The 56,588-nt window shown below is 66.9% G+C and carries 49 protein-coding genes (2 of these 49 cut by a window edge); 13 read left to right on the top strand and 36 right to left on the bottom strand.

The genetic code is table 11. The features are described 5' to 3' along the window. On the bottom strand, positions 1-2,113 hold the 5' portion of the coding sequence (locus BM252_RS04025; protein WP_093383962.1) for a hybrid sensor histidine kinase/response regulator. Its footprint begins 917 nt before the window's first position; only the first 2,113 of its 3,030 coding nucleotides appear in the window; it begins with the start codon at positions 2,111-2,113; the stop codon falls past the left edge of the window. Positions 2,114-2,323: 210 nt separating this feature from the next. On the opposite strand from BM252_RS04025, the gene BM252_RS04020 reads away from it, so the two are divergent. Beyond that, positions 2,324-2,953 carry a LysE family translocator gene (locus BM252_RS04020; RefSeq protein WP_093383959.1) on the top strand — a complete coding sequence of 210 codons (630 nt, stop codon included), beginning with the start codon at positions 2,324-2,326 and terminating at the stop codon, positions 2,951-2,953. Positions 2,954-2,995: 42 nt separating this feature from the next. Here the strand turns inward: BM252_RS04020 and BM252_RS04015 are convergent, their stop codons facing one another. The 8 genes from BM252_RS04015 to BM252_RS03990 all read right to left on the bottom strand — a co-directional run bounded on the left by BM252_RS04015 (position 2,996) and on the right by BM252_RS03990 (position 12,788). Continuing rightward, positions 2,996-3,961, bottom strand: coding sequence for a GGDEF domain-containing protein (locus BM252_RS04015; RefSeq protein ID WP_093384248.1), 966 nt, complete (start codon positions 3,959-3,961; stop codon positions 2,996-2,998). Between the two features lie 216 nt (positions 3,962-4,177). Further along, the gene (locus BM252_RS04010) at positions 4,178-5,038 is read right to left on the bottom strand and encodes a YceI family protein (protein WP_093383957.1); all 861 of its coding nucleotides are present in this window, start codon (positions 5,036-5,038) and stop codon (positions 4,178-4,180) included. A gap of 512 nt (positions 5,039-5,550) precedes the next feature. After that, positions 5,551-6,021, bottom strand: coding sequence for a DUF4844 domain-containing protein (locus BM252_RS04005; RefSeq protein WP_217429869.1), 471 nt, complete (start codon positions 6,019-6,021; stop codon positions 5,551-5,553). A 608-nt stretch (positions 6,022-6,629) separates the two neighbouring features. After that, positions 6,630-7,025, bottom strand: a complete 396-nt coding sequence (locus BM252_RS29890; RefSeq protein WP_139236280.1) for a hypothetical protein — start codon at positions 7,023-7,025, stop codon at positions 6,630-6,632. Continuing rightward, on the bottom strand, positions 7,022-7,798 hold the full coding sequence (locus BM252_RS29885) for an endonuclease/exonuclease/phosphatase family protein (protein WP_139236278.1): 777 nt from the start codon (positions 7,796-7,798) through the stop codon (positions 7,022-7,024). The genes BM252_RS29890 and BM252_RS29885 overlap by 4 nt, the downstream gene beginning before the upstream one ends. Before the next feature lie 241 nt (positions 7,799-8,039). Next, entirely contained in the window at positions 8,040-9,029 is a 990-nt protein-coding gene (locus BM252_RS04000; protein WP_093383951.1) for a DUF262 domain-containing protein, read from the bottom strand. Further along, the gene (locus BM252_RS03995) at positions 9,013-9,633 is read right to left on the bottom strand and encodes a hypothetical protein (protein ID WP_093383948.1); all 621 of its coding nucleotides are present in this window, start codon (positions 9,631-9,633) and stop codon (positions 9,013-9,015) included. Before BM252_RS03995 ends, BM252_RS04000 begins: the two co-directional genes overlap by 17 nt. Before the next feature lie 485 nt (positions 9,634-10,118). Beyond that, a complete protein-coding gene (locus tag BM252_RS03990) occupies positions 10,119-12,788 on the bottom strand; it encodes a M1 family metallopeptidase (protein WP_093383945.1) in 2,670 nt (889 codons plus the stop codon). A gap of 245 nt (positions 12,789-13,033) precedes the next feature. Between BM252_RS03990 and BM252_RS03985 the strand changes: the two genes are divergently transcribed. From BM252_RS03985 to BM252_RS03975, 3 genes are all read left to right on the top strand, one after another. Continuing rightward, positions 13,034-13,741 carry a glutathione S-transferase family protein gene (locus BM252_RS03985; RefSeq protein ID WP_093383942.1) on the top strand — a complete coding sequence of 236 codons (708 nt, stop codon included), beginning with the start codon at positions 13,034-13,036 and terminating at the stop codon, positions 13,739-13,741. A gap of 1 nt (position 13,742) precedes the next feature. Continuing rightward, complete coding sequence (locus BM252_RS03980; RefSeq protein ID WP_093383939.1) at positions 13,743-14,366, top strand: glutathione S-transferase family protein; 624 nt, start codon at positions 13,743-13,745, stop codon at positions 14,364-14,366. 429 nt (positions 14,367-14,795) lie between these two features. Next, positions 14,796-17,918 carry a CHASE domain-containing protein gene (locus BM252_RS03975; protein WP_093383936.1) on the top strand — a complete coding sequence of 1,041 codons (3,123 nt, stop codon included), beginning with the start codon at positions 14,796-14,798 and terminating at the stop codon, positions 17,916-17,918. Between the two features lie 102 nt (positions 17,919-18,020). Here the strand turns inward: BM252_RS03975 and BM252_RS03970 are convergent, their stop codons facing one another. Then, entirely contained in the window at positions 18,021-18,407 is a 387-nt protein-coding gene (locus BM252_RS03970; protein WP_093383933.1) for a hypothetical protein, read from the bottom strand. A 326-nt stretch (positions 18,408-18,733) separates the two neighbouring features. On the opposite strand from BM252_RS03970, the gene recC reads away from it, so the two are divergent. Genes recC through recD form a run of 3 tightly spaced genes read left to right on the top strand, consistent with a single transcriptional unit; the run spans position 18,734 to position 27,941 of the window. Then, complete coding sequence (gene recC, locus BM252_RS03965) at positions 18,734-22,210, top strand: exodeoxyribonuclease V subunit gamma (RefSeq protein WP_093383931.1); 3,477 nt, start codon at positions 18,734-18,736, stop codon at positions 22,208-22,210. A 24-nt stretch (positions 22,211-22,234) separates the two neighbouring features. Further along, on the top strand, positions 22,235-25,933 hold the full coding sequence (gene recB / locus BM252_RS03960) for an exodeoxyribonuclease V subunit beta (protein ID WP_093383929.1): 3,699 nt from the start codon (positions 22,235-22,237) through the stop codon (positions 25,931-25,933). Continuing rightward, complete coding sequence (recD, locus tag BM252_RS03955; RefSeq protein WP_093383927.1) at positions 25,923-27,941, top strand: exodeoxyribonuclease V subunit alpha; 2,019 nt, start codon at positions 25,923-25,925, stop codon at positions 27,939-27,941. Before recB ends, recD begins: the two co-directional genes overlap by 11 nt. Here the strand turns inward: recD and BM252_RS29880 are convergent. The 3 genes from BM252_RS29880 to BM252_RS03945 form a co-directional block, all read right to left on the bottom strand. After that, positions 27,938-28,213 carry a hypothetical protein gene (locus BM252_RS29880; protein ID WP_139236276.1) on the bottom strand — a complete coding sequence of 92 codons (276 nt, stop codon included), beginning with the start codon at positions 28,211-28,213 and terminating at the stop codon, positions 27,938-27,940. The two genes, recD and BM252_RS29880, sit on opposite strands and share 4 nt — an antisense overlap. 165 nt (positions 28,214-28,378) lie before the next feature. Next, positions 28,379-29,254 carry a serine hydrolase gene (locus BM252_RS03950; protein ID WP_093383924.1) on the bottom strand — a complete coding sequence of 292 codons (876 nt, stop codon included), beginning with the start codon at positions 29,252-29,254 and terminating at the stop codon, positions 28,379-28,381. 432 nt (positions 29,255-29,686) lie between these two features. After that, entirely contained in the window at positions 29,687-30,730 is a 1,044-nt protein-coding gene (locus BM252_RS03945) for a sulfate ABC transporter substrate-binding protein (RefSeq protein WP_174900405.1), read from the bottom strand. Between the two features lie 292 nt (positions 30,731-31,022). Here BM252_RS03945 and BM252_RS03940 point away from each other — a divergent pair, with 292 nt between their 5' ends. After that, positions 31,023-31,556: a GNAT family N-acetyltransferase gene (locus BM252_RS03940; RefSeq protein WP_093383922.1), complete on the top strand. Its 534-nt coding sequence runs from the start codon at positions 31,023-31,025 to the stop codon at positions 31,554-31,556. A gap of 87 nt (positions 31,557-31,643) precedes the next feature. On the opposite strand, the gene BM252_RS03935 is transcribed toward BM252_RS03940, so the two are convergent. The 3 genes from BM252_RS03935 to BM252_RS03925 form a co-directional block, all read right to left on the bottom strand. Continuing rightward, a complete protein-coding gene (locus BM252_RS03935) occupies positions 31,644-33,290 on the bottom strand; it encodes a cache domain-containing sensor histidine kinase (RefSeq protein WP_139236274.1) in 1,647 nt (548 codons plus the stop codon). Beyond that, positions 33,291-33,941 (bottom strand): response regulator, encoded by a 651-nt coding sequence (locus BM252_RS03930; RefSeq protein WP_093383917.1) that lies wholly within the window; start codon positions 33,939-33,941, stop codon positions 33,291-33,293. Positions 33,942-34,052: 111 nt separating this feature from the next. Then, entirely contained in the window at positions 34,053-34,868 is an 816-nt protein-coding gene (locus BM252_RS03925) for a class II glutamine amidotransferase (protein WP_093383914.1), read from the bottom strand. Between the two features lie 232 nt (positions 34,869-35,100). Between BM252_RS03925 and BM252_RS03920 the strand changes: the two genes are divergently transcribed. From BM252_RS03920 to BM252_RS03905, 4 genes are all read left to right on the top strand, one after another. Continuing rightward, positions 35,101-36,033: an EAL domain-containing protein gene (locus tag BM252_RS03920; RefSeq protein WP_342742457.1), complete on the top strand. Its 933-nt coding sequence runs from the start codon at positions 35,101-35,103 to the stop codon at positions 36,031-36,033. A 132-nt stretch (positions 36,034-36,165) separates the two neighbouring features. Then, on the top strand, positions 36,166-36,909 hold the full coding sequence (locus BM252_RS03915; protein ID WP_425442255.1) for a YcbK family protein: 744 nt from the start codon (positions 36,166-36,168) through the stop codon (positions 36,907-36,909). 180 nt (positions 36,910-37,089) lie between these two features. Further along, positions 37,090-37,530 carry a hypothetical protein gene (locus BM252_RS03910; RefSeq protein WP_093384238.1) on the top strand — a complete coding sequence of 147 codons (441 nt, stop codon included), beginning with the start codon at positions 37,090-37,092 and terminating at the stop codon, positions 37,528-37,530. Positions 37,531-37,690: 160 nt separating this feature from the next. Continuing rightward, on the top strand, positions 37,691-39,931 hold the full coding sequence (locus BM252_RS03905; RefSeq protein WP_245774072.1) for a putative bifunctional diguanylate cyclase/phosphodiesterase: 2,241 nt from the start codon (positions 37,691-37,693) through the stop codon (positions 39,929-39,931). A gap of 26 nt (positions 39,932-39,957) precedes the next feature. On the opposite strand, the gene BM252_RS03900 is transcribed toward BM252_RS03905, so the two are convergent. The 12 genes from BM252_RS03900 to flgB all read right to left on the bottom strand — a co-directional run bounded on the left by BM252_RS03900 (position 39,958) and on the right by flgB (position 49,917). Next, the gene (locus BM252_RS03900) at positions 39,958-40,998 is read right to left on the bottom strand and encodes a hypothetical protein (protein ID WP_093383912.1); all 1,041 of its coding nucleotides are present in this window, start codon (positions 40,996-40,998) and stop codon (positions 39,958-39,960) included. Between the two features lie 6 nt (positions 40,999-41,004). Beyond that, positions 41,005-41,916: a flagellin N-terminal helical domain-containing protein gene (locus BM252_RS03895; protein WP_093383909.1), complete on the bottom strand. Its 912-nt coding sequence runs from the start codon at positions 41,914-41,916 to the stop codon at positions 41,005-41,007. A gap of 10 nt (positions 41,917-41,926) precedes the next feature. After that, on the bottom strand, positions 41,927-43,297 hold the full coding sequence (flgK, locus tag BM252_RS03890; RefSeq protein WP_093383907.1) for a flagellar hook-associated protein FlgK: 1,371 nt from the start codon (positions 43,295-43,297) through the stop codon (positions 41,927-41,929). Positions 43,298-43,384: 87 nt separating this feature from the next. Continuing rightward, positions 43,385-43,780 (bottom strand): rod-binding protein, encoded by a 396-nt coding sequence (locus tag BM252_RS03885; RefSeq protein ID WP_093383904.1) that lies wholly within the window; start codon positions 43,778-43,780, stop codon positions 43,385-43,387. Positions 43,781-43,789: 9 nt separating this feature from the next. Further along, positions 43,790-44,914: a flagellar basal body P-ring protein FlgI gene (locus BM252_RS03880; protein ID WP_093383902.1), complete on the bottom strand. Its 1,125-nt coding sequence runs from the start codon at positions 44,912-44,914 to the stop codon at positions 43,790-43,792. Between the two features lie 10 nt (positions 44,915-44,924). Further along, positions 44,925-45,587 carry a flagellar basal body L-ring protein FlgH gene (gene flgH, locus BM252_RS03875; protein ID WP_093383899.1) on the bottom strand — a complete coding sequence of 221 codons (663 nt, stop codon included), beginning with the start codon at positions 45,585-45,587 and terminating at the stop codon, positions 44,925-44,927. Then, positions 45,587-46,378 carry a flagellar basal-body rod protein FlgG gene (gene flgG / locus BM252_RS03870; RefSeq protein WP_174900404.1) on the bottom strand — a complete coding sequence of 264 codons (792 nt, stop codon included), beginning with the start codon at positions 46,376-46,378 and terminating at the stop codon, positions 45,587-45,589. The genes flgH and flgG overlap by 1 nt, the downstream gene beginning before the upstream one ends. 58 nt (positions 46,379-46,436) lie before the next feature. Continuing rightward, entirely contained in the window at positions 46,437-47,162 is a 726-nt protein-coding gene (gene flgF, locus BM252_RS03865; RefSeq protein WP_093383894.1) for a flagellar basal-body rod protein FlgF, read from the bottom strand. Between the two features lie 10 nt (positions 47,163-47,172). After that, the gene (locus BM252_RS03860) at positions 47,173-48,420 is read right to left on the bottom strand and encodes a flagellar hook protein FlgE (protein WP_093383892.1); all 1,248 of its coding nucleotides are present in this window, start codon (positions 48,418-48,420) and stop codon (positions 47,173-47,175) included. A 14-nt stretch (positions 48,421-48,434) separates the two neighbouring features. Next, the gene (locus BM252_RS03855) at positions 48,435-49,118 is read right to left on the bottom strand and encodes a flagellar hook capping FlgD N-terminal domain-containing protein (protein WP_093383888.1); all 684 of its coding nucleotides are present in this window, start codon (positions 49,116-49,118) and stop codon (positions 48,435-48,437) included. Positions 49,119-49,121: 3 nt separating this feature from the next. After that, positions 49,122-49,544: a flagellar basal body rod protein FlgC gene (flgC, locus tag BM252_RS03850; protein ID WP_093383885.1), complete on the bottom strand. Its 423-nt coding sequence runs from the start codon at positions 49,542-49,544 to the stop codon at positions 49,122-49,124. 10 nt (positions 49,545-49,554) lie between these two features. Further along, positions 49,555-49,917 carry a flagellar basal body rod protein FlgB gene (gene flgB / locus BM252_RS03845; protein ID WP_093384233.1) on the bottom strand — a complete coding sequence of 121 codons (363 nt, stop codon included), beginning with the start codon at positions 49,915-49,917 and terminating at the stop codon, positions 49,555-49,557. 174 nt (positions 49,918-50,091) lie between these two features. Here flgB and flgA point away from each other — a divergent pair, with 174 nt between their 5' ends. Continuing rightward, on the top strand, positions 50,092-50,793 hold the full coding sequence (gene flgA / locus BM252_RS03840) for a flagellar basal body P-ring formation chaperone FlgA (RefSeq protein WP_245774071.1): 702 nt from the start codon (positions 50,092-50,094) through the stop codon (positions 50,791-50,793). Here flgA and BM252_RS03835 read toward each other — a convergent pair. From BM252_RS03835 to BM252_RS03800, 8 genes are all read right to left on the bottom strand, one after another. Further along, positions 50,790-51,566: a glucosaminidase domain-containing protein gene (locus BM252_RS03835; RefSeq protein ID WP_093383880.1), complete on the bottom strand. Its 777-nt coding sequence runs from the start codon at positions 51,564-51,566 to the stop codon at positions 50,790-50,792. The two genes, flgA and BM252_RS03835, sit on opposite strands and share 4 nt — an antisense overlap. After that, on the bottom strand, positions 51,553-51,984 hold the full coding sequence (locus BM252_RS03830) for a flagellar export chaperone FlgN (RefSeq protein WP_093383878.1): 432 nt from the start codon (positions 51,982-51,984) through the stop codon (positions 51,553-51,555). The genes BM252_RS03835 and BM252_RS03830 overlap by 14 nt, the downstream gene beginning before the upstream one ends. Continuing rightward, entirely contained in the window at positions 51,981-52,256 is a 276-nt protein-coding gene (flgM, locus tag BM252_RS03825) for a flagellar biosynthesis anti-sigma factor FlgM (RefSeq protein WP_093383875.1), read from the bottom strand. The genes BM252_RS03830 and flgM overlap by 4 nt, the downstream gene beginning before the upstream one ends. Before the next feature lie 62 nt (positions 52,257-52,318). After that, positions 52,319-53,326, bottom strand: coding sequence for a flagellar motor protein MotB (locus BM252_RS03820; RefSeq protein ID WP_093384231.1), 1,008 nt, complete (start codon positions 53,324-53,326; stop codon positions 52,319-52,321). Continuing rightward, positions 53,310-54,227, bottom strand: coding sequence for a flagellar motor stator protein MotA (gene motA, locus BM252_RS03815; RefSeq protein WP_093384228.1), 918 nt, complete (start codon positions 54,225-54,227; stop codon positions 53,310-53,312). The genes BM252_RS03820 and motA overlap by 17 nt, the downstream gene beginning before the upstream one ends. Before the next feature lie 66 nt (positions 54,228-54,293). Next, positions 54,294-55,031 (bottom strand): FliA/WhiG family RNA polymerase sigma factor, encoded by a 738-nt coding sequence (locus BM252_RS03810; RefSeq protein WP_093383872.1) that lies wholly within the window; start codon positions 55,029-55,031, stop codon positions 54,294-54,296. Positions 55,032-55,075: 44 nt separating this feature from the next. Continuing rightward, entirely contained in the window at positions 55,076-55,543 is a 468-nt protein-coding gene (locus tag BM252_RS03805) for a flagellar basal body-associated FliL family protein (RefSeq protein ID WP_093383868.1), read from the bottom strand. Between the two features lie 7 nt (positions 55,544-55,550). After that, a protein-coding gene (locus BM252_RS03800) for a flagellar hook-length control protein FliK (RefSeq protein ID WP_093383866.1) crosses the window boundary here: on the bottom strand, positions 55,551-56,588 show its 3' portion. The gene runs 324 nt beyond the window's last position; only the last 1,038 of its 1,362 coding nucleotides appear in the window; its start codon lies beyond the right edge, outside the window — the gene reads right to left on this strand; its stop codon occupies positions 55,551-55,553.

The following is a 56,588-nucleotide window of genomic DNA, read 5'->3' as shown; positions in this document are numbered from 1 at the left end:
CGACCAGGGTGGCGATGATGATCTGGTTGGTGCGCACGTCCTCGGCGCACAGCACGCTGAGCCGGTAGGCGTGGCGCTGCCGGCGCGGCGCGGCGAGCGGGTCGGCCGGCGGCGCGGTGCCGGGCGCCAGCGGCAGGGTGACGTGGAAGGTCGAGCCGGCGCCGATCCGGCTGTCGACGCCGATGGCGCCGCCCATCAGCTCGGCCAATTCCTTGCAGATGGCCAGGCCCAGGCCGGTGCCGCCGTAGCGCCGGGTGGTCGAGTGGTCGGCCTGCTCGAATTTTTGGAACAGGCGCGACAGCGTGGCCGGGGCGATGCCGGGGCCGGTGTCGCTGACGGCGAAGCGGATCGCCGCCACGCCGCCTTCGCCGCCGCCGCCTTCTCCCGGAACGGCCGGCAGCGCCGTCACGCGCAGCTGCACCTCGCCGCCGTCGGTGAACTTGATGGCGTTGCCGAGCAGGTTGAGCAGGATCTGGCGCAGCCGGGTCGGGTCGCCGCGCACGTAGCGCGGCAGGTCCAGCGCCACGTCGCGGCGCAGCAGCAGGCTCTTGGCGTCGGCCTGGGCCTGCAGGATGGCGACCGCGTCGTCGAGCAACAGTATCAGGTCGAAGTCGACGCTTTCGACGCTCAGCTTGCCGGCGTCGATCTTCGAGTAGTCGAGGATGTCGTTGAGGATGGTCAGCAGCGCCTCGCCGTTTTGCAGGCCGATGCGCAGGTATTCCTCGGTGCGGCCGCGCACGCTGGCGTCGCGCATGGCGAACTTGAGCATGCCGATCACGCCGGCCAGCGGGGTGCGGATGTCGTGGCTCATCGCCGAGAGGAAGTCGATGCGGTGGCGGCTGACCACCTCGGCGTGCTCCTTGGCCGCGTTCAGCTCGGTGGTGCGCTCGGCGACGCGCTGCTCGAGCGTGTTGCGCAGCAGGCGGATCTGGTCGGCCAGGGCGAAGGCCAACAGCAGGCCGTCGAGGGTGCCGCCGAGCAGGGTGAACAGCTGGGCGTTGGCCACCACGGCGGGGATCAGGCCGACGTTGGCGGGCAGGATCAGCAGGCCGGGCAGCATCAGCGCGGCGAAGCCGAGCACGAAGAAGCGCGCCGGCTGGTAGCCCTGGCGCCAGACGACGATGCCGCTGAGCAGGGCCAGGACCATCCAGACCATGATGACGATGGTGGCCAGGGTGTGGGCGTAGGCGAGCGCGAAATAGCAGCTGGGCATGGCCAGCAGCGGCAGCACCAGGTTCAGGCGGCTGAGCCGGTATAGCCGGGGCGCGTGTTGCTGCAGGCGCAGGAAGCGGGTGTAGAACAGGGTGCTGAGCACCGGCAGCAGGAAGAAGGGCAGGTAGTGGACGCGCAGCTCGTGCCAGTCGAACAGGTCGGTGCCGAGGTGGAAGGTCAGGCCCCAGCCGGCGGCGTAGCTGAGCACGTACAGCGAGTAGTACAGCGAGGACGGGTCGCGCGTGTAGGAATAGATGAAAAAGTTGAACAGCGCCAAGGCCAGCAGGGCACCGATGGCGGCGATGGTCAGCACGTTCTCGCGCGCCACCAGCAATTGGTAGGCCGGCTGCGGCGCCAGCGCGAACACCGGCGTGCGCGCGTAGTAGGGGCTGGAAAAGCGCAGCAGCAACTGGTAGCGCTGGCCCGGCTGCAATGCGACGTCCTTGCCGTAGTGCAGCATATAGTCGTGCGGCGCGCGGTAGCCCGTCTGCAGGTGGTTGACAGTGCTATCGGCGCCGTACAGGCCGATGTCGACCCGCTCGATCAGCGTGTCGTTGGGGTCGACCACCCAGGCGCTCGAATTGCTGTCGTTGCGCAGTTCAACGTGCAGCCAGTAGCTGCCGCCCAGCAGGTCGACCTTGGCGGCGGGGCGCAGGCCGGCCAGCATGGCGGGCAGGGCGGCGGCGCTGGCCGGGGCGGACTGGCCGGCGTCGGCGTGGTAGAGCGTGGCATGGGGCGCCAGGTCGAGACTGGTTTGGCCGTCCTGCAGGCTGGCCAGCGGCGTGGCACGGGCCGGGGCGGGCAGGGCGCAGAGCAGGCACAGCAGGCTTAGCAGGCAGAACAGGTAAAGCGGCCCCGCAGCGGGGTGGTTTGCGGCAAGACGTGGCTGAAGAATTGTCATCTTGCGTGCAATACTCGTGGGTGGTCGGGGTGGTCGGGCCGCAGCTGCGGCGCTGGCGTCGGCAGTAAAAGAAGCGGCCGGGCAAGCCATTTTAATCGACAACGCCATGTCGCTGGCGAAACGCAAGCCACTGCCGTGCGCCAGCGGCGCTTTTGCCAACGCGCCCGCCGCGCGGGTATCATGGCGGCTTTTCGACCGGGAAACTGTATCGTGCTCATTACTCCAGAACAAGCCATCGCCTTCCTCGGCGTCGCCGTCGCGATCACCGCCTCGCCGGGACCGGACAACCTGATGGTGCTGGGCGTGGGCATGTCGCGCGGCCGGCGGCAGGGCATGGCCTTCGGTCTCGGCTGCGCCCTTGGTTGCCTCAGCCACACGGTGCTGGCCACGTTGGGTGTAAGCGCGCTGATCGCCGCCTCGCCGCTGGCCTTCGGTGGCCTCAAGCTGCTCGGTGGCCTGTATTTGGTCTGGCTCGGCATCGGCGCCCTGCGCAGCCGGGGCGGCGCCAGCGTCGACGGCGCCGGCCTGCCGGACGACAGCCTGGGCAAGCTGTTCGCCAAGGGCTTGTTCGCCAACAGCATCAACCCGAAGGTGGTGCTGTTCTTCCTCTCCTTCCTGCCGCAGTTCGTCGTCGCCGAGCGCGGCGACGTCAGCTGGCAGACGGCGCAGCTGGGCCTGATCTTCACGGCGCAGGCCTGCCTGCTGTTCGGTTTGCTCGGTTATTTTTCCGGCGCGGTGGGCAAGTGGATCAACCGCCATCCGCGCGCCGGGCTGTGGCTGGACCGCGTTGCAGGGACGATTTTCGTCGGCCTCGGCGTGCGCTTGATGGTGGCGCGCTAGCCGGCGCGGTGCGGCGCTGGTGCTGGGGCAGGAAGGCCTTGCTCAGGCGGCGTCCGCCGGCGCCGGCGCGTTGGCGTCCGGTAGGTAGGCGTTGACGCGGTTGCGGCCGCCGCTCTTGGCCTGGTACAGCGCCTGGTCGGCGCCGGCCAGCAGCCACTTGCAGTCGACGCTGTTGGCGTCGTCGGCGGCGGCCACGCCACCGGAGAATGTGTAGGCAAAGCCGGGCGCGACCGCATCGACGGTTTGCCGCGCCAGCTGCTCGACCATGCGGCGCAGCACGAACAGCGCCTCCTCGACGCCGGTTTCCGGCAGCAGGATGGCGAACTCCTCGCCGCCCAGCCGGCCGATCATGTCGACGGCGCGCAGGTGCTGACGCATGAAGGCGGCGAAGTGGCGCAGCACGGCGTCGCCGGCCGGGTGGCCGTGGCGGTCGTTGACGCGCTTGAAATGGTCGAGGTCGAGCATCGCCAGGCACATCGGGTGGCGGTAGCGGCGCGCCCGCGCCAGCTCGGTGTCGAGCTGCTGGAAGAAGTGGCGGCGGTTCGGCATGCCGGTCAGCTCGTCGGTCAGCGCCAGGCGTTGCAGGTCGGCGTGGGCTTGCTTGAGCTCGAACTCGACCTTTTTCTGCTTGCTGATGTCGGTGCACAGCACCACCATCTCGCCACCGGTGTGAACCTGCTCGTTGAGCAGCAGCCAGCGGCCGTCGATCAGGTCGACCTCGAAGCTGCGGAAGCGGACGCTGCGCTGCCGGCTGTGCACGTGGGCCAGCCACTCGTCCAGGCTGGCCGCCTCGATCAGTGGACCGCTGCGGTGGGTGTAGGCCCAGGCCATCATGTCGTCGTAGTGCTTGCCGAGCATGGCGCCGTCGGGGAAGCCGAACATGCAGGCGAAGGCGCGGTTGTGGAACAGGAAGATGTTGTTGGCGTCGAGCACGGCGATGCCGTTGTCGCTGTCGACGGCGTCGCGCAGCAGGATCTTGGACAGGCTGGCGGCCGACGGTTGCTGCATATACATGTCTCCATTGTTCTCGGCCCAGCATAGTCCGCGCGATGGCGCGCTGTCAACGGCGCGTGCGCGCCTGTCTCTTGAATCGGCGGAAAGGTTAATGGAATTGTCATCAAGCCGTCATGCTGCACTGCGACAATGGCCTTGCTCTTTCAAGTCTCTCCCGATTTGAAACTTTTCGCCCGCAGCGCAAGCTCGCGGGCATTTTTTTTTGTCGCCTCACGGCGCCAGGGCGACCAGTTCGAAGCGCAATTCCAGCTGGTCCTGCACGGCGAGCGCGCCGCCCATCAGCGAGTAGGGCACGATGCCGAAGTCGCTTTGCTTGAAGCGCGCCGTGCCGCTGGCGCGCAGCGTGTTGTGCTCGCGTTCGATGCGCACCGGTATCGTCAACGTGCGGCTGACGCCGTGCAAGGTGATGCTGACGGCCAGCGGAACGTCGGCATTGGCATCGGCATTGGCATCGGCGTTGCTGGCGGCGCCGGCCGCCGCGCCGCGCTCGACGTGCACCTGGACCAGTGGATAGCGTTCGGCGTCGAGCACCTTGACCAGCATGTTGTGGCGTGTGCCGGCGATGGCGTCGGCGCCAGGTTGCGTGTCCAGACCGGCCTGGGCGCGCAGTTCGGTCTCGTCGACGCTGAGCTGGTCGAGGCGGAAGCTGAAGTCGGCCAGGCCCGCCGCCGGCGCGACCAGGCCGTTGACGGCGCGGCTGGCCACCACGTGGTCGTGGCCGAAGCGGGCGAAGGCGCCGCCGCGCCGCACCGTGACGGCGATCAGCGAGCGGCCCGGTGCGATGCTCAGCACCTGTTGGCCGAGCTGGCGGGCGCGCTGGTAGGGCGCCAGCGTTGCCGCGTCCATGTTGGCGTCGGCCGCGCCGGGTGTGGTTGGCGCTGGCGCAGCGGCCGCTGTGGGCACAGGCTGCGCTGTTGCCGGGAACGATGGCGCGACTGGTGTTGCCGGCGCCTCCGCCGTGCGCGCCGGTGGCGGCGCCAGCGGCGCGCAGGCGTTCAACAAGGCTGCCAGCAGCAGTGCGGTCGTCAGCCGCGGGGCGCTGCGCCGCGCCGGGGACGTCGGTGTGTTCATTGCAAATCCCTTGCTCGTGTAAGGTCTCTCGTCGAGATTGGCGAAAGTTTGTCGACGGTCATTTGGCCGTCATATTGCCCCTATATGATCCGTCTCGCTGTACCAAGCGTGCTCCAGTTGGTCACCATGTCCAAGCTGGCAAGGGATGTCACGGAGCATGACTCAGCAGGCTAGCCGGTGGCCTTAAACATCGGCACCAATTCCCCTTCAATGCCAGGCCGACGCGCCTGGCATTGTGCATTTCCTCCCCGCGCGACCCATCCACCCCGGCATTCTGGCACGGCGAAGGGGTATTTAAGCTGTCTTAATGAAGTCCTAAGCCTGACTTTGGGGATTGCTGGCAAAGTAACACCTGTAGCGCGCGGTTCAAGCCAAGCGACAGGTTGCCGGACTTCTTTTCCGGCACGAATTTTATCCAGGCGGCACGATTGCCGCCGGACACCGACCATCCCCACGCCTAAAAAGCGTTTCAGGCCGGCCCATCTCACGATGTGGCCGGCCTTTTTTTGTTCCTAAATGATCCAGCCATACGGGAAGCCGTAGCGCCAGACATTGAATAGTTCGGCGGAGCTCTCGACGCCACAAATTTCCATCACTTTGCTGAGATACTCGAGAACTTGGTCGCGCTCTTCGGATTCCGTGGTGTTGAAGTTGGCCAGTGTGGTTTTCATTGTCCTGAGGACGGTTGAGCGCTGCGGCCGTTTGGGCAACTCTGCGATGAGGGACTGGATCGTCGAATCTACCGCCGCCTGCGCCATCAGCCTCTGACGTTCATTGACCGCGCCGGGGTAGAAGGTAAGGCCATCGGGACCAAACTTATGTTCCGATTGCAGAGTGCGCAAGCGCTGAATGACGTCGGGTGTTACGGACAATTTGTGGTCGTTGAAGCCGGTTGGCCAAACGTAAAAGCTTAGACCGGACAGGCCTGCAAAGACAATCACGGCAAATACGATTGCGATACTGGCAAGTATTTTGAGAAACAATTGGTCTACCTTGCAAAAATGGTGTCGCAGAATGTTGAACGTCCGCTTGTGGCTGCTTGTTGTCTAGCATTTCACTGTGTTATCCCTGTTGTAACGAGCACCTGCTTGAGATCTGGCAATCTCAACCCAAGCAGATTCATCAACTGCCAGTTCCTAAAATGCCCGGATTGCTTGGTTGACGATTTAGCAAGCCACTTCGCCCATCAACTTGGCGATGGTACGTTTCAATTCGACTGTTTTCTTCCGAATTGTTGACGAGCGTGTGGATCAACGCTGTGTTCAGCGCGGACATTGTGTCGATGCCGCCGTCCCTAATCGCCCGCGCGGATGCAACTGTTAAGGTATTCATCTTTTGCACTTGAAATTTCGCTTCGCTGGATGACAGCTCCTGGTCGCCATCATCTGCCCCACCTCGTCAACTCCGGACATCGGCCGGGGACTTTCCTGCTAATTATTGAAGCCAGAAGGCAAGCCACCGATCAACTCAATAGCCAAAATTATCATATTTTATTGCATTAAGGCAATGGTTAATTTGAAGATTGTCAGTTCGAAAAGGACGTATTTTATGAAATTCTCGAAATAGGCCCCACTTCAAAGAATTGTCGAAATTAGAAAGGAATATCGTCTCCATCATCGCGAACCTGAGCAAGGAGCGCTTCAATGATTTTTCTGGTGGCAGATCCAGATAGTATTTCACCTAATGCGGTCCTAAACTCGCTTTCATCTTCACATTCTAGAGGAGGTTTCCCCGCATAAAAAATTTTTGCCGGATACAAGTGGACATCATGAGTAACTGTAAATAAATGATAGCGATAATTATTAAGTGATTCAGCCTTTATGAAGAAATCAATATTAAAGCCACCGTTATTTGGTTTTTTTATAGAAACACCGCTCAACGCGCGGTCAGTAGCAACTTCTAAGACTTTCCCTTGTGTAACCAAAATAGAATTTGGGGTGTTTAAGTTTCCAGGCTTTGGAATTGTTCCCCATAGATTATCATTCATAGCGGTGTTTCCGTCGTAAGATTTAAAAAAAGTGGGAAATGGTCAGACCCGTTCTCTTCTATTACTTCAATATTTTCCGGGGAGAAGTATTTTATTAAATCAGGTCGAATCAGCAATTGATCAAAAGTGTGCCAAAAATGATTAACATCAACTGCTTTACTGTATTTGTGCGTGCCGGGTGGCCCCTGTGTTAAATCGCCAAGCATTCCCCACATCGGGTTGTAAAAAAATGAATATTTTCTACCTTTGACAATCCGATCGCGCTTACGGGCAATGTTTCTATCCAAGACTGCGTGCATACCATTCGCAGCTACCATTCCATCCTCAAACGGTGACATATTAAAGTCACCAATAGCTACCGTGTTAAAAATTATACGTTCGGATTCTGTTGAGCGAATGGTTTTAGCCAAATATTGGGCCTCGATCATTTGATCTGTTGGTTCGGCATGTAGTTTGCTGGGTAAATGCACTGCCACAAGTAATATTGGCGGGCCCAAGTAAGGAATAACTTGACGAACTGAAAAATAGTTATCATCTAAAATAGGCAAAAAACGATCTGCTGGGTATTTTGAGTAAAATTTTATCCGTTTGGAAATGTTTAGTCCATTAAAGAAAACCCGTTCCTTGCCATTGTTTAAAGTACGCAACAGAGCGGAATCTTCAATTTTCGATTCCGCCAATATCAATACATCGGGATCATAGCTGTCACATAATGAAGAAAGCTTTGCACTCAAGTCTAATTTGTTTATATTCCAAAAGAGAATTCTTGGCATGTCGGGGCAGTAATGTATTGGTTAGAGAATGCCTATATCGACCATGTATTGGAAATAGATAATCCAGTGTTGCACTTGGAATTTGGGCAGCTTTAGTGTAGATGGAGTCGAATTTCGCTTCGTTCAGTGGTTAAGTATAATTCAATGTTGAATTTACTGCGGCGACCAAATTTTGTAAATTTATAAAAAATTTAAAGGGGGCAAGAAAAAAATCTCTAAATGGCAATGAAAATTACAATGATTAACTGAAGCAATATTTTTTAACATATTCGCCTCGAACAACTCTAGCGGCCCGACCATGTGTAGCTTGATACATATATGAATAATACTTGTAAAATTCAGAATTTGTGTTCATCTTATTCGCCATAACTTGCTCTTCCAAGGAAAGAAGTCGAGCCTTTAGATCAACTGGAAGGTTGTCCACATGCTTAGCAACTTCAACAACCAATGTGAAGAAATTTGATTTTCTGAACCACATGGAATCAAAAGGCAAATCCAAATCACTAATAATGGCGAATGTTTTTATTAACAATGCGATCATATGATCGCGTTTAGGATATTCTTCATTATACTCAGAAACCTTCGGTTCAACCTCGCGGTCTTGAGCGAAGTATCCCCCAGTTTCCAATGTGGCCATCACTAAGAATATAAAATGTAGGTCTGCCATGCGAGTGAACTCCGATTCGCGAAGTACACCGTACTTTGCGAGATCGATATTCTCCAAAATGAATTTTGCGGCTTGGATGAATTGTCCATCATAGACGGCATTATGAATTTCAATATCATCCAATTTGAATTTAGTAAGATTTATTCGCCGAAATATCTCTCGAGTAGTATCTTCATCTACTTTCCCCAAATCTCGCATAACTATCTGATAGCTTACAAAGTCTTCCTTCTGCGCGTCACTCAGACTCTGATAGGGTAGAACTTTGACGGGCGCTGCGTCATGTTTCCCTTCTATATAATTTCTTATTGTTGTAAGACGTTGTTGTCCATCGATCACCAACCTAGTTGTTCGCAATTTCTGCACGTCAACAGCACCTTCGCATACATAGATTTCAGGAAATGGTAGCCCCTTTAGGATCGTGTCGATAAAGGCCTCCTGATGTTCAATAGTCCAAACGAATTTGCGCTGAAAATCAGGGCGAAGGATCAATTTTCCCTCATCAATTAGCTGGTAAACATCTGCTACTGTTGGGTTGGTAACGCTCGGTTTAATTTGAAGTGCCATGTTGCATTCCAATCTTCAATTTTGTTCGTAAAGTAAATAGTCCGCTCAACGCGTAACGTTCAAGATGATCGTAACTCTTAAATGCGCCGGCTGTAACTTTATAGTTTCCGACTTCACTTTTCCCATATGAAATGGAGCTGAAGAAATCGAACCATCTTTTTTTAAGTGTCGAAACTCGAAATGAAGATGGTAGTAAATCTGGACGCATCCAGCCGATCGCGCCATATTCCAAAAATTTATGATATTTATTCAATTCGTATTCTGAAACGGCTTTTCTATTTCCTCGCAATTCCATTTGATAATCATGAATTGATGCCATTACTTGATCATAAAGTTTGCCGGAAATAATGGCGACGTCAATGTCTGAGTCGTAATCAAATGCCTTACTTTTATGCGGGCTGAATCCAAGCTTCGCGGAGCCAGTGATAATCACATCGTGAAAGCTTATTTCAAAATGATTCGCTATTCTCTTGCGAAATTCATAATATGCATCTTCGTTGCCGCCGAAAACAACTGGTGTTCCATGGAGATTTCGTCGGCGACAAAAATCTAACAGAGCGTCATCATCAACAGTCGCTGCCAGGGCAGAAAGAAATTTATCCATGTATTTTATAGGCCTACTCAAAAAGCACATAATTGTTGCACCGATTTACAATTCTTATGCGTATATTTGTTTTGATTTCTTAATGGGCAGAATCAGACAATTACGTATTGTTGCTGATTTAATATTATGTTTTACATATTTGATTGGCGAAAAAACAGAGACCTAGGATTTTAAATTCCCCAAAGGAATGCTCATGTTTTATTAAAAAGCTCACAAATGAATCAGTAGTACCGAGACCTAACATAAGTAACGATAAAGTCGCACCTAACTTTCCCGCTAGGAATGCACACATACTAAGCGCACAAGTGGAAATGGTCAAAACTTTTCCTATGGCCCTATTTGAGAGCTGAGCATAGACTGGCGAGCAGTAAGTCGAGCATGGTCCCAACGGATTTCTAATTGTTCCGCTGATGTGGCTGCGGCCCCCCCCTGCTGAAGCGCAAACCGAAGGCGCCGGCACGGCGTCTTCGGTCCGCCGCGCCGGCTTAGCGCGGCTGGGCGGCCAGCCAGGCGTCGATTTCCGGCAGGCGCTCGCTGCGCACCTTGATGCGGTACTCGATGCCGGCGATGGCGCTCTTGGTGTCGCCGCGCGCGCTGGCGCTCAGGTTGGCGTCGGCGTAGGCCTTGAGCTTGGCGATCATCGCCGGGTCGGCCGAACTCTTGCCCAGGCCGGGGAAGTAGCGGCTGCGCGAGTTGGCGTCGACGCGCTTGTTCAGCTCGGCCTGGTTGGCCAGCGCGAAGTCGAAGGCCAGGTCCGGATGGCGGTTGGCGACGCGGCTGATCATGCCCGGGCCGGTGGTGGCGTCCGGTTCGGCGCCGATGGCCAGTTGCAGCGCGCGCTTGGCCTGCGCCGGGTCGGCGGCGGCGGCCAGCAGGCCGTACAGCTCGGCCTTGACCAGCGGCGTCTTCTCGGCCTGGGCGGCGGCGTGCAGGGCGTCCCAGGTGGCGGCGTCGGCGTGGCGCGCCACCACGGTGAGCACGGTGCGGCGCAAGGCCGTCGGCAGGGCGCTTTGGTCGGCGTAGCGGCGGCGCGCCTCGGCGATGACGAGCGGGTCGCCCAGGTCGCCCAGCGTTTCGATCAGCTCTTCACGCAGGTTGATGATCGAGGTGGCCTCGCCGGCCTTGGCTTCCCAGCCGATGTGGGCCAGCAGCGGCGTCAGGCGGGCGATGGCGAACTTGGCGAAGCGCTGGCGTCGCTCCGGCTGCGCCTCGTAGGAACGGTCCAGGGAGTGGAACACCTCGACGATCTTGCCCCACACCTGGGGATCGGCCGCCAGCGAGGTGGCCTTGGCCAGGTCGAGGAAGTTGGAGGCCGGTTGCAGGCCGGCCATGCTGAGCGACCAGCTGTCGGCCATCAGGCCCAGTTGGTCGATCGGTGCCAGTTGGTCGAAGCCGCCGGCCAGCGCGGCGAAGGCCTTGGGCGCGTAGACGGTGCGGTAGTAGCCGGCTTGGCCGGCGTTGACCAGCACTGGGCCGCAGCCCGGCACGCTCAGGCTGGCCTTGCCGCCGCTGACGACGGTGCGCGCCGGCTTGCCGCCGATGGTTTGCGCCACCACCGGCACGCGCCAGGACAGCGCCTGCTTGTTCGGCAGATCCTTGCTGAACTCGCCCTGGGTCAGGCTCAACTGGGTGTTGCCGTTGCGGCAGACGGGGTCGGCGACGCGGATCAGCGGCACGCCCGGTTGCAGCGTGAAGTCGTGGGCGATGGCGCGCACCGGCAGGCGGGCGGCCTTCTCGACCTGCTTCCACAGGTCGTCGGAGACGGTGTTGCCGTACTTGTGCGCCTGCATGTAGGCGCGCACGCCTTCGCGCCAGGCGTTTTCGCCGACGTAGTTCTCCAGCATGCGGATCACCGCCTCGCCCTTCGAGTAGGTGATGGCGTCGAAGGCCTGGCTGGCCTGCTCGACGGTGTCGATGTGCTGCACCACGGGGTGGGTGGTGACCAGCGCGTCGCGCTCCATGGCGCCCTCGCGGCTGCCGATGGCGCCGAGCGCGGTGTTCCATTCGGGATGCAGGCGGCTCATGGTGCGGTTCTCCATCCACGAGGCGAAGCCCTCGTTGAGCCAGAGGTCGTCCCACCAGCGCATGGTGACCAGGTCGCCGAACCACTGGTGGGCCATCTCGTGGGCGGCCACTAGGAAGGAGGCTTGCTTGTCGCTTTGCGTGGAGATGCTCGGGTCGAGCAGCATCACGTGCTCGAAGGTGAAGATGGCGCCCCAGTTTTCCATCGCACCGAAGAAGGGGCTGCGGCCGGGGGCGGCGATGTTGTCCAGCTTGGGCAGCGGATACTTGACGCCGAAGTAGTCGTTGTACTCGCGCAGCACGGCGCGCGAGGAGTCGAGGGCGAACTGGGCCTGGCCCAGCGCGCCGCGCTTGGTCACCACGCCCAGCTCGACGCCTTGCTCGACGGCGCTGGCGCGCTCGAAGTCGCCCAGGCCGAAGAACAGCAGATAGGTCGACATCTTCGGCGTGGTGGCGAACTGCACGCGCTTGCGGCCGTCGCCCAGCTCGCTGCTGGCGGCGATCGGCATGTTCGACAAGGCCATCAACTGCTGCGGCACGACGGCCTCCAGCGCGAAGGTGGCCTTGTAGTCGGGCTCGTCCCACGAGGGGATGACGCGGCGCGCGTCGGAGTTCTCGAATTGGGTGTAGAGGGCGCGTTGCTTGCCCTGGGCGCTGTCGTAGTCGAGCGAGAATAGGCCGCTGGTCTGCGTGCCGATCTTGCCGCTGTAGACCAGTTTGAGCTGGTACTTGCCGGGCGCCAGCGGCTGGGCGAAGCGGAAGCTGGCCGTTTCGTTCTTGTCGTCGACGTTGATGGCGGCGGCCTGTTGCAGGGGCTGGCCGGGGCCGGCGCTGATGGCGGCGCTGCTGAAGGCCAGCTCGGCCGCGTTCAGGGTCAGCGTGTCGCCGCGCTGCTTGACTTCCAGCGCGATGGTGACGCTGGCGTCGAAGGTGGCGGCGGCGGCGTTCGGCGTCAGCGAGACGGCGTAGTGGCTGGGCACTGCGTTGCGCGGCAATTGGGTGGTGGTCTGGCCTTTGGCGAGCGCGGCCTTGGCCGGCGCGGCGGGCTTGGCGGCGGCCGCGCCGACGTGGGCGGGGACGGCGCTCAGGCCGATGAGCGCCAATACGGCGGCCGAAATCAATTTGCGTTGCATGCGGTGTCCTTCTTGTAGAGGTAGAGTGGCGGTGGTGTGACGTTGATGCGTGCTACCAGGCCGACGCCGGAGGGTGTCCGGCGTCTTGCGTGTAGCAATCTAAGGGCAGTCGCGCCCCTTGTCAACCAAGCAATCTTCCTTGCATCCCCCTGGCCCAAGCAAACGGCGGAAAATGCGGCTATGATCGAAGTCCGCCGGCGTGCGCGCCGCGCCCGAACGAGCCAAAAAACAACGAAAGGCAGACCATGATCGATTTGTACACGGCGGCCACGCCGAACGGCCACAAGATTTCCATCGCGCTGGAAGAGCTGGCGCTGCCCTACACGCTGCACGCGCTGGAGCTGTCGAAGAACGAGCAAAAGGAGCCGTGGTTCCTGGCGATCAATCCGAACGGCCGCATTCCGGCCATCGTCGACCGCGCCGCCGACAACTTCGCCGTCTTCGAGTCGGGCGCCATTCTGATCTATCTGGCCGAGAAGACCGGGCAGCTGATGCCCGCCGACGCCAAGGGCCGCTCGCAGGTGCTGCAGTGGCTGATGTTCCAGATGGGCGGGGTCGGTCCGATGATGGGCCAGGCCAATGTGTTCTTCCGCTACTTCCCGGAAAAACTGCAGGGCGCCATCGACCGCTACCAGGGCGAGAGCAAGCGCCTGTTCCGCGTGCTCGACGGCCGCCTGCGGGAACACGAGTTCCTGGCCGGCGACTATTCGATCGCCGACATCGCCAACTGGGCCTGGGTGCGCACGCACAACTGGTCGGGCGTCAACCTGGACGGCCTGCCGCACCTGCAGCGCTGGGTCGACGCCATCGCGGCGCGGCCGGCGGTGCAGCGCGGCATCCTGCTGCCGCCGTCGCAGCTGGACCGCAACGCCAGCGAGGAAAAAGCCCAGCAGTTCGCCGCCGAGGCGCGCAAGATGCTGGAGACCGGCCAATCCACCCAAGCGGGAGTCTGAGATGAAGCTCTACACCACCGCCCGCGCGCCCAATCCGCGCCGGGTCGCCATGTTCATGGCCGAGAAGGGCATCGAGGGCGTCGAACTGGTCCAGGTCGACATCATGCAGGGCGAGCACAAGCGGCCGGAGTTCCTCGCCAAGAATCCGCTGGCGCGGGTGCCGGCGCTGGAGCTCGACGACGGCCGCGTGCTGTGCGAGACGCGCGCCATCTGCACCTGGCTGGAGGGCTACGCGCCGGAGCCGAACCTGATGGGCGAGGGCTATGAGGAGCGCGCCTTCATCGAGATGGCCGACCGCCGTGTCGAGCTGCACCTGCTGCTGGGCGCGGCCAACTGGATACGCCACGCCCATCCGGCGCTGGCGCCGCTGGAACAGCCGCAGTTCGCCGAGTTCGGCAACAGCCAGGCCGACAAGATGCGCGAGACGGCGCGCTGGCTGGACCAGACGCTGGCCGGGCAGGAGTACATCGCCGGCGCCCGCTTCACCATCGCCGACATCACCGCCTTCTGCGCGCTCGAGTTCGCCCGTGGCCTGATGAAGTTCCGTCCCGGCGCCGAGGGCATGGAGCATCTGCAGGCCTGGCGCGACCGCATCGCGGCGCGGCCGAGCGCGGCGGCCGGCTAGGCCCGGGCCCAAGGCCTAGCCGGGGCTATGGTTGAGGCCGTGTCCGAATGTCGGCACTGACCCCGGCTGCTCTGACCCCGGCTGCTGCCCCCGGCCGCTGACCCTGGCTGGAGACAAGCCGGGGGCAACCCGGTCGGCGCCGGCGATTGCGCTCAACGCTGCGTGCCGTCGTCCTGGGCCGCCTTGGCATAGTAGACATGGTCCGGGTAGGTATGCATGCCATCCTCCCCATTCACTCATCTTTAGAGTGGCGCGGCGGCGCCATGGTTCCGCCACGGGGGAGGCGGACCCGGCTGCCGTTTTGTCAGGTAAACGTGGTTCGGCGGCGGCATTGATAGTATGCTGCTGTGATGCAAATTTCGAACCTCTCCCTGGCCGGCGGCCGCCGTCCGGCCGGGCCGGTTCCTTCTCGATGAAAAGTGGCGGGCGATGCGCAAATTAGGTGATCTGGGGAAAACGCTGGCCAATTCGCGCGCGCTGATCTGGGGCGTTGGCCTGTCGCTCGCCCTGGCGGTGGGCGCCAGCCTGTACCTGGCCGCCGCCAAGACGGTCGACGACGACGCCGAGCAGCGCTTCGAGAACCTGACGCGCAGCACGCAGTACAGCATCTCGGCGCGCGTCAAGTCCTACTCCGACCTGGTGCGCGGCCTGGTGGCGTTGTTCCAGACCTCGGACGCGCTGAGCCGGCGCCAGTTCCACGACTACGTCGCCAGCCTCGACCTGGCGCAGCACTTCCCCGCCATCGAGGCGCTGACCTTCGCCCCGGTGGTGGCCGACGCCCAGCGCGACGCCTTTGTCGCCGCCGTACGGGCCGACCGCAGCCTGGCGCCGGACGGCTATCCGCAGTTCGACATCCGCCCGCCCGGCCGGCGCCCGTCCTACGCCGTGCTGACCTATCTGGAGCCGGCCGCGCTGATGCGCGAGAAGTTCGGCGTCGACATCGCCAGCAACCCGGCCATCGAGCGCGCCATGGCCGCCTCGCGCGACAGCGGCCAGGTCAGCGCCTCGGGCCAGCCTATCGTCGTCAAGCTGCCGGTGCCGCACATCGGCCTGGGCATGCGCCTGCCGGTGTACCGCCGCGGCATGCCGCTGGCCGACGTGGCCGGCCGCCGCGCCGCCTATGTCGGCTCGGTCGGCATCGGCTTCAGCGTGCCCAAACTGGTGCAGGGGGCGATCGACGAGATGGCGGTGCGCCAGGTCCACCTGACCCTGTACGCCGACGGCAGCAACGACGTCGAGCAGCGCCGCCTGGCCATCGAGAAGAGCGACCGCCTGCTGTTCAACGACAACGGTTCGATGGTCGCCAGCCCGATCCCGCCGGGCCAGCAGGGCGACTATTTCGAGTCGGTGCTGCCGATCGACTTCAACGGCAGCCTGTGGAAGGCCTACTTCCGCGTCCGCAAGGCCGACCTGCTGACCGGCTTCGACGTGGTCTTTCCGTGGATCGCGCTGCTCACCGGCTTCGCCGGCACCATGCTGATCTACGGCTACTTCCTGGTGCTGAGCGGCTCGCGGCGCAGCGCGGTCAAGCAGCGGGTCCTGCTCGACACCGTGCTCAACAACGTCGACGCCCACGTCTACATGAAGGACGCCGACCGCCGCTACATCTATGCCAACGCCAAGATGGCCGAGGTGATGGGCCTGCCGGTGCAGGACATCATCGGCCGGCTCGACCGCGAGCTGATGCCGGCGCGCAGCGCCGACGCCGTCTGGGCCGAGGACCGGCCGATCTTCGACGACGGCCTGAAGCGCTCCGGCGAGGGCCAGTACAGCGACCGCGACGGCGTGGTGCACCACCTGTGGACGGTCAAGGTGCCGGTGGTGATCGACGAGGCGGTGACGGCGGTGATCGCCCTGTCGACCGACGTCACCGAGCTGCACAACCTGAAGGTGCAGGCCGACGCCGCCAACCAGGCGAAGAGCGACTTCCTGTCCAACATGAGCCACGAGATCCGCACTCCGATGAACAGCATCATCGGCATGGCCCACCTGGCGCTGAAGACGGTGACCCATCCCAAGCAGCGCGACTACCTGCAGAAGATCTACCACTCCGGCCAGCACCTGCTGGGCATCATCAACGACATCCTCGACTTCTCCAAGATCGAGGCCGGCAAGCTCGAGCTCGAGGTGCTCGACTTCGGCCTGGAGTCGCTGCTGGCCAACATCTCCAACCAGCTCGGCGAGAGCGCCGCGCGCAAGGAGCTGGAGCTGGTCTACGAGATCTGGCCTGGCCTGGCGCACCAGCTGCGCGGCGACCCGCTGCGCCTCGAGCAGGTGCTGCTCAACTTCACCGGCAACGCCATCAAGTTCTCCGAGAACGGCAAGATCCACATCCGCGCCCGTCCGCTGGAGGACCGCGACAGCCACACGGTGGTGCGCTTCGAGGTGGAGGACCGCGGCATCGGCATGAGCGAGGCCGAGATGGCGCGCCTGTTCCAGTCCTTCCAGCAGGCCGACAACTCGACCACGCGCAAATACGGCGGCACCGGCCTGGGCCTGGTGATCAGCAAGCAGCTCGCCGAGCTGATGGGCGGCGAGGTCGGCGTCGACAGCCGGCCCGGCGAGGGCAGCACCTTCTGGTTCACCGCCCGGCTCGACAAGGGCACCAACTTCCTCGAGCGCAGCGGCGACGCGCTGCAGCCCGAGGTGCTCGAGAGCATACGCGGCGCCTCCATCCTGCTGGTCGAGGACAACGTGTTCAGCCAGCAGGTCGGCCAGGAGCTGCTGGAGGACGCCGGCGCCACCGTCTGTGTCGCCAACAACGGCAAGGAGGCGATCGACCTGCTGTTCCAGGAACGCTTCGACTGCGTGCTGATGGACGTGCAGATGCCGGTGATGGACGGCTTCGAGACCACCCGCATGATCCGCGCCCACCCCAAGCTGGCCGGCACCCTGGTGATCGCCATGACCGCCAACGCCGGCCGCGAGGACCAGCAGCGCTGCATCGAGGCCGGCATGGACGAGTTCGTCACCAAGCCGATCGCGCCCAAGCTGTTGTTCGCCGTGCTGGCCAAGTGGATAGACCGGCGCGCCCGCGCCGCCGAGGGCGCGGCGGCCGGCGCTGGCGGGCCGGCCGGCGCGCCAGCCGGCCGGCCCGGCGGCGGTCCCGGCGGCGGCCTGGCCGCCGTGCCGGCGCCGGCCGCCAACGGCGCGCTATACCAGCCGGCGCGCGGCGGCGACGGCCAGATGCTGTCGGCCGACGCCGAGCTGTTCGACGTGGCGGCGCTGGGCCAGACCTTCGGCAACAAGCCCGACAAGATGCGCAAGTACGCGCTGCTGTTCCTCGACTCGGCGCGCGACGGCATGGTCGAGGTTGACGCGGCGCTGGCCGAGGGCGACCTGATCCAATTGTCCGAGCTGGGCCACCGCATCAAGTCGTCGGCGCGCGCCGTCGGCGCGATGAGCTTCGGCGACCTGTGCCTGGCGCTCGAGCACGTGCGCCACGACGAGGAAAGCGGCCGCGCCGCCCAGCTGGTGGCGCAGATGCACGCGCTGCTGCCGCGCCTGCGCGAGCAGATCGCCCAGGAGCTGCTGGCCAACACGCCCGGCTAGACATATCAGGCGGCGGGCGGGGAAATTTTCAGGGAAACGCGGCGGAGCGGGTGGCGCGGGATGCTGCCGCAAAGCTGGCCTGGCCGCCAAGGTGGCGCCGGCCTACTTGCAGGACGGCGGCTGGGCCGGTGCCGGCGACAAGAAGACCACGCCGTCGGCGCACACCAGGTAGGCGATGCGCACCTGCGAGTCGGCCGGCCGGCTGATGCTGGCCAGGTGCAGGGTCTTGGTCAGCCCCTCCCTGGTCTGCTGCAGGCGGATCAGCGACTTGCCGGGATGCTCGGCGGACGGCGCGGCGACGTCGAGTGTCAGACCGTCGGCGTTGATGCTGGCCGCCGTGCCCGCCGGCACCTCCAAACCGTAGTTCTTCGCGGGCCCGTTGCCCTCCTGCAGAGAAACAACATAGCGCAGGTTCGGACTGGCCTGGACGCCGAACGCGGCCAGGGCCAGCAGTACGGCGCAGGCGCCGTGGACGGTGGAGGAAGTCATGACTGATGCACTCGCTTTCTGCAGTGTGGTGGACAGACTGGAACGGTTTCCGGCGATGAAATATTGCAAATATATTACGGCGTATTTTTCATAAGCGCAATCACATTGTTGCTTAAAGTGAAATTTAAATGCCATTTTCCCATCTGAGCGCACAAGTCGGCGGCATCGGCCGGTTTTCTGCATGTTTACCGGCAATCCCGACATGGCGGCGGCACGCCAGATTGAGAAAAAAATTCCCCCTGCCGATAGGCGATTCCACCCGGCAGCGGCGATAATGCCAGCTCTCAATGCGGCGCTGTTGCCGCTTGTCTAGCCCACGGAAGCCCATGCCCACCAGCGTCACCCCCGGTCTGCTCATTTTGCACGGCAATCAGATGGAGCAGCTGCGCGCCGCCGTGTTCCAGTGGCTGCGCAACCATCCGCTAGCCCCGCTGGAGTCCGACATCTTCCTGGTGCAGTCGAACGGCGTGGCCGAGTGGCTGAAGATCGCGCTGGCCGAGGACATGCGGGTCTGCGCCGCCACCCGCGTGGCGCTGCCGGCGCGCTTTTTGTGGGACACCTATCGCGGCATGCTGGGCCGCGAGCGTGTGCCGGTGCGCTCGGCCTTCGACAAGTCGCCGCTGACCTGGCGCTTGATGCGCTTGCTGCCGGCGCTGCTGGCCGACGAGGTGTTCGCGCCGCTACGCCACTTCCTCGCCGACGGCGACGCCGAGCGCCGCCTGCAGCTGGCCGAGCGCCTGGCCGACTTGTTCGACCAGTACCAGGTCTACCGCGCCGACTGGCTGAGCGACTGGGCCGAGGGACGCGACCAGCTGCGCAGCGCGCGCGGCGAGGTGGCGCCGCTGGCGCCGGAGCAGCGCTGGCAGGGCCAGTTGTGGCGCGCCGTGATCGCCGACGTGCCGCCGCAGTACCGCGAGCTGGGCCGCGCCAGCGTGCACACCGAATTCGTCCAGGCCATCGAGGCGGGCGTGGCGCCGGCCGGCCGGCTGCCGCGCCGCATCGTGCTGTTCGGCGTGTCGGCGCTGCCGTTCCAGAGTTTGCAGGCCCTGTCGGCGCTGGCGGCGCACTGCCAGGTGGTGCTGGCGGTGCCCAACCCCTGCCAGTTCTATTGGGGCGACATCATCGAGGGCCGCGAGCTGCTGCGCTCGGCGCACCGCCGCCAGCAGCTGCGCCAGGGCCAGGACCTGGGCCAGATCCCGCTGGAGGAGCTGCACGCCCACAGCCATCCGCTGTTGGCCAGCTGGGGCCGGCAGGGGCGCGACTTCATCCGCATGCTCGACGAGTTCGACGAGGCGGCGGCGGCCGCCGGCCGCGCCGACAATCTGCGCCTGGACCTGTTCAGCGCCGACCAGGGCGGGCACCTGCTGGGCCAGGTGCAGGCCGCCGTGCGCGACCTGCTGCCGCTGAGCGAGCATCCGGCCGTGGCGCCGGACGACGCCGACCGCTCGATCGAATTCCACGTCACCCATAGCGTGCAGCGCGAGGTCGAGGTGCTGCACGACCAGCTGCTGGCGATGTTCGCCGCGCCGGCGGACGGCGAGGCCGGGCCGCTGCGGCCGCGCGACGTGGTGGTGATGGTGCCCGACATCGACACCTTCTCGGCGGCGATCCACGCCGTGTTCGCCCAGCACAAGCGCAGCGATCCGCGCTACATCCCCTTCGAGATCGCCGACGTCAAGGACCGCAGCGTCAATCCGCTGCTGGTGGCGCTGGAGTGGCTGCTGCGCCTGCCGCAGCAGCGCTGCCGCCAAAGCGAGGTGCGCGACCTGCTCGACGTGCCGGCGCTGGCGGCCCGCTTCGGCCTGGCGCAGGACGAGCTGGCCACGCTGGGCCAATGGATCGAGGGCGCCGGCGTGCGCTGGGGCCTGGACCAGGCGCACCGCAGCGGCCTGGGCTTGGGGCCGGCGGGCGAGCAGAACGCCTGGATCTTCGGCGTGCGGCGCATGCTGCTCGGCTACGCCAGCGGCGGCGGCGCCAGCTTCGCCGGCATCGAGCCGTATGCCGAGGTGGGCGGCCTGGACGCCGCGCTGGCCGGCTCGCTGGCCCAGTTGGTCGAGGCGCTGCTGCACTGGCGCGCGCTGCTGGCCCAGCCACGTTCGCCGGCCGAGTGGGGTGTGCAGGCGCGCGCGCTGCTGGCGGCCTTCTTCAAGGCGGGCGAGGAGGGCGACCGGCTGACCCTGGGCCAGCTCGACGATTCGCTCAACAGCTGGCTCGACACCTGCGAGTTCGCCCAGTTCGACGAGGCGGTGCCGCTGGCGGTGCTGCGCGAGGCCTGGCTGGGCGCGCTCGACGAGCCGACCCTGAACCACCAGTTCGTTTCCGGCGGCGTGACCTTCTGCACCCTGATGCCGATGCGCGCCGTGCCGTTCCGCGTGGTCTGCCTGCTCGGCATGAACGACGGCGACTTCCCGCGCCGCGCGCCCAAGGCCGACTTCGACCTGCTGGCGCAGCCGGGCATGGCGCGGCCGGGCGACCGCTCGCGCCGCGACGACGACCGCTACCTGATGCTCGAGGCCCTGCTGGCGGCGCGCGACAAGCTCTACATCAGCTGGGTCGGCCGCAACGTGCGCGACAACAGCGAGCAGCCGCCGTCGGTGCTGGTGTCGCAGCTGCGCGACTATTTGACGGCCGGCTGGCAGCTCGACCTGCACGCGCGCACCACCGAACACGCGCTGCAGCCCTTCAGCCGGCGCTACTTCGAGGCCGGCGGCCTGCTCACCTATGCCCGCGAGTGGCGTGCCGCCCACGCCGAGGCGGGGCAGGGCGGCGCCGGGGCGCTGGCGGACGCGCCGTCCGACGCGCAGTTCGACGCGCAGTTCGACGAGGCTGCGCCGGCGCTGACGGCCGGCCTGCCGCCCTACGAGATCGACGCCGCCTTCCGCCTCAAGCTGCTCAACCTGGCCAACTTCCTGCGCCAGCCGGTGCGCTACTTCTTCCGCCAGCGCCTCGGCGTGATGTTCGGCGACGTCGCCCTGGTCGGCGAGGACGAGGAGCCGTTCGCGCTCAACGCGCTGGAGCGCTATCTGCTGGAGGACACCATGCTCGACGACTCCGCCACGCCGGAGGCGCTGGAGCAGGTCTACGACAAGCTGAGCGAGCGTGCCGGGCGGCTGGCGCGCGAGGGCCTGCTGCCGATCGGCCTGATCGGCCAGCAGTGGCAGCACGACCTGGTCGAGGCGCTGGTGCCGGTGCGCAGCGCCTGGCTGACGCTGCGCGCCAGCTATCCCCACGCGGCGCCCAAGCTGGCGGTCAGCCTGGAGTTCGGCGGCGTGCTGCTGGAGGACTGGGTCGACCAGCTGCGCAGCGACGGCCACGAGACGGTGTGGCTGATGCAGATGTCGTCCAAGGTGGCCGACAAGAACGGCCAGCCGCGCGGCGACAAGTTGATCGCCATGTGGCTGCGCCAGCTGGCCGCCGCCGCCGCCGGCATGCCCGTCACCGGCATGTTGGTGGCGCGCGACGCCATCGTCACCATGCAGCCGCTGGCGCGCGACGCCGCGCTGGCGGTGCTGGCCGACCTGGTGGCGATCTGGCGCGACGGCATGAACCGGCCGCTGCCCACCGCCTGCAAGACGGCGCTGGCGCTGGCCCAGGACGGCGATCCGCGCGCCGTGTACGACGGCGGCTTCGAACTGAGCGGCGAGAGCGAGGACCTGTGCCTGGCCCGCCTGTGGCCGGACTTCGCCGCCCTGTCCGGCGAGGAGGAGTGGGCCGACGTGGCGCTGGCGCTGTACGGTCCGCTGGCGGACTGGCTGAAACAATCGATCACGCTGGCCATGATCCATGGTGAGCAAGCGGCATGACGGGACCGAAACATGAGTGCGACCATGAGTAAACTACTGGCGCCCCTGCGCTTCCCCCTGCACGGCTCGCGCTTGATCGAGGCCAGCGCCGGCACCGGCAAAACCTGGACCATCGCCGCGCTGTACGTGCGCCTAGTGCTGGGCCACGGCGGCGCCGACGGTTTCGTGCGTCCGCTGCTGCCGGCCGACATCCTGGTGATGACCTTCACCCGCGCCGCCACGCGCGAGCTGTCGAACCGGGTGCGCGAGCGCCTGGTGGAGGCGGCGGCCTACTTCCGCGGCCAGGGCGACAAGCCCGATCCCTTCCTCGACGAGCTGCTCGACTCCTATCCCGGCCACAGCGAGCGCCAGCAGGCGGCGCACCGCTTGATGCTGGCCGCCGAGACGATGGACGAGGCGGCCATTTTCACCATCGACGCCTGGTGCCAGCGCATGCTGCGCGAGCACGCCTTCGACAGCGGCAGCCTGTTCGACGAGGAGCTGGTGAGCGACGAGCACGCCCTGTTCGAGGACGCGGCGCACGACTACTGGCGCCAGCAGGTGTATCCGCTGGGCGCCGGCGCGCTGGCGCCGCTGCTCGATTGCTGGCCCGACGTGACGGTGCTCAAGCGCTCGGTGCGCGAGCTGGCCAAGCGCGCCAACAGTTTGCCAGCGCTGGGCGGCGAGAGCCTGGCCGGCCTGATCGGCCGGGTGCAGCGCGAGCAGCGCACGCAGTTGGCGGCCTTGAAGGACGGCTGGACTGAGCGGGCCGACCGCATGGAACAATGGATAGGCGGCCACCGCGCCGCCGCGCCGAAGTGCTTCAACGGCGTCAAGATGAAGCCGGAGACGCTGGTCAAGTGGTTCGCCGGCCTGCGCGCCTGGGCGCGCGACGAGCAGGCCCACATGCCCGACATCTCGGACACGGCCTGGCGGCGCCTGACGCCGGACGGTATCGAGGACGCCTTCAGCAAGGGCTTCAGCACCGGCGTGCCGGACGACTTCGACGCCACCGCGCCGCTGTACGCGGCGCTGCAAGCCATCGTCCCGCTGAGCCACGCGCTGTACCAGCACGCCGCCAGCTCGGTGGCGCAGCGCATGGACGAGTTGAAGCGGCGCGGCCGCCAATTCGGCTTCGCCGACATGCTCGACCGCCTGAACGCCGCGCTGCAGGGCGAGAACGCCGAGGCGCTGCGCAAGCGCATCACCGAGCAGTATCCGGTGGCGATGGTCGACGAGTTCCAAGACACGGCGCCGAACCAGTACGAGATTTTCAACCTGCTGTACCGCGTCGCCGACAACGAGCCCACCCTGGGCCTGTTCCTGATCGGCGACCCGAAGCAGTCGATCTACGGCTTCCGTGGCGCCGACATCCACAGCTACCTGTCGGCGCGCGCGGCCACCGAGGGCCGCCACTATCAACTCGGCACCAACTACCGCTCGACGGCGCCGCTGGTCGACGCCGTCAACCGCCTGTTCCTGTACGCCGAGGGCGACGCGCCCGGCGTGGCCGGCGGCCGGCCCGGCTTCCCGCGCGGCGCCTTCCGCTTCCGCAAGGACGGCGTCAACCCGCTGCCGTTCGAGGCGGTCGGCGCGCAGGGCCGCAAGGAGGTGCTGATGGCGGCCGACGGCCCGGTGCCGGCGATGGCGGTGTGCTGCAACGTGGCCGAGGACATCAAGGCCGAGGGCTACCGCGACTACTTCGCCTGGCACTGCGCCGAGGACATCGTGGCGCGGTTGAACGACCCGCAAGCCGGCTTCGAGGGGGCGGACGGCCGCCTGGAGCGGCTGCAACCGGCCGACATCGCCGTGCTGGTGCGCGACCGCAAGGAGGCGGCGGCGATCCGCAAGGCGCTGCAGCGGCGCAAGGTGGCCAGCGTCTACCTGTCGGACAAGGACTCGGTGGTCGACAGCGAGGAGGCTGCCGACGTGCTGCGCTGGCTGTCGGCGCTGGCCAATCCGCTCGACGGCGCGCTGGCGCGGGCCGCCTTCGCCACCCGCACGGCAGGCCTGGCGTTGGCCGAGCTGGCGCAGCTGTCGTCCGACGAGCTGGCCTGGGAGCAGCGCGTCGAGCAGTTGAAGGCGCTGCACATCGTCTGGCAGCGCCAGGGCGTGCTGGCCATGCTGCGCCGCTTCATCCACGAACTGGGGCTGCCGGCGGTGCTGCTGCGCCAGGCCGGCGGCGAGCGGCGCCTGACCAACCTGCTGCATTTGGCCGAGCTGCTGCAGTCGGCCAGCCGGCAGTTGGACGGCGAACAGGCCTTGATCCGCTGGCTGGCCGAACAAATCGACGGCGGCGGCGAGGGCGGCGACGAGCGCGTGCTGCGCTTGGAAAGCGACGCCGAGCTGGTCAAGGTCATCACGGTGCACAAGTCGAAGGGGCTGGAGTACCCGCTGGTCTACCTGCCGTTCGCCGTCACCGCGCGCAAGGTGGAGCGGCGCAACCGCGCCTTCTTCGAGTACAGCGACGACGACGGCCAACGGCAGATCGACATGGCGTTGAGCGACGCGGCGCTGGCCGCCGTCGAACGCGCCCGCATCGAGGAGGACCTGCGCCTGCTGTACGTGGCGCTGACCCGCGCCCGCCACTTCCTGTGGCTGGGCGTGGCGGCGCTGGCGGCGCGCAAGGCCGGCGACAACACGCTGCACGAGTCGGCGCTGGGCTATTTGCTGACGGGCGGCGAGGCGCTGCCGGTCAGCCTGCTGGTCGAGCGCTGGGAGTATTTGCGCGGCGACTGCGAGCACATCGCCATCAACACGCTGGCGGCGCCGCAGCAGATGAACTTCCTCAGCCGTGTCGAGCAGCGCGCGGCGCTGGTCGAGCCGGCGCAGTACAAGGGCCGCTTCGAACGCGATTGGACGGTGGGCAGCTTCACCTCGCTGGCGCGGCGCGTCGGCACGCCCGGCGCCAGCCACGTGCCGCGCCGTGCGCTGGAGGAAAAACTGCTGGAGCAGGAGGACGCCCCGGCCGGTCTGGCGGTGGCCAGCCGCACCGAGGACGCGCCCTGGCACCGCTTCCCGCGCGGCTCCGTGCCCGGCAACTTCCTGCACGAGCAGCTCGAGTGGATGGGGCAGGAGGGCTTCGGCAGCGTCGACGACGCGCAGTTCGACGCGCGCCTGGGCAAGCGCATCGACCGCGCCGGTTGGGGCCACCGCCAGGAGGACAGCATCGCCTGGCTGCGCGCCATCGCCACCACGCCGCTGCCCGAGCTGGGCGTGGCGCTGTGCCAGCTCGACGCCGTGCTGCCGGAGATGGAGTTTTGGTTCCCCAGCGAGCGCCTGAGCACCGGCGCGCTGGACCGCCTGTGCAGCGCGCATCTGCTGGACGGCATCGCCCGGCCGGCGCTGCCCGAGCGCCAGCTGCATGGCATGTTGAAAGGCTTCACCGACCTGGTGTTCGAGCACGCGGGCCGCTACTGGGTGGTCGACTACAAGTCGAACGCGCTCGGCTCCGGCGACGCCGCCTACCATCGCGGCGCGCTGGCGGCCGGCATGGCCGAGCACCGCTACGACATCCAGGGCGCCATCTATATGCTGGCGCTGCACCGCCTGCTGGCCAGCCGGCTCGGCGAGCGCTACGACCCGGCCACCCAGCTGGGCGGCGCACTGTTCTTCTTCTTGCGCGGCATCGCCAACCCGCACACCCACGGCTGCTACCTGCTGGCGCCGGACGCCGCGCTGCTCGACGGCCTGGACCGACTACTGGACGAGGCTACCCAGCCGGAATTTGAACATGACGATTGATCCGCACACCTTCCGGCCGACGCCGGCCGACGCCGCCACGCTGGCGCTGCTGGCCCAGGTCGACGCCCTCACCGAAGACGGCCAGTTGCGCCGCCTGAGCGCCGCCTTCGCCCGCTTCATCGGCTCGATAGGCGGCGGTTCGCCGCAACTGGCACTCGCTTGCGTGCTGCTGTCCGAACTTGAAGGGCGCGGCCACAGCTGCCTGGAACTCGACGCGCTGGCGCGCGACCCGGCCGGCCTGCTGGGCTGGGGCGAGGACAGCTGGCGCGGCCTGCGCGAGGCGGCCGGCGTCTGGCCCAAGCGCGGCGCCGCCTGGCGCACCTTGCTGGCGGCCTGCGAGCAGGTGTGGGCGGTCGGCGACCTCGATTTCGAACAGCCGCTGGTGCTCGACGGCGAACGGCTCTACCTGCGCCGCTACTGGCGCGACGAGACGCTGGTGGCGCAGGCCGTGCGCGGCCGCGCGCTGACGCCGCGCCAGCCCGACCTGGCCGAGGTGCGGCGGTGGCTGGATCTGCTGTTCGAGCACGCGCCGCGCGAGGGCGGGCCGGACTGGCAAAAGATCGCCTGCGCCGTCGCCCTGCACGGCAACATGGCGATCATCACCGGCGGGCCGGGCACCGGCAAGACCTACACGGTGGCGCGCCTGCTGGCGCTGCTGTTCGCCAGCGCCGGCGAGGGCAGCGGACGGCTGCGCATCGCCTTGGCGGCGCCCACCGGCAAGGCGGCGGCGCGGCTCAAGCAGTCGATCGACCACGCCCTCGACGGCCTGGCCGACCGGGTCGGCCCGGCGCTGCCGCTGCGCGAGCTGGCGGCGCGGATGGGCGCGGCGCGCACCCTGCACAGTCTGCTGGGGGCGCGGCCGGGCACGCGCGCCTTCCAACACCACGCCGGCAACCCGCTCGACGTCGACGTGTTGATCGTCGACGAGGCCTCGATGGTGCATCTGGAGATGATGGCGGCGCTGCTCGACGCGCTGCCGCCGCAGGCGATGTTGGTGCTGCTCGGCGACAAGGACCAGCTGGCCTCGGTCGAGGCCGGCGCCGTGTTGGGCGACCTGTGCCACGAGGCCCAGGCCGGCGCCTATTCGATGGAAACCTTGCGCTATGTGCAAGAGAGCAGCGGCCAGACCATTCCCCACGCCTTCGTCGGCGCCGGCGGCCCGCTGGCCCAGCAGACTGTGATGTTGCGCCAGAGCCGGCGCTTCAGCGGCCCGATCGGCGCGCTGGCGCTGGCCGTCAACGCCGGCGACGCCGCCGCCGCGCAGGATGTTCTACGCGGCAACAGCGACGGCAAACTGGCCTGGATCGCGCCGGCGCAACAGGCCGACGTGCTGCAACTGGCCCTGGCCGGCCGCGCCGACGAGATAGGCGGAGGCTATCGGCCCTATCTGAGGATGATCCAATCCGGCCCCGGCCAAGCCGACGAGTCCGGCCAAGACGGCGGCCAAGACGGCTGGGTGCGCGGCGTGCTGCACAGCTTCGAAGCCTTCCGCATCCTGTGCGCGGTGCGCGAGGGCGAGTGGGGCGTGGCCGGCCTGAACGAGGCGATCGAGCACAAGCTGGAGGGGGCCGGGCTCATCCGCAAGCGGGGCGAATGGTATGTCGGCCGGCCGGTGATGGTCACCCGCAACGACTACGCCACCGGCGTGTTCAACGGCGACATCGGCCTGACCCTGCCCGATCCGGCGCGGCCCGGTTATCTGCGCGTCTACTTCTCCGAGGGCGACAAGGTGCGCAGCGTGCTGGCCACGCGCCTGCGCAATGTGGAGACGGCCTTCGCCATGACGGTGCACAAATCGCAAGGTTCCGAGTTCAGCCACACAGTCATGGTGTTGCCGCGCGAAGGCGGGGCGGTGATCGCGCGGGAGCTGGTGTACACCGGCATCACCCGCGCGCGCGAGCTGTTCACACTGCTCACGCCGGCACCACAAGTGCTGCTCGACGCCATCGCCGCGCGTACCCAGCGCGCCTCCGGTCTGCGCGAACTGCTCGATTCGCCGACCGTTTAGCGCGGCGATTCCGGCCGCAGGATGTGCGGCAATCTGAAGCCGGTCAGGACACTGCGCCCTTCGCGGGGCGCCATTTTTTTGGCCGAATTTCCACGGTCCATGCTGAAAACTGGCACATATGCACCAATTCCAAGCATGGCAGAATCGCGCAGGGCTGCTGGAGTCCAGTATCCATGCGGGTTTGCGGCGAGCACAGGGGAAACCGCGAGCAAGGTCGATACGTCGCCAATCCGAGCAAGCAGGGCGAAGCAAACCGGGGTCAGTGCCGACATTCGGACACGGACTCAGCAGCTAAGTGGCTCGGTTGCGCTGGCTACGGTTGAACTCGTGTCCGAATGTCGGCACTGACCCCGGGGGGGAGGCTTGTGCGCGGGCCGCTGCGGACGTAAAAAAGCCGGGCGGCGAGCCCGGCTTGGACGGCGCGACGAGCGCTGCGATTAGGACGCGCGGCGGTGGCGGCGGGTGCTGGCCTTGGCGGCCTTCTTGTGGCGCTTGCCGCCGGCGACCATCACCTTCGGCTCGGCGTTCGGGCCGGCGATGAGGCGGCGGATGTTGAGCGCGTCGCCGATGCGGGCGGAGTTGGCGCGGGCGTTGAGCAGCACCAGGGTGGCGTTCTTGCCGGCAGCCTTGATGCGCATGATCAGGCAGCGGCCGGCCTCTTCGGTGTAACCGGTCTTGGACATGCCGATGTCCCAGCCCTTGGCGCCGACCAGGCGGTTGGTGTTGTGGTACTCCACCTTGCGGCCGTTGATGTTGATGATGTCCTTGGTGTCGGTGGTGATGCGGCGGATCTCCGGGTAGGCCGAGGCGGCGGTGGCCATCTTGACCAGGTCGGCGGCGGTCGAACGGTTGTTCGGCGACAGGCCGGTCGGCTCCTCGATGACGGTCTGGGTCAGGCCCAGCGCGCGGATCTTGGCCTTGACGGCGGCGGCGAAGGCGCCGCTGCCGCCCGGGTAGGTGCGGCCCAGCGAGGCGGCGGCGCGGTTGTCCGACGACATCAGGGCCAGTTGCAGCACGTCGCGGCGGGCGATCTCGGCGCCGACCGGCACGCGCGAGGTGCTGTGCTTGAGCATGTCGACGTCGGTCTTGTCGATGCTGATCGGGGCGTCCATGTCTTGTTTGGCGTCGAGCACCACCATCGCCGTCATCAGCTTGGTCAGCGAGGCGATCGGCACTTGGACGTTGGAGTTCTTTTCCAGCAAGATCTTGCCGGTGCCGTCTTCCACCACCAGCACCGATTGGGAACCGAGCGGCACCGCGACGGCGGCGACGGAGAATGATGTCAGCAATAAAGCGACGATTTTTTTGAGCATGTCGGGTGTTCTTGAAGGAGTGGGGTCTATCGGGCGCCGGGAGGCGGCGCTGCGCGTACTGGTCTAGCTATACGGCAATATTTTCCTAGGGATAGACAATAACATTAAAGTGAATTCTCGTCTATTGAATGTAAGTCGTGCGGACTGAACAATGAAAAAAAGCCCCGGACAGCGGCTGTCCGGGGCTTTTGAGGGGCAACATGATTGGATCTGTTGCTGTGCTGCAAGCTGCCGTGCCGCGCACTGAACTCTCCTCGTAGTACTACCTTGACGCCAACTTCCCGAGCCAACTACTGAATCTTGGCGATCGACATCCCCGTCGGCATCAGGATTCCTTATAAATGACGTTGAATTATCAGCGTTTCCGATCAATGCTGAGTCTTCAGAGTACGTCCATGGCGGCCGTTTGGAAACGAATGCTTGCGCATATCCTTATTTGGATTGGTAGATCTTGTCGAACTCGCCGCCGTCGTCGAAGTGCTTCTTCTGCGCCGCCTTCCAGCCGCCGAACACATCGTCGACGGTGAACAGGGTGATCGGCTTGAAGCTGGCGGCGTATTTCTTCGCCACGGCCGCCGAGCGGGGACGCAGGAAGTGCTTGGCGGCGATCTCCTGGCCGGCGTCGGAATACAGGAAGTTCAGGTAGGCGGTGGCCTGCTTGCGGATGTTGCGGCGGTCGACCACCTTGTCGACCACGGCCACGGGCGATTCGGCCAGGATGGAGTTGGCCGGGTAGACCACCTCGAAGTTGTCGCCGAACTCGGTGCGCACCAGTTGCACCTCGTTTTCGAAGGTGATCAGCACGTCGCCGATCTGGCGCTGGGTGAAGGTGGTGGTGGCGGCGCGGCCGCCGGCGTCGAGGATCGGCACGTTCTTGAAGATGCGGCCGACCAGGTCGCGCGCCTGCGCCTCGCTGCCGCCTTTTTTGATCACGGCGCCCCAGGCGGCCAGATAGCTGTAGCGGCCGTTGCCCGAGGTTTTGGGGTTGGGGATGATGACCTTGACGCCCGGCTTGCCCAGGTCGTCCCAGCCCTTGATCTGCTTGGGGTTGCCCTTGCGCACCAGGTAGACCATGGTCGAGTAGAACGGCGCGGCGCCATTGGGGAATTTTTTCGCCCAGTCGGCCGCCACCAGGCCGCGATCGGCCAGCAGGTCGATGTCGTTGGCCTGGTTCATCGTCACCACCGAGGCCTCGAGGCCGTCGGCCACCGAGCGGGCCTGCTTGGACGAGCCGCCGTGCGACTGGTTGATGGTCAGCGTTTCGCCGGTGCTTTTCTTCCATTCCGCGATGAAGGCCGGGTTGATGTCCTTGAACAGTTCGCGCGTGACGTCGTAGGAGGCGTTGAGCAGCACGGTGTCGGCGGCCGAGGCGCTCATCGGCAGGGCCAACAGGACGGCGGCGGCGGCGAAACCGCCGGCGAGGAAGCTGCGGCGCGGCAGCGCGCGGACGGTTTTGGCGGAAAGGATGTTTGGCATGGTGGGCTCTATTGTGAAAACAGACCGCCATAGTCTAAAATCCGGCCCGGAAAAGATACGAATTTTTCGTAATATGCTTAGATGGTATCGACCACAAGGGTTTCCAGCGAAATCCGCATATGGATTTTTGCAAACATTCGTCGGCAAGACCGATGCGGCGATGCAGTATGGCGGAAGGCGGAAAAGGACCGGTGTGCATCGGTTTTTGCCGCTTGGTGTATAGTGGCTTACGCACTGAGAAGCCAGCTGAGACCTGCTTCATTTTGCTATCGGGAATATTTTGTGAGCGTTCATGAGTCTTGAAATTCGTATTGCTGCGGCGACAGATGCGTCTGCGGCATGCAATGTGTTACGTCGTTCGATCGAGGAATGCTGTGTTTCCGATCATAGGAACGACCCGGCCATCCTGGGCGCTTGGTTGGGCAACAAGAACCCGGCGACGGTGGCGAGCTGGTTTGCTTCGCCGACCAATTTTTCCTTGGTCGCGGTCGAGCGGGGCGAGGTGGTCGGTGTCGCCCTGCTGACCGGCGCCGGCAAGCTGGCGCTGTGCTATCTGTTGCCGGAGGCGCTGCGCCATGGCGTCGGCAAGGCCCTGCTACAGCGTATGGAACAACAGGCTTGCAGCTGGGGCGTCAAGGCGCTGCAGCTGCACAGCACGGCCAGCGGCGAGGCCTTCTTCGCCAGCCAGGGCTATGTGCAGGCCGGCAAGGTCCGTTCGCCCTATGGCGTGGAAACCATTTTCTTCTGGAAACAGCTCGACGCCGTTGCCGGCGAGCCCGACGGCAAGCGCAAACGTTTTTGCAACTGCAACTCCAACTCCGCCTGACGGGCGCCGCGCCACGGCGCCGCCGCCCCTGGTCTTTTTCCGTCGCAATGGCTACACCGCCCGGATGCGTCAGGCCAGGCTCAGACCCTAGGGTCTGACCCTCGGGTCTGCCCTTGGATTTTCGCCTTTTTGGCTAGCCTCGTTTAGCGGCACGACCAGTTCGACCACCGTGCCCGGCCGCGGCGCCTCGCCGCCGGCGTCCAGCCAGGCCAGCGTGGCGCCCAGCTTGTGCGCGCGCAGCCGCATGTTGGCCATGCCGTGGCCGCTGCCGGCCAAGGTCGGCGCCGCCGCCATGCCGACGCCGTCGTCCTCGATCCGCACGCGCAGTCGGCGCGGCGAAAAATACACCTCGACCTTGACCCGCCGCGCCTGCGCGTGGCGCAGCACGTTGGCCAGCGCCTCCTGCAGCACGCGCAGCAGCTGCAGGCCGGCGTGCGGCGCCAGCGTCAGCGCGTCGGGCAGGGCGTGGTTGATCCAGAGGAAGTCCAGGCCCACCGCGCGGTAGCGCGCCTCCATGCGGAAACGGAAGTTGCCCAGCACCGGCAGCAGGTCCGGCTCGTCGGGCGCCAAGGTGTCGATCGCCAGGCGCATGTCGTCCATGCATTCCTGCAACAGCAGCACGGTCTGTTCGCGGCTGGCGTTGCCGCCTTGCACCATCATCAACGCGCTCAGCAGTTGCGAGCCGACGCCGTCGTGCAGGTCCCGCATGATGCGCAGGCGTTCCTCGTTGACGGCGTGTTCGCGCTCGAAGGCGCGCGACTGGATCTGGCGGGCGTCGCGTTCGTGCCAGAAGCGCAGCAGGCTCCAGGCGGCGGCGCCGCTGACGAGCAGGCTGAGCAGCATGATCAGGGCGGCGGCGCGCGCCTCCTCGCGCCATTTCTGCAAATAGTCGTCGCTGGCCAGGCCGACGCTGAAATACAGATTGGCCGGCGCGGCCAGCAGCGGCCGGTCGAAGATACGTTGCAGCGAGATCAGCCGCTCGGCGCCGTCCAGCGGCGAGGTGAACAGATACGTCTCGGGCCGCCGGCCGGAGGCGACGTAGGCACGCAGCTTGGCCGAGGCGATGGTCTTGCCGATCATGGCGTCGTCGTAGTGCAGCCGGGCATAGCGGGCGAACACTTGTTCATCGGACGAGCTGAGCGTCATCGCGCCCTTGGCGCCGACGCTGACCAGCGAGAAGGCGCTCGACAGCCGCGCCAGGTCCACCTCGGCCGTCAACACGCCGTGAAAGCGGCCGCCGGCGTCGCGCATGGCGCGCGCCAGCAGCACGTGCCAGCGGGCGCTGGCGGCGTCCAGCCGTGGCGGGCTGATGCTCAGGCCCGGGCCGGCCGGGCCGCGCAGGGCTTGGAACCAGGCCTGGCCGGCGATGGCGCCGGCCGCGTCGGGCGGCAGCGCCGCGCCGCGCTGTAGCCGGCCGGCGGCGTCGAACACGCGCAGCTCGCCCAGCGCCGGCTGGCGCTCGCGCAGTTGCGCCAACAGGCCGGCGGCGGCGCCGGGAGGCAGTTGCAGCAGGTCGTCGGCGGTGCTGCCGAGGGAGGCGTCGAGGGCGCGCAGGGTGCCGGAGATGTTTTCCTTCAGCACGGTCGACAGGTTCTGCGCCGTGACCCTGGCGTGCTGCATGGTCTGCTGGTGGCTTTGCAGCAGGAACAGGGCCAGCATGGCGCCGATCAGCAGGTTCAGCGCGGCGCCGCCGCCCAGCACCACCAGCGTTGCTTGGCGCCGCCGGGGCGCCATCTACAGCAGGCCCAGCGCGGTCGCTTCGTAGACCGCCTCGCCGCGCGAATGCACCGCCAGCTTTTTGTAGATGTTCTTGACGTGGCGCGCCACCGTGTGCGGCGAGATGGTGTACATGTCGCCGATCTCGTTGAAGCTCAGGCCCTTGGCCAGCGCGCGCAGCATTTCGACCTCGCGCTCGGTCACCAGCGCCCGCCCGGCAGGCGGCGGCGCCGGCGCCGGCGCGGCGCTCTTGCCCAGGCGTTGCAGGATCTTGCGCGCGATCACCGGGCTGACCGGCGCGCCGCCTTCGCGCAGCACGCGCACGCAGTCGAGGAGGGCGGCCGGGGCGCTGTCCTTGAGCAGGTAGCCGGTGGCGCCGGCCTCGATGCTGGCCATGACGTGGGCGTCGTCGCCGAACACGGTGACCACCACCACGTCGCAGTCGGGGTGGCGGCGCAGGGCGTGGCGGATCAGCTCGACGCCGTCCATGTCGGGCAGGCCGAGGTCGATCAGGTAGAGGTCGGCGCGCTCGCGCTCGATCAGCGCCATGCCGTCGCGGCCGTTGCCGGCCACGCCGAGCAGCCGCAGGCCGTCGCTGGCGTCGACCACGGCGCTGAAGTGGCGCAGGAATTCCAGGTTGTCTTCAATGATTGCGATGGTGGTTGGCATGGTTCTCGGCAATGTTGAAGCGGCGTATGAAAGCATGGTAGCCGATGCAACACCATGCGCGCAATGGCGCCGCCAGCCGGCCTTCGCTGTGGCGGCCGGCGCGCGCCGCCGTCAGCAGATGGCGAAGTGCAGGCGGCGCGTGCTGGGCGCCGGCGCGGCCGGGCTGGCCACCGCCTGGCCGGCGACGAACAGGCGCAGTTCGCCCGGAGCGAAGGCCTGCCAGGGCTCGTCGCTGGTCAGCGGCGCGGTGGCGATGACGGCGATGCGGTCGTCCAGGTGGTTGTGTCGGCGGAAGTCGATGCTCAGGTCGCAGTCGATCAGCCGCGCCACCGAGAACGGGTAGGCGCGCAACACGTAGTACAGCTTGGTCGAGCAGTGGGCGAACATCAGCTCGCCGTTCGACAGGATGAAGTTGAAGCTGCCGTGGGCGGCGACGGCGCCGGCCAGCTCGGCCAGCGCGGCATATAGCAGGTGGCGCGCCGGCTGGCCGTCGGGGAAGCGTCGCAGCAGGCCCGAGAGCAGGTGGCAGAAGGCCATTTCGCTGTCGGTGTCGCCGGCCGGGCGGTAGGCGGCGGGCGGCGCGGCGAAGCGGCCGAGGTCGCCGTTGTGGGCGAACGACCAGGTCCGGCCCCACAGCGTGCGGGTGAACGGATGGCTGTTCTCCAGCGCGACGCGGCCCTGGGTGGCCTTGCGGATGTGGGCGACGATGTTGTGCGCCTTGACCGGCTGGCGCTTCAGCTCGGCGGCCAGCGGCGAGTCGATCGAGGCCAGGTGGTCGGTGATCAGGCGGCAGCCGCCGTCGCCGTGGATGGCGATGCCCCAGCCGTCCTTGTGTTCGCCGGTGCGGCCGCCGCGCTCGGCGAAGCCGGCGAAGGAGAAGCCGAGCGCGGCCGGCTTGCTGCTGTTCATTGCGAGGAGTTGGCACATGGCGGGGCGGCGGTGGAGTGGCGATACGCGACGATAAGGCCGGCCCCGGCGCGGCGGCAAGGAAGTCTTTCGCATATGCATAGTCGGCCCGCCGCCCCGCCATCCTTATGCGTGCCGCGCATAAGGATGGCCGAAACGATTCCTTCTTTTTCGCCGCCGCCGGCCGTAGTCTGTGCTTTCCCGCGCCAGCCCGGCAGACAGTCATGGCGCGCCAGACCAAGGAGCCCATCGCATGTCCCAGCCCGCCCAGCCCGCCCAAGCCGCCGCCGCGCCGTCCAATCCGCCGGCGGACGCGCCGGCGCTTTCCCATCCGGTGTCCTATCCGGTGCTGCAACTCTATCTGGCGCGCTTGTCCGGCGCCGGCGGCGCCACCTCGTCGATCCGGCTCGACGCCGACGGCAAGGCGCAGGGGCGCTTCTTCAACTGCACCATGGGCAGCGCCTTCCAGCCGATCCGCCAGCTCGACGCGGCGGACCGGGCGGCGCTGGCCTACGAGGGCCTGGCGCGCGGCGTGGCGCTGGCCGACCAGGGGCTTTCGCTGTGGAAGCTGCTCGACCACGCCGCCAGCGACGACGAGTCGATCGAGCTGGACCGTTTGTGCCGCATGCTGCACGCGATCAATTTCTTCCGCCAGTTGCAGGCGCCGGCGGCGGGACAGGAGCCGGTCGACCTGTATTTGAACGTGCACGACCGTCTGCTCGGCGCCGTCAGCAGCAACCACGGCCACGCCTTCCAGCGCATACTGGCGGCGCTGGGCCTGCCGATCGAGCGCATCGTGCTGCAATTGCCGCAGGTGACGCCGCAGCAGGGCTGGTTGCTGCAGTACGTGGCCGACAACTACCGCCGCAACGGCTTCCGCTTCGCCGTCAACGCCGCCACGCCGGCCGAGGCGCTGGACCTGTTGGCGCGGGTGCGGCCGGACGTGCTCAAGCTCGACGCCCGCCTGCTCGACCAGGCCGACCAGCCCGATCTGCTGCGCCTGGCCCAGGCCAGCCACGCGCAGGGCGCGCGGCTGGTGTTCAAGCGGCTGGAAACGAGCGTGGCGCTGGCGCTGTTGCGCTGGCTGGCGGTGGCGGCCGGCGTGCCGGTGCTGGCCCAGGGCTATCTGCTCGACACGCCGGACGCCGTGCTGGCGGGCGGCGGGCGGCAGTTGGCGGCGGCCTGACGGCGTCGTCGGCGCCGCCGCCAGCCGCTGCGGACGCTGCCAAGCAGGCAAGCATGTGAATTTTTCTACGTGGGGTTTTTCAATTCCCCCGCCTATAGGCTATAGTAAGAACATTGTCTCAATGGATGCACTATGGTATCGCGTAGAAATTTTATTCAGCACGGCTTGGGTCTGGGCGCGGTCGGCATGCTGGCCACGCCCTTAATCGGCTGCGCCGCCCGCAGCGTCAATGGTGGCGCCGATAGCGCCGCCGTCCACACCGCCGGTAAGCCGGCGGCCCATGCGACCAGGGCGGCAAAACCGGCCACCATGCTGGCACAAGCGCCGAGCTCGGCGGGGCCGACCGAACTGGCGCCGCCGCCGGACATCTTCGATGCCCAGGCGCTCGACCTGGAGTTCTGGCTCAAGCCGCGCGTGCTCAGCGTGACGCGCCCGGCCAGCGGCGAAAAGGCCAGGATCTTGTATTGGAAGGACGGCGAGGTGATCGACTCGGCCTACCAGGAACTCTGTCATTTGATGCGCGACGTCAACGGCAAGGAGACCGCGCCCATCGATCCCAAGTTGTTCGAAACCCTGTGGGGCACCCAGGCCTTCGTGGCGCGCTACGGCATCGACCATCCGTTGGAGATCCTGTCCGGCTACCGCACGCCGAACTCGAACAAGAAATTGATCGAGGCGGGCGTGCCGGCGGCGCGCCAATCGCTGCACATCACGGGCCGCGCGGCCGACATCCGCATCCCCAACCTGAACGCCGAGGTGCTGGGCGGCCTGGTGCGCAGCTTCCGCCAGGGCGGGGTGGGCTTCTACTACCGCGAGGGACCGCGCGGCGGCTGGATCCATGCCGACACCGGACTCAAGCGTACCTGGAAGGGTTGAACTCGCCAGCAACGAGCGGTGTTGCGGCGCGCCGCCGTTGGCGCCCGCGCGGACCTGCGCGCCCTCACTCGTCATAGTAGGGCGGCAGCGCCACCGCGTCCTGTTCACCTGCAAGATCGGCTAAACTAGCGCTTTGGCCCGTAGCCATGGGCCGGTAGACACCAGAAAGCCAGGATGAACATGCAGGACGCAGTAGACAATCAGCCGGAGCCGGTCGCGCCGCCGCGCTTCCGCCCGGTGCCGTGGAGCGCCTTGGAGAACGCCGGCGACGTCGAGTTGTGGATCGAGGAGCACAACCGCTGCATGCAGGACAACATCGGCAAGAACGAGCGCGGCTACGGCGTGCGCTTCACCCTGGCCGAGGGCGGCGACATCTTCATGCAGACCAGCGCCGACGGCGCCGTCATCCTCGACCTGACGCCGGAGGCGGACTGGGTGGCGCCGCTGATCATGGCGGCGGCCCGGGTCGAGGCGCCGGCCGGCGCGATGTGGGTGCTGCCCGACGACAAGCTGATCCAGTTGATGATCGGCCTGAGCAGCCTGATCGCCAGTTCGACCCTGGTGGTCGGCCATCATTTCGGCCGCCGCCAGCGCCAGCCCGGCTACGCCCGCCAACTCTAGGACGGCGGCGCCGGGGCGGGCGCTGCTGTGGCGGAAAAGGCCGCCGCGCGCCACCTGGGCCATCGACAGCGCCGGGCTTCGGTGCTAGTCTAGTTCTGCCAGCATTCCCACATGCACAACTTTGCCAGCGCGCTGGCCGCGCCCGGCGCAGAGAGGTCACATGGAAGACGATCAAGCGCCGACCACCTTGCCCAAACGTAAACGGGCACCGTTGGCGGCCGGCTTGGCCGGCCTGGCCGACGCCTCGACCGTGCAGGCCTACCACGCCATGATGGCGGTCGGCGCCGGCGGCGCCGCGGCGGCGCCGCAGGCGGCCATCGAGGCCGCCCTGAGCCCCGAGCGCCTGCGCCTGGAGCAGCAGCAGGGCCTGTTCAACGACGTCTACCTGCTGGCCCCGGTCGGCTACTTCGTGCTCGGCTTCGACACGACGATTTTGCAGATGAACCTGGTCGGCGCCGACCTGCTCGGCGTGGCGCGCCACAATCCCCAGCAGGTGCACTTCCGCTCCTTTGTCTGCGCCCGCTTCCTCGACGACTTCGACCGCTTCGTGCGGCGCGCCCTCAACAGCCAGGAGACCGAGCGCTGCGACCTGCAGATGACGCGCGCGCGCCACGAGCCGGGCTTCCCGGTGACGCTGCGCGCCAGCGCCGACGGCAGCGGCCAGGCCTTCCGCGTGGTGCTCGAGCTGGCCGAGGGCAAGCTGGCCGCCCTCGAGCGCAGCGAGGCGCGCTTCCGCCGCATCGTCCACAGCGCCGAGGAGGGCATCTGGGAGATCGACGCCGACGCCCGCACCACCTTCGTCAACCCGAAGATGGCGCAGATGCTGGGCTACGGCATCGAGCAGATGCTCGAGCAGCCGCTCACCGCCTTCATGGACGAGGAGGGCCGCGCCATCCTCGAGCGCAACATCGCCCGCCGCCAGCAGGGCATCGCCGAGCGCCACGAGTTCAAGTTCCTGCGCCGCGACGGCAGCGAGCTGTGGGCCACGCTGGCGACCAACCCGATCTTCGACCCGGACGGCGCCTACCTGGGCGCGTTGGCGCTGGTGAGCGACATCACGGCGCGGCGCGAGTCGTCCGAGCTGATGTGGCAGCAGGCCAACTTCGACGCGCTCACCGGCCTGCCCAACCGCCACATGTTCCACGACCGGCTGCGCCAGGAGATCAAGAAGGCGCAGCGCGAGGGCCTGTTCCTGGCGCTGCTGTTCATCGACCTGGACGGCTTCAAGCAGGTCAACGACAGTCTCGGCCACGGCTGCGGCGACAGCCTGCTGGTCGAGGCGGCGCGCCGCATCGGCGGCTGCGTGCGCGCCGCGGACACGCTGGCGCGGCTGGGCGGCGACGAGTTCACCATCATCCTGTCCGGCCTCGACCATGTCTCCAGCGTCGAGCGCATCGCGCAGAACGTGCTGGCCAACCTGAACCGGCCGTTCGCGCTCGACGGCGCCAGCGGCCAGGTGTCGGCCAGCGTCGGCATCGCGCTGTACCCGTCCGACGCCGCCGAGCCGGAGCAGCTGCTGCACCACGCCGACCAGGCGATGTACGCGGCCAAGCACGGCGGGCGCAACCGCTACAGCTACTTCACCCCCGACCTGCAGCTGGCCGCCCAGGCGCGCCAGCAGGTGGCGCTCGACCTGCGCCTGGCGCTGGCCGAGCGCCAGTTCGAGTTGCACTACCAGCCCATCGTCAACCTGCGCGGCGGCGCCATCGTCCGCGCCGAGGCGCTGCTGCGCTGGCGCCATCCGCAGCGCGGCCTGCTTTGCCCGGTCGACTTCCTGCCCTTCGCCGAGTCGAGCGGTTTGATCGTCGAGATCGGCGACTGGGTGTTCCGCCAGGCCGCCGACCAGGTGCGCCTATGGCAGGACGGCCTCGACCCGGCCTTCCAGGTCAGCGTCAACCTGTCGCCGGCGCAGCTGCGCGGCGACGCCGCGCTGTGCCGCGGCTGGTTCGAGCACGTCGCCGCGCTGGGTCTGCCGGCGCGCAGCATCGTCATCGAGATCGCCGAGGGCGTCCTGCTCGACCAGGCCGGCCCGGTGGTCGAGCGGCTGCGCGCGCTGCGCGCCATGGGCCTGCAGGTGGCGCTGGACGATTTCGGCACCGGCTATTCGTCGCTGGCCCACCTGAAGCGCTTCGACATCGACCTGCTGAAGATCGACCGCAGTTTCGTGCAGGACCTGGTCAGCGACTCGGGCGACCTGGCGCTGTGCGAGGCGGTCATCGTGATGGCCCACAAGCTGGGCCTGCAGGTGGTGGCGGAGGGGGTGGAGACGGCGGCGCAGTGCGCGCTGTTGATGGCGGCCGGCTGCGACTTCGCGCAGGGCTATGTGTTCGCCAAGCCGATGCCGGCGGCGGCGCTGGCCGCGCTGGCGCGCCAGGGGCCGGCCGCGCTGCCCGGCGCCTGAGGCCGGGCGATCCGCCGGGGAAGGGCCTAGCGCAGGCCGAGCAACGAGATGACGCGCTCGCGGCTGATGCCGACCAGCGCCGAGGTCAACGACAGCAGCGACTGGTAGCCGGGCTGCTTGGTGGTGGAGACGAAGTTCTGCGCCGCCTGGTCCATCGCCGGCGGCGCCTCGGGCGAGGCGGTGGCGACCCGGCCGCCGGCCTGGCTCAGCGCGTTGCTGACCGAGGCCATCGCCTGCTCGACCTGGGCCAGCGCCTGCACCACCTGCTGCAGTGTCTGGCGCAGCGCCGCCTCGTCCGAGGTGTCCCAGCTGTCCGGCTCGATGCTGGCCGCCTCTGGCTCGGTCTTGACGCGGTTCATCTGGCCGGTGGGGAAGCGGATGCCGCTGCCCTGCACGGCGAAGCTGTCGCGCACGCCGGCCCAGGCGTCCTCCGGCGTGGAGAACTCGAGCGCGCCGTCGTCGTTGACGCCGGCGCGCACGCCGAGCGGCGCCAGCGCCTCGTCGAAGCGTCGCGCGATTTCCGCGTCGCTCAGGCCGGGCTCCAGGTTGACCGAGCGCACGCCTTGGGCGGCGCTGCCGATGGCGATGCTGAGCACCTCGCGGTTGCCGTGGCGCAGGCCGGCCAGGGTCATGCCGCGCACCGTGAAGCGTTGCGCGGCGCCCTTGCGGCTGTAGCCCAGGCGGGCGTCGAGGGTGCCGCCGGAGGTCTGCTGGCGTTGTTTCCAGGTGGTGCTGAACTGGCGCACGCGCGCCTCGATGGTGCCGTCGCGCACCTGGCGCGAGGCCAGCTTGGCGCTCAGGTCGGACTTCAGCGCGCGCAGCTGGGCCGCGCTCTGCTCGAGAAAATCGAGGGCCTGCTGGGCGCCGGCGACGTCGCCCTGCAGCGGCTGGTCCCAGTTGCTCAGGCCGCGTTGCAGCGGCGCGGCGCTGCTCGGCGTCGGCGTCACCGGGGTGGCGGTGGCGGCGTTCTGCCCGGCCAGCCCCAGCGCCGTGCCGTCGGCCGCGACGGCATTGCTGGCGTTGCCTTGCGGCATGGCGGCGGGGGTGGTGGATTGAACGATTTGCATGATGGCTTAGAGCACGTTGAACAGCGACAGCCCGCTGACTTTGGCGTAGGCCTTGTAGGAGGCCTCGAGCGCCAGGTTGTAGCCGCCCAGTTCGGTGGCCGCCTCGGCGTAGTCGAGCTTGCCCAACTGGATCAGCGCGATGCCGTTCGACAGGCTGACGTTGGTGTGGTTGTCGTTCAGCGTGGCCAGGATGTTCTGCGCGCCGCCGAAGTCGGCGATCTTGCTGGAGATGGCGCCGAGCGCCACGTCGGAGCCGTCCAAACCGGCCGTCAGCGCGGCGCGCAGGCTCGGCGTCGAGGCCGTGATGCCCGGTGCGGACAATTCTGCGATGGTGGTGTCGAGCTGGTTCAGATAGGTCTCCAGGCCGGACACGTCGACATTGGCGGTCTGGTTGATGCCGTTGCCGACCACCACTTTCTGCTGGTTGGTGTTGCCGCTGAAGGTGTAGCGCGAGCCGACGGGGGCAGCGGCGTCGAAGCTGATCGCGTCGCTGTTGGTCGCCGTGCCGGAGAAGATGAAGCGGCCCTCCTGGTCCTTGACGTTGGCGCTGTAGAACAGCGAGTCGCGGATCGAGGTGAAGGAGTTGACCATGGCGCCCAGGTCGGCGCCGGTGTTGCTGGCGTCCAGGCCCCAGACCATCAGGTCGCGGGCGCTGTTGATGTCCTTGGTCATGCTGGTCAGATAGGTCTCGTTCTTTTGCAGGCGGATCTGCACGGCGCCGATGTTGGCTTTGTACTGGCCGACGATGGCCTCCTCGCGGTTCAGGCGCGAGATGCGCACATTGGTGACCGGGTCGTCGGACGGCAGTTGCAGCTTGTTGCCTGACGCCATGAGGTCGGTCTGTCGGGCGGAACCCTCCTGGTTGAGGTTCAGGCCGCGCAGCATGGTCGATTGAAACTGGTTGGTGGCGATACGCATGGTGTGATCCTTAACCGAACATTTGCAGGGTGGCGTCGAACAGCGAGTTGGCGACCGCCACCGCCTTCATGTTGGCCTGGTACATTCGCTGGTACTCGATCAGGCTGACCGCCTCCTCGTCCTCGTTGACCCCGCTGGTCGACTTCCAGTCGTCCTCGGCCTGTTGGCGGATGGTGGTGGCGGTGTTCAGCAGGGCTTTGTTTTGCTGGCTGTCGATGGCCAGCTTGCCGACCAGCTGGGTGTCGGCGTCGCCCAGCAGCACGGTGCCGACCGAGGTCAGCGTCACGTTCTGGCCTTTGATGGCGATGAGCAACTGCAGGTTGCCGCTGTCGCCCGGCATGCCGTCGGCCGAAAAGGCCAGGTCGTTGGCTTTGATGCCCGGGGTGATCTGCAGCAGCCCGGTGGCGCTGGTCGGGTTGAACACCAGCAGGTCGACGCCGGGTTGGCCGTTGGCGTCGATGCCCAGGCGCAGCTGGTCGTTGATCATGGTCGACATCTGCTCGGCGATGTCGGAGATCGACTTTTGCAGCGGCAGCAGGGTGTTGAGCTGGAAGTCGCCCAGGCCGCCCAGCTGGCCGCCCAGCTTGGAATCGTCCAGCGTGAAGCTGGTGGTGGCGAAGGCCAGTTTGAGCGTGGGGGTGGTGGTGGTGGTGTCGAAGGCCAGCGTGCCGGCCAGGCTACCGTCGACCAGCGGCTGGCCGCCTTTCAGCGAGACGCTGCGGCTGCCGTCGGGTTTCTCGTTGACCTCGATGGCCACCATCGAGGCCAGCTTGTCGATCTCCTGGTCGCGCTGGTCGACCAGCGCCGAGGTGTTGGTGCCGGTGGCGCTGGCGCCGGCGATCGCGCCGTTGAGCGCGGCGATGTTCTGCAGCGACTCGTTGAGCTTGGGCAGGATGGCGCCGCGCTGTTGCTGTACCGACAGCAGCTGGTTGGCCGTGACGTTGTAGATGCTGTTGAAGTGTTGCGACATCGAGTCGGCCGCCGTCACCACCTGCTGGCGCAGCGGGGTCGAGGTCGGGTCGACGCCGGCCGCGTTGAGCGCTTTAAAAAATTCGTCGATGCCGGCGCTCAGGCTGGAGCGGTCGTCGCCCATCACCCGCTCGAGCTGGGTCAGGTAGGGCTGGGTTTGCGAGCGCTGCCCCAGGTCGGAGGCGGCGCGCCACATCTGCTGGCTCTTGTAGGCGTCGCTGAAACGCAGCAGCGAGCTGACCTCGACGCCGCTGCCGGCGCTGCCGACGGTGCCGCCCGGGCCGATCGCCGCCAACAGCACGCCCTGCCGGGTGTAACCCTTGGTCTGCAGGTTGGCGATGTTCTGCGAGGCCGTGTTGAGGGCCGCTTGGGCGGCGAGGGCGCCGGACAGTGCGTTGTTCGAAATGCTCATGGGGCGATGGTCTTTCCTGGTTAAGGCCGGGGGACCAGTTGCGCCTGTGCAGCCACTGGTCCGTTATCTGTAAAGGGCGACCACTTGTCAGCTTACATTAAGCGGCGCGGCCAAGTTCTGCGTTGCCGCCGCCGGCGCGGCCGCCGGCGCCGCCGGCAGCAACTGGCGCAGGATGGCGTCGGCGATGCCGAAGGCGCGCTGGCCGGCCATCTTGTCGGCCACCAGGTTGTCGGCCATGTCCAGCATGTCGCTGTTGATCGGGTCCTTGAAGACGCTGTCCGGGCCGGCCATCTCGCGCGTCGCCGAGCGCATCTGGTGCAGCATGTGGCCGATGAAGAAACTCTCGAACTTGACGGCCGCCTCGGTGGCCTTGGCGCGGTACTTCGGGTCGAGTGTGTCGGCGGCCGGCGCGACGGCCGCTTCGGCGGCTTGGTCGGCGGCCTGGGCGGCGGCGCCCTGGGCGGGGTGGGAAATAGGGTTCATGGGCAGTCCTTAAATGACGATCAGTTCGCCTTCGATGGCGCCGGCCTGGTCGAGCGCCTGCAGGATCGCCATGATGTCGTCGGGCGAGGCGCCCAGGCTGTTGACGGTGTCGATGATGGTTTGCAGCTTGGCGCCGGCCGGCCACTTGAACATCTGGCCCGAGCCCTGGTCGACCGAGACGTTGGACTGCGGCGTGGTGGTGGTTTGGCCCTGGCTGAACGGCGCCGGCTGGCTGACCTTCGAGCTCTCCGAGATGACCACCTTGAGCGAGCCGTGGGTGACGGCGGCGGCGCGCACGCGCAGGCCCTCGGCGATCACCACGGTGCCGGTGCGCGAGTTGAACACCACCTTGGGCGAGTCGTCGCCGACGTCGATGCTGAGCGATTCGAGCTTGGCCATGAAGGCGACGCGCTGGGTCGGGTTGTCCGGCGCCACCACGTCGATGCTGGTGGCGTCGCTGGTGGTGGCGATCTGGCCGAAGCGCTTGTTGATGCTGTCGACGATGTTGGTGGCGGTCTGGAAGTGCGGGTGGCGCAGCGACAGGCGGATGGTGGGGCGGGTGGCGAAGTCGGTGCCGATCTCGCGCTCGATCGCCGCGCCGCTGGGGATGCGGCCCGAGGTCGGGGTGTTGACGGTGACCGAGGAGCCGCTGCGGCCGGCCGCGGCCAGACCGCCGACCACGACGTTGCCCTGGGCCAGGGCGTAGACCTCGTTGTCGGCCGCCCGCAGCGGCGTCAGCAGCAGGGCGCCGCCGCGCAGGCTCTTGGCGTCGCCTAGCGAGGAGACGGTGACGTCGATGTTCTGGCCGCGCCGGTAGCCGGGCGGGAAGATGGCGCTGACCATGACGGTGGCGACGTTCTTGCTCTTCGCGTCGGTGCCGTCGGGCACCTTGACGCCGAACTGCTTGAGCATGTTGATCACCGACTGGCTGGCGAACTTGACTTGGGTCGAGTCGCCGCTGCCGTTCAGGCCGACCACCAGGCCGTAGCCGACCAGCGGGTTGTCGCGCACGCCCTCGATGGCGACCAGGTTGCGCAGTACCTGCGCGGCCTGGGCCGGCGCGGCGCCCAGCAGCAGGGCGCAGCAGGCCAGCAGGGCGGCGGCGGTGGAAAGGCGGGGGCGGGGAGTGTGCATGGGGAAATCCTTAGAACGGCATCCAGGGGCCGGTGAAGAAGCGCGTCAACCAGCCCGGCGCCTGGGCGTCGGCCAAGGTGCCCTGGGCCGAGTAGGCGATGCGGGCGTTGGCGATGCGCAGCGAGGAGACCTGGTTGTCGGCGTCGATGTCGGCGGCGCGCAGGTAGCCGCGCAGGCGGACGAACTCCTCGCCCTGGTTCAGGGTCAAGCTCTTCTCGCCGGCCACGCGCAGCAGGCCGTTGGGCAGCACCTCCTGGACGATGACGGTGATGGCGCCGGTCAGGGCGTTCTGCTGCGAGCTGGCCGAGCCGCCGGTGAAGGAGCGGGTGGCGCCCAGGTTCAGGCCGGCCTTGGGGAAGGTCTTGCCCAGCAGGCTGGGGGTGGCGACGTTGGCCGCCGAGTCCTTGGAGAAGCTGGTGTCGGCCTTCTTGCTGGCCTGGGTGGTCTCCTGCAGGTTGACGGTGACCACGTCGCCGACGCGGAAGGCGCGGCTGTCCGAGGTCAGCGACAGGCCGGTGTCGGCGCTGAACACGCCGCCCGAGCTGCCGCGCGGCGTGACGCCGCGGGCGACGGCGGGCGGCTCGTCGGACGGGCCGGGCCGCACCGCCGGCGGCGCCAGGCTGGCGCAGCCGGCCAGCAGCAGTGCGGCCAAAGCGGTGGCGGCGGCCTTCATCAGCGCGCCGCCTGGGCCAGGTACTGCAGCATGTTGTCGGCCGCCGACAGCACCTTGGTGTTCATCTCGTAGGTGCGCTGGGCGGCGATCATGTCGACCATCTCCTCGACCACCTGGACGTTGGAGCCTTCCAGCGCGCCCTGCTTGAGCTTGCCGAACTGGGCGTCGCCCGGGTTGCCCTCGGTCGGCGTGCCGCTCGAGGCGGTTTCCTGGAACAGGTTCTCGCCCAGCGCCAGCAGGCCGGTCGGGTTGATGAAGCTGGTCAGGGTCAGCTGGCCCAGCTGCGAGGCGGCGGTGTTGCCGGGGATGGTGGCCGAGACCATGCCGTTCTCGCCGATGGTGACGGCGGTGGCGTTGGCCGGCACGGTGATCTGCGGCACCAGCGGCAGGCCGTGGGCGTTGACCAGGATGCCGTTGGCGTCGACCTGCAGCTGGCCGGCGCGGGTGTAGGCGGTCTCGCCGTTGGGCCGGCGCACGGCGAGGAAGCCGTTGCCGGTGATGGCCACGTCGAGCGCGCCGCTGGTGGTCTGCAGGTTGCCGGTGGTAAACACCTTCTGCGTGCCGACCATGTGCGTGCCGTTGCCCAGCTGCACGCCCGACGGCGCCAGGGTGTTGTTGTCGGCGCGCTGGGTGCCGGGCTGCTGCTCGATCGAGTAGAACAGGTCCTCGAAGACGACGCGGTCGCGCTTGAAGCCGACGGTGTTGACGTTGGCCAGGTTGTTGGCGATGGCCTGCAGTTTGGCGTCCTGCGCCTGGACGCCGGTCTTGCTGATCCACATTGCTGGATTCATGGGGTTCCCCTAATTGTGTACGTGTGCGTGTGCGTTACGGAAGGCCGGGCCGGCCGGCTTAGCCGCCGACCAGGCGGTTGCCGACCTCGGCCATCGAATCGCTGGCCTTGAACAGTTTCATCTGAATCTCGAAGGTGCGGTTCAGGCTCATCGTGGCGACCATCTCCTCGACCGCCGAGACGTTGCTGCCCTCGAGGTGGCCGGGGCGCACCAGCACGCCGGCGTCGCTGGCCAGCGGCTGGCCGCTGCGCGCCACCAGCAGGCCGGCCTCGTTCTTGGTCAGCTCGGCGGCCTCGGCCTTGACCAGTTTGAGCTTGTCGATGCTCTGCATGGTCGCCGCGCCCGGGCTCTGGATCGAGATGCTGCCGTCCTGGCCGATGGCGATCTTGCTGTACTCGGGCAGGGTGATCGGGCCGCCCTCGCCGAGCACCGGCATGCCGTTGACGGTGAGGGTGCCGGTCGGGTCGAGCGCGAAGGCGCCGGCCCGGGTGTAGGCCTCGCCGGTGGGGCCCTGCACGGTGAAGAAGCCGTCGCCGCTGATGGCGGCGTCGAGTTCGCGCCCGGTTGCCTTCAGCGTGCCCTGGCGGGTCAGCACGGCGTTGGCCTGCAACTGCGTCATGTGGCGGTCGTCGTAGCCGTAGCCGGGCAGGGTCTGCGCCGTCGACAGCTCCATGTTGGCGCGGAAGCCGCCCGTGTCCATGTTCGCCAGGTTGTTGGCGTGCACCTGTTGTCCGCGCAGGGCCCGTTCGGCCCCGCTCATGGCGGTGTAGATCAGCGCGTCCATGCGGTCTCCGTTACAGCGCTTGCATCAGCGATTGCATCATCGCGCTCTGCGTCTGGATCACCTTCGAGTTGGCCTGGTAGTTGCGCTGCGAGGTCATCAGGCCGACCAGTTCCGAGGTGATGTCGACGTTCGACTGCTCCAGCCGCGCCACGTTCAGCGCGCCGGCCATGCCGACGCCGGGCGTGTCGTACAGCGGGGTGCCGGACTGGGCGTTGGCGGTCCAGCTGGTGTCGCTGATGTTGGTCAGCGCGCCCTCGTCGGGGAAGCTGGCGATGGCCAGCACGCCGACGCTCTGCTTCTGGCCGTTGGTGTACTTGGCGATCATGGCGCCTTTTTCGTTCAGTTCGACGCCGACATAGCTGCCCGAGGCGTAGCCGTCGGCGGCGTTGATCGCGGTGGTCGCCTCGCCGTAGAAGTTGGTGGTGCCGGTGTAGTCGAGCGTGACCAGGCCGTCGACCGCGTCGCCGATGGCGCCGCCGCCGGCCGGGGTGAGCTTGAGGGCGACCGAATTGGCCAGCGCCGAGGCCGGCGGCGGGGCCACCGAGGCCAGCTGGCCGGTGGTCGGGTCGAAGGTCAGCACGGTGTCCGGCGCGCCGGCGGCGTCGGCCACGCCGTCGAGCAGGTACTTGACGGTGATGGCGTCGGGCACGGTGTCGTCCTTGATGAAGTACTGGGTCAGGACGCGCTCACCGCCGAGCGAGTCGTGCAGCACCATCGACTTCGACATGTTGAACGATTTCCAGTCGGTCGGGTCGAAGGTGGCGGCGTTGACCGGCGTCTTCCAGTCGCGCGACACGTTGAGCGAGAAGCTGCCCTTGGTGGTGGCGACGGCGGGGATTTGGCCGGTCGGGATCGGCAGGTCGCCCAGCGTGCCCAGCTGGGTGCTGGGCGGCTTCTGGGTGTAGCCCTGGACGCGCTGGCCGGCGCCGTTGGTCAGGTAGCCGTCGACGTCCTTGGCGAAGATGCCGACCCGGCTGTAGACCGACTGGCCCTGGTTGTCCTTGCTGACGAAGAAGCCGCGGCCGTTGATCGAGGCGTCCAGGCCGCGGCCGGTGGCGACGGTGCCGCCGTTCTGGCCGATGCTCTGGGTCAGCGAGCTGACCTCGGTGCCGGTCGGCGTGCTGCCGGCATACAGCGAGGAGAAGTTGGCGCGGCTCGACTTGAAGCCGTAGGTGCCGGCGTTGGCGATGTTGTGGCTGATCGTGTCGAGCTGTTGGTTGATGGCCTGGATGCCAGACAATGCGATATCGAAACCCATGATAGATACCTTTCTTAGAGACTAGATTGAGTGGCGGAAGCGGATTTGCCGTTGAAGGCGATGATGTCGGACGGGGTCACCTCGCCGACGTTGGCGACGTTCAGGGCGACATTGCCGCTGCCGGCCATGCGCACGCTGTTGAGCCGGCCGCTGACGGCGATCGTCGGCGTGTCCTTGCTGCTGGTCTCGACGCTCATCTTGTAGCTGCCGGGCGGCAGGCCGAGCGCGCTCGGGTCGATGGCGAAGGGCACCACGCCGGCCGGCTGGGTGCCCAGTGCGACGTTGTGCTTGACGCCGTCCTCGCCGGTCAGCACCAGCGTGGTCTTCGCGCTGGCGTTGCCCAGGGTGATCTCACCGCCGACTTTGGCGCTGCCCAGCTTGACGCTGGTGGCGCTGACCAGCACGTCCGAGCCGACCTGGGCGCCCATCGCCAGCACCTGCATGCTCTGCAGCACGCTGGCGTTGGCGCTGGTCAGGGTCGACAGGTTCTGCAGCGACTCGGTCTGCGACAGCTGGGTCAGCTGGTTGATGAACTGGCTCGGGTCGGTCGGCGACAGCGGGTCCTGGTTCTTGATCTGCGCCACCAGCAGCTTGGTGAACATGTCCTTGGTCTCGGCGGCGCTGTTGCCGGCGATGTTGGCGCCGCTGTTGACGCTGCCGTCGCTGTTGCTGTTGTTGTTCAGAAGACTGGTTTGCATGGCTTAACCTTCACCGAGTTTGAGGAGGGATTGCTGCATCGTGCGGATGCGCCCGAGCACTTCGACGTTGGTCTCGAAGGCGCGCGAGGCCGACATCATGTCGGTCATCTCGGCCACCTGGTTGACGTTGGGGTAGAACACCATGCCGTCGGGGTTGGCCATCGGATGGCCGGGGTCGTAGACCTTGCGCAGCGCCTCGGCCGACTCGACCACGTCGAGCACCTGGACGCGGCCGCCGGCGCCGCCCTGGTTGTCGAGGCCCTCGTTCATGACGGCGGCGAACACCGGCTTGCGGGCGCGGTAGGTGTCGGCCTCGGTGCCGGCGACCGAGTCGGCGTTGGCCAGGTTGCTGGCGATGGTGTTGAGGCGCACGGTCTGCGCCGCCATGGCCGAGCCGGCGATCTCGGAAATATTCTTGAACGACATGGGGTCTCCCTTACTGGCCGTTGATGGCTTTGCCCAGACCCTTGAACTTCATGTTGGCGAAGGTCAGGCTGGTCTGGAAATCGGTGGCGTTCTGCGAGAACGCGGCCTGCTCGACGCCGAGCTCGACGGTGTTGCCGTCGGCGGTCGGGTGGTAGGGCACGCGGTACAAAGAGTTGCTGTCGCTGTCGAGGGTCAACTCGCCGGCGGCCTCGGCCTGGGTGCTGGCCAGCGTGGCGGCGAAGTCCATGTCCTGCGCCTGGTAGCCCGGCGTGTTCTCGTTGGCCAGGTTCGAGGCCAGGATGCGGGTGCGCTCGGCCCGGAGATGCAGCGCGTCGGCGTGAACCCCGAGCGCTTCCTTGAAATTGATACCCATCATGTCCCCCTTGGTATTTTTTACCGTGTTACTGTGAATCCGGATCGGGTCGAACGGGCCGCGCCACCCCATGTAAAATGGCGGCCGGTCGCTTCACGCGCCGCAGCCGCTTTAGGCATCATAGTAGAGGTATTGCTTATGTTCAACAAATGTATTGTAACCCGAGCGGGCGGAATGTTGCTCGTCGGTATTGTTAATCTTTCCGCCAACGCGGCCACGCCGGCCGAGCAGGTGCCGGCGCTGGTGCAGGCGGCGGCGCGCCAGCACCTGGAGCGCCAAGCCGAGGGGGCCGGGCTGGTGGCGCCGCAGATCGTCGTCGAGGTGGTGCGCGGCAGCCGCCCGCTGGCGTCCTGCGCCCTGGCGCCGACGGTGGCGGCGGTCGACACCCGGCTGGCCTCGCGCATGCGCTTCGCCGCCGTCTGCGCCGGCGCCGACGGCTGGCGGTACGAGTTCGTGGTGCGTGCCCAGGTCTCGGCCAGGGTGGTGGTCAGCGCCGCCGAGGTGGCCGCCGGGCGGGTCTTGACGGCCGACGACCTGTTGTTGGAGCGCCACGACATCTCGGCCATCCCCGACAGCCTGGCCGACGTCAAGGCGGCGCTCGGGCTGGCCGCCCGGCGCACGCTGCGCGGCGGCGAGGTGTTGCGGGCGGCCATGTTGGCGGCGCCGACCCTGGTCAAGCGGGGCGACGCGGTGCGCATCGTGGCGCGCCGCGAGCAGGTCGAGGTCAGCATGGCCGGCGAGGCGCTCGACAGCGGCGCGCGCGGCGCGGTGTTGCGCGTGCGCAACGCCAACGGCGCCACCATCCGCGCCCGCGTCACGGCTGCGGGAACGGTCGAGCCGGTCGATATGCCTGTGTCCATTCCATCCCCCGATTAACGCGCCGCCTTGACGGCGGCGCCGAGGCCGCCGTGAAGCAATTGCGCGGCCACCTTGCCGAGCTTGTCGGCGTAGGCCGGGTCGGTGGCGTAGCCGCCGCGCGCCAGGCCCTGGGCGAAGGCGCGCGCGTCCTGGCCGGCGTTGAGGGCGCCCTGGAAGCGCGGATTGTCGATCAGCATGTTGGCGTAGTCGCGGAAGGCGCTGGCCGTGTCCGGGTAGCTGCGGAAGCGCTCGGTCTTCTTGAGCGCCGCGCCGTGCTCGTACTCGGTGGTGGTGGCGGCGGCGACGGCGCCCTGCCAGCCGGCGCCGGCCTTCAGGCCGAACAGGTTGTTGCTGTCGGCGCCGCCGGCGCCGCGCAGCGGCCGCTGGCCCCAGCCCGACTCGAGCGCGGCATGGGCCGCCACCAGGTGCGGCGCCACGCCGAGCCGCTCGGCCGTCTCGGCCGCCCAGGGTTGGATCGCGGCGAGGAATTGCTGGCGCAGTTCGGGCTCGGCGGCGTTGCCGGGCGCGTCGATGGCGCCGGCGCCGCTGGCGCGCTGGCGCAGCGCCATGCCCTCGACGCTGAGCGCCGGCGCCGCAGTGGAGTTAGCGGCGGCGCCGTGGCTGATGAAGTCGGCCACCTCGCCCTGCAGCTGGCGCAGGGTGGCGCCGAAGCCGGCGCCGCCGGCGTTGCCGAAGGCGGCGGGCAGGGCGGCGGCGGGGCGCGCCGCCGTCATGTTGGAGGTGGTGGCGGCGGTGGCCGCCGTGGCGCGCAGCGGCTCAGGCGGGCGCATACAGCGGCTCCTCGTCGCCGTGCAGCACGCGCTGCATGACGGTGTGCTGGCCGAGCAGCAGCTCGCTGTTGCGCTTGCCGATGCGCTTGCATTCGAGCACGCGCTGCTCCAGCGCGCGCCAGTCGGCCTCGGCCTTGTCGCGGGCGCCGCTCTTCAGCAGGGCGAACACCTGGGCCATCGCCGCCTGCGGGCCGAGCAGGCGCTGCGCCAGTTGCAGGCGCAGGCGGCGGCGCGCCTCGAGCTGGTCGACCAGGGTGCCGATCGCCTCGGCCGCCTCGGCCAGCGGCGCGCTCTGGTGGCGCAGCGCGGCCTGGAATTGTTGTTCCAGCAGGTCCTGCAGCAGGGGGTAGTCGCGGCCGTCCTCGGCCAGGCCCTGCAGCAGGGCGTGCATGGCCTGCTGGCGTGTCGTCTGGTTCATGGCTCGCTGCCGTGGAAGCGTTGGATCAGGCCGGCCAGCTTGGCCGGGTCGAACGGCAGCTCGCCCTTGGCCAGGGCGTCGCGCAGCGCGGCCACCTTGTCGTGGTCGATCTCCGGCATGGCGCGCAGCGCCGCCAGGGCCGGCTGCAGCACGGCCGACTGCAGCGCCGCCTGCGGCGCGGCGGCCGGCGCCGCCTCGGCCGCCTCGGCGGCCTGGCTGTCGACGGGGCGGGCCGGCGCGACGCCGGCGGCGAGTCCTGTGGCTATTCTCATACGTGTGCCTCTTGGCTTGGTTTCCATATCAACCCGCTTGCCGCCGGCGGGCGCGGCGTGCTTCAACGTTCATTGTAACTGCCCGGCTTGGCCGTTTTCTTTTCCACGGGCATTATTTTTTCGCGCAGGCGTTGCAGCATCGTCACGTCCGGCAGCTCGGTGTCGATCTCCTCGGTCAGCGCGTTCTTGTTGCTCGGCACGCCGAACATCGCCGCCACGGTCTTGGCCTGGGCGGTGGTGAGGATCAGCAGTTCGATGCGGCGGTTGACGCCGGCGTCGGCCCGCTTCGGGTCGAGCGGGGCGCGGTCGGCCATGCCGACCACCTGCAGCACGCTCTCCGGGTTCATGCTGCCGGCCAGCAGCTGGGCGCGGGCCGACATCGCCCGGTTGCTCGACAGCGTCCAGTTGGAGAAGGCGGCGTAGCTGGTGTCGGCGTACTGCATCGAGTCGGTGTGGCCGACCACCAGCATCTGGTTCTCCATCTGGGCGAACAGCGGGCCCATCTTGCGCAGCAGCGAGCGGAACCTGTCGGTCGGCACGGCGCTGCCGCGCACGAACATGCCCTGGCGGTCGGTGTCGTGCATCATCACGCGCAGGCCGTAGGGCGTGATGACGGACTCGAGGTTGCTGGTCAGGCCGAAGTCGGCGCTCATCTTGGTCAGCGCCTTCGACAGCGCCGCCAGGTCGCTCGGGCTGTCGTAGGTGACCTTGGCCGGCGGCGTGATCGGCGCCGCCTCGCCGCTGGCCTTGGCCTCGCCGGGGGCCTCCGAGTTGCCGGTGCGCGGCATCGGGAAGCGCTCGATCAGGCTGCCGCGCGGGCCGCCCACCTGCTGCGGCATGACGCCCTTGCCCTGGTCGGTTTTGGCGCCGTCGGCCTCGGTGAGGATCTGTTCCAGGCTCTCGGTGTTGCGCGCGGCCATCAGCCAGAGCACCAGGAACAGGCACATCAGCGCCAGGCAGAAGTCGGCGAAGGCGACCTTCCAGGCGCCGCCGTGGTCCTCGTGCTTGTGCTTGCCGCCGCCACGCTTGACGATGGTTTGCTCGTGGCCCTTGTCATGCGGCTTTAGCACGGCCACCTCCCCGGCGCGAGTTCTCTTCCGGCGCGCTGTCGCGGCCTTCCAGGTCGTTGATCCAGCGCTCGAGCTGGGCGAAGCTCGGCTTGATGTTGAGCGGCACCAGGCGGCGCCCGGCGTCGATCGCCAGCAGCGGCGGCTTGCCGGCGACGTGGGTCACCAGCACCACCTTGACGCACTCCTTGTTGGAGGCCTCCTGGCCGACCAGCTGTTTCATCATGTTGCAGATCGGATCGATCAGGCCGTAGCACAGGAAGATGCCGATGAAGGTGCCGACCATGGCGGCGCCGACGTGCTCGGCGATCTCGCCCGAGGTGGCGCCCTCGCTGACGGTGTTCATGGTGATCACGATGCCCAGCACGGCGGCCAGGATGCCGAAGCCCGGCATCGCCTCGCCGATCTTGTTGAGCGACTTGGCCGGCTGGTTGAGTTCCTCGTGGATGGCCTCGAGCTCCTGCTCGAGCACGCCCTCGAGCTCGTGGGCGTTGATCTTGCCCATCGCCATCAGGCGGAAGTTGTCGACGATGAAGGCGAGCAGCTTGGGCTCCTCCAGCACCCGCGGGTAGCGCTGGAACAGCGGGCTGTCCTTGGGCGCCTCGACGTGGGCGTCGAGCGCCTTCAGGCCGCCGGCGGCCAGTTGCAGCAGCTCGTACATGAGCAGCAGCAACTGGCGCTGGAACTCCGAGTCGTACTTCTTGCGGAACACGATCTTCTTGATCTGGGTCATCATCTCGGCCAGCACGTGGCGCGGGTTGCCCAGCACCAGGGCGCCGATGCCGGCGCCGGCGATGACCAGCAGTTCGATCGGTTGCCAGATCTGGTGGAACGCGCCGCCCATCATGAAGAAGCCGCCGAAGACGGAGCCCATGACGATGATAATGCCGAGTATTTGCTGCATGGTTGATGCCTTTCTGCTTTTCTAATTGCGGTTGCCGCTGGTCTTGCCGGCGCCGTGGCGCGGCGCTCAGGCGCTTTGCAGCACGGCCTTCATCTTGCCCAGGGCCGCCTTGTTGAGCTGGCAGACGCGGGCGTCGGTCAGGTCGAGCACGGCGGCGATTTCCTTGTAGCTCAGTTCGAATTCGTAGTACATCTGCACCACCCGCTGCTCGCGCTCGTCGAGGCCGCGCAGCGCCTGCTCCAAGCTGCGCCGGGTCATCAAAGCCTCCTCCGGGTTGGGCGCCGTGTCGGCGCCGACGCTCTCCTGCAGCACCTCGTCGAAGCTGGCGATCAGCTCGGCGTTCTCGTCGAGCTGGTAGGCCTGGTAGGCCTCGGCGCTGATGCCCAGGCCGTCGAGGATGTCCTGCTCGCCCGGCTCGCGGCCCAGCTTGCGGGTCAGCGCGCGCACCGCGTCGCGCAGCTTGTGGCTGTGCTGGCGCACGGCGCGCGGGCGCCAGTCCTGGCGGCGCAGCTCGTCGAGGATGGCGCCGCGCACGCGCAGGCTGGCGTAGCTGCCGAAGCCGCCGTCGGGCTGGCCGTAGCGGCGCAGCGCCTCGAGCAGGCCCATCAGGCCAATCTGCTCCATGTCGTCGCGGTCGATGGCGCCGGCGATCTGCGAATTGAGCTGGCGCACGATGCGCTTGACCAGCGGGGCGTAGGCCAGCAGGTGCTTCTGCTCGTCGGCCACGCTATGGCGGGGCGGCGCCGTGCCGTCCTCGCCGTAGCTTTCGGCGTATGCCTCCGCGTATTGCTCTATCAATGCCATGCCGGCCCCGCTGGTGGACGAATACTGCGTTGGAGGGTGAAGCATCACTCGATGATCAGTTTGCCTATCATGACTTCGGAGAAGGGTTTTTCCCGTTTGTCGTGGACGTAGGTCTCGTCGAACGCCTTGTTCAGTTCGGCGGCGAATTGGTCGATCGTCATCATTTGCGCGGTGGCCATCGGCAGGTTCGACAAGGTGCGCACGGCGACGCTGCGCAACATCGGCAAATGCTCCTTGGCCGTCTTTTCCTTCTCCTCGTTGGTGGTGATCACCAGATCGGCCGACATGTAGTGGCTGGCCGTGTCGCCCGGACTGCGCTTGAGCATGATGATGACCTTGTCGACCGTCAGATACTTGGGCGGCTTGCCCTCGTCGTGCTTGACCTCCACCTTCTTCTCGTGGCCGGCGGCCGGCGCGGCGCCCTTCGACATGTACCAGACGGCGCCGCCGGCGACGCCCGCGCCCAGCACGGCCACGGCGGCAAACGCCACGATCATTTTCATATTCTTCATCTACGGCTTACTCCTGTTCGGTCAACATGGCAAAGGTGGCGGCGGCGGCCTCGTCGTCGGACAGGGCGCGGCCCGGGGCGCGGCCCTGGTCCCGCTGGTCTTGCCGCGCGCCGCGGCTGTCGCCCTCGGCCATAGCCTGGCCGCGCGGGCCGGCGCTGGCGCTGACGTTGACGGCGACCTCGCCGAAGCTGCGCTGCGATAGATCCTGCCGCACGCTGTCGCCGATGTTGTTGAGCTGACGCAAGACCTCGCTGTTGCTGGCCGACAGGTTGACCTGCAGCGCGCCGGCGCTGTGGCGGATCGAGATCTCGATGCGGCCCATGTTGGGCGGCTCCAGGCGGATCACGGCGTGGTCGTTGTTGCGCTGCAACTGCAACTGCAGGCGCTCGCCCAGCGCCTCGCGCAGCGGCTGCTGCCATTGCTCGGCGCTGCCGGCCAGCTTGACGCTGTCGGCCAGCGGCGCGGCGGCCGGCGCGGCCGGCGTGTAGGCGCCGTTGACGCCGTTGCCGGCGGGCGCGGCGGCCAGCCGCAGGCCGCTGCTGCCGCCGTCGTCCTTGGCGCCGGCGGCGGCCGTTGCCGCGCTGGCGAAGTGGCCGCTGGCCGGGGCGCGCTCGGCGTCCTTGCCGGCGTTGCCGGCGCGCGCCGGGGCGGCGCTGTTGGCGCTCGGGGGGGCGCCGGCCAGCGCGGACGCGGCGGCGGCGGCCTGGGCCGCGGGTGCCGCTGGCGCGGTCGGCGCGGCGCCGGACGCGGACGCCTCGATGGCGCTGTCGCTCGGCGTGGCGGGCGTGGTCGTGGTGCCTGCGCTGCCGCCTGTCGTCGCCGCCGGCGCGATGGCGGTGGCGGTGGCGGGCGCCGTGCCACCCGGCTGCTGGTTGGCGATGTTCAGGTTCAGGCTGATGTTGCTGCCGCTGGCCAGCCGCGCGCTCATGCCGTCGACGCGGGGCTGGTCCTGGACGGTGGCCGAGGCGGCGTTGCCGGCCGGTGTGGTGGCGCCGGCGGCGAAGGGCAGGGCCATGGCCAGGTTCAACAGCGGCGCGGCCATCGC

Origin of the sequence: Rugamonas rubra (genome assembly GCF_900114705.1) — a bacterium.
GTDB lineage: Bacteria > Pseudomonadota > Gammaproteobacteria > Burkholderiales > Burkholderiaceae_D > Rugamonas > Rugamonas rubra.
The sequence above is the reverse complement of the archived record's forward strand: the minus strand, read 5'-3'. Positions and strand labels throughout refer to the sequence as shown.

Excerpts from the sequence above, each read along its gene's own strand:
- BM252_RS04015 (WP_093384248.1), bottom strand. The coding sequence starts at position 3,961 with ATGCAGCAACCGTCGGCCGCCAGCCTGTCCAAGATCCTGCTGCGCGAC.
- BM252_RS04010 (WP_093383957.1), bottom strand. The coding sequence starts at position 5,038 with ATGAACACACCGACGTCCCCGGCGCGGCGCAGCGCCCCGCGGCTGACG.
- BM252_RS29890 (WP_139236280.1), bottom strand. The coding sequence starts at position 7,025 with ATGAATGATAATCTATGGGGAACAATTCCAAAGCCTGGAAACTTAAAC.
- BM252_RS29885 (WP_139236278.1), bottom strand. The coding sequence starts at position 7,798 with ATGCCAAGAATTCTCTTTTGGAATATAAACAAATTAGACTTGAGTGCA.
- BM252_RS04000 (WP_093383951.1), bottom strand. The coding sequence starts at position 9,029 with ATGGCACTTCAAATTAAACCGAGCGTTACCAACCCAACAGTAGCAGAT.
- BM252_RS03995 (WP_093383948.1), bottom strand. The coding sequence starts at position 9,633 with ATGGATAAATTTCTTTCTGCCCTGGCAGCGACTGTTGATGATGACGCT.
- BM252_RS03990 (WP_093383945.1), bottom strand. The coding sequence starts at position 12,788 with ATGCAACGCAAATTGATTTCGGCCGCCGTATTGGCGCTCATCGGCCTG.
- BM252_RS03985 (WP_093383942.1), top strand. The coding sequence starts at position 13,034 with ATGATCGATTTGTACACGGCGGCCACGCCGAACGGCCACAAGATTTCC.
- BM252_RS03980 (WP_093383939.1), top strand. The coding sequence starts at position 13,743 with ATGAAGCTCTACACCACCGCCCGCGCGCCCAATCCGCGCCGGGTCGCC.
- BM252_RS03975 (WP_093383936.1), top strand. The coding sequence starts at position 14,796 with ATGCGCAAATTAGGTGATCTGGGGAAAACGCTGGCCAATTCGCGCGCG.
- BM252_RS03970 (WP_093383933.1), bottom strand. The coding sequence starts at position 18,407 with ATGACTTCCTCCACCGTCCACGGCGCCTGCGCCGTACTGCTGGCCCTG.
- recC (WP_093383931.1), top strand. The coding sequence starts at position 18,734 with ATGCCCACCAGCGTCACCCCCGGTCTGCTCATTTTGCACGGCAATCAG.
- recB (WP_093383929.1), top strand. The coding sequence starts at position 22,235 with ATGAGTAAACTACTGGCGCCCCTGCGCTTCCCCCTGCACGGCTCGCGC.
- recD (WP_093383927.1), top strand. The coding sequence starts at position 25,923 with ATGACGATTGATCCGCACACCTTCCGGCCGACGCCGGCCGACGCCGCC.
- BM252_RS29880 (WP_139236276.1), bottom strand. The coding sequence starts at position 28,213 with ATGTCGGCACTGACCCCGGTTTGCTTCGCCCTGCTTGCTCGGATTGGC.
- BM252_RS03950 (WP_093383924.1), bottom strand. The coding sequence starts at position 29,254 with ATGCTCAAAAAAATCGTCGCTTTATTGCTGACATCATTCTCCGTCGCC.
- BM252_RS03945 (WP_174900405.1), bottom strand. The coding sequence starts at position 30,730 with ATGCCAAACATCCTTTCCGCCAAAACCGTCCGCGCGCTGCCGCGCCGC.
- BM252_RS03940 (WP_093383922.1), top strand. The coding sequence starts at position 31,023 with ATGAGTCTTGAAATTCGTATTGCTGCGGCGACAGATGCGTCTGCGGCA.
- BM252_RS03935 (WP_139236274.1), bottom strand. The coding sequence starts at position 33,290 with ATGGCGCCCCGGCGGCGCCAAGCAACGCTGGTGGTGCTGGGCGGCGGC.
- BM252_RS03930 (WP_093383917.1), bottom strand. The coding sequence starts at position 33,941 with ATGCCAACCACCATCGCAATCATTGAAGACAACCTGGAATTCCTGCGC.
- BM252_RS03925 (WP_093383914.1), bottom strand. The coding sequence starts at position 34,868 with ATGTGCCAACTCCTCGCAATGAACAGCAGCAAGCCGGCCGCGCTCGGC.
- BM252_RS03920 (WP_342742457.1), top strand. The coding sequence starts at position 35,101 with ATGTCCCAGCCCGCCCAGCCCGCCCAAGCCGCCGCCGCGCCGTCCAAT.
- BM252_RS03915 (WP_425442255.1), top strand. The coding sequence starts at position 36,166 with ATGGTATCGCGTAGAAATTTTATTCAGCACGGCTTGGGTCTGGGCGCG.
- BM252_RS03910 (WP_093384238.1), top strand. The coding sequence starts at position 37,090 with ATGCAGGACGCAGTAGACAATCAGCCGGAGCCGGTCGCGCCGCCGCGC.
- BM252_RS03905 (WP_245774072.1), top strand. The coding sequence starts at position 37,691 with ATGGAAGACGATCAAGCGCCGACCACCTTGCCCAAACGTAAACGGGCA.
- BM252_RS03900 (WP_093383912.1), bottom strand. The coding sequence starts at position 40,998 with ATGCAAATCGTTCAATCCACCACCCCCGCCGCCATGCCGCAAGGCAAC.
- BM252_RS03895 (WP_093383909.1), bottom strand. The coding sequence starts at position 41,916 with ATGCGTATCGCCACCAACCAGTTTCAATCGACCATGCTGCGCGGCCTG.
- flgK (WP_093383907.1), bottom strand. The coding sequence starts at position 43,297 with ATGAGCATTTCGAACAACGCACTGTCCGGCGCCCTCGCCGCCCAAGCG.
- BM252_RS03885 (WP_093383904.1), bottom strand. The coding sequence starts at position 43,780 with ATGAACCCTATTTCCCACCCCGCCCAGGGCGCCGCCGCCCAGGCCGCC.
- BM252_RS03880 (WP_093383902.1), bottom strand. The coding sequence starts at position 44,914 with ATGCACACTCCCCGCCCCCGCCTTTCCACCGCCGCCGCCCTGCTGGCC.
- flgH (WP_093383899.1), bottom strand. The coding sequence starts at position 45,587 with ATGAAGGCCGCCGCCACCGCTTTGGCCGCACTGCTGCTGGCCGGCTGC.
- flgG (WP_174900404.1), bottom strand. The coding sequence starts at position 46,378 with ATGAATCCAGCAATGTGGATCAGCAAGACCGGCGTCCAGGCGCAGGAC.
- flgF (WP_093383894.1), bottom strand. The coding sequence starts at position 47,162 with ATGGACGCGCTGATCTACACCGCCATGAGCGGGGCCGAACGGGCCCTG.
- BM252_RS03860 (WP_093383892.1), bottom strand. The coding sequence starts at position 48,420 with ATGGGTTTCGATATCGCATTGTCTGGCATCCAGGCCATCAACCAACAG.
- BM252_RS03855 (WP_093383888.1), bottom strand. The coding sequence starts at position 49,118 with ATGCAAACCAGTCTTCTGAACAACAACAGCAACAGCGACGGCAGCGTC.
- flgC (WP_093383885.1), bottom strand. The coding sequence starts at position 49,544 with ATGTCGTTCAAGAATATTTCCGAGATCGCCGGCTCGGCCATGGCGGCG.
- flgB (WP_093384233.1), bottom strand. The coding sequence starts at position 49,917 with ATGGGTATCAATTTCAAGGAAGCGCTCGGGGTTCACGCCGACGCGCTG.
- flgA (WP_245774071.1), top strand. The coding sequence starts at position 50,092 with ATGTTGCTCGTCGGTATTGTTAATCTTTCCGCCAACGCGGCCACGCCG.
- BM252_RS03835 (WP_093383880.1), bottom strand. The coding sequence starts at position 51,566 with ATGCGCCCGCCTGAGCCGCTGCGCGCCACGGCGGCCACCGCCGCCACC.
- BM252_RS03830 (WP_093383878.1), bottom strand. The coding sequence starts at position 51,984 with ATGAACCAGACGACACGCCAGCAGGCCATGCACGCCCTGCTGCAGGGC.
- flgM (WP_093383875.1), bottom strand. The coding sequence starts at position 52,256 with ATGAGAATAGCCACAGGACTCGCCGCCGGCGTCGCGCCGGCCCGCCCC.
- motA (WP_093384228.1), bottom strand. The coding sequence starts at position 54,227 with ATGCAGCAAATACTCGGCATTATCATCGTCATGGGCTCCGTCTTCGGC.
- BM252_RS03810 (WP_093383872.1), bottom strand. The coding sequence starts at position 55,031 with ATGGCATTGATAGAGCAATACGCGGAGGCATACGCCGAAAGCTACGGC.
- BM252_RS03805 (WP_093383868.1), bottom strand. The coding sequence starts at position 55,543 with ATGAAGAATATGAAAATGATCGTGGCGTTTGCCGCCGTGGCCGTGCTG.